Origin of the sequence: Vibrio neptunius (assembly GCF_000967495.1) — a bacterium.
In the GTDB taxonomy this organism is placed as follows: domain Bacteria; phylum Pseudomonadota; class Gammaproteobacteria; order Enterobacterales; family Vibrionaceae; genus Vibrio; species Vibrio neptunius.
The window spans coordinates 1-57,671 of the sequence record NZ_JXXU01000054.1 but is presented as its reverse complement, the minus strand read 5'-3'; the positions used below and the strand labels follow the sequence as shown (position 1 = coordinate 57,671).

General features: G+C 45.0%; 37 protein-coding genes (1 of these 37 running past the window's edge). 13 read left to right on the top strand and 24 right to left on the bottom strand.

The features are described 5' to 3' along the window. On the top strand, positions 1 to 440 hold the 3' portion of the coding sequence (locus TW84_RS19070) for an AraC family transcriptional regulator (protein WP_157634069.1). Its footprint begins 430 nt before the window's first position; 440 of the gene's 870 nt are visible here — the last part of the coding sequence; the start codon falls outside the window, past its left edge; its stop codon occupies positions 438 to 440. An 85-nt stretch (positions 441 to 525) separates the two neighbouring features. Further along, positions 526 to 1,326, top strand: coding sequence for an arylamine N-acetyltransferase family protein (locus TW84_RS19065; RefSeq protein ID WP_045977214.1), 801 nt, complete (start codon positions 526 to 528; stop codon positions 1,324 to 1,326). Between the two features lie 112 nt (positions 1,327 to 1,438). Here TW84_RS19065 and queF read toward each other — a convergent pair whose 3' ends face one another. The 3 genes from queF to TW84_RS19050 form a co-directional block, all read right to left on the bottom strand. Next, positions 1,439 to 2,257 carry an NADPH-dependent 7-cyano-7-deazaguanine reductase QueF gene (queF, locus tag TW84_RS19060; RefSeq protein WP_045977213.1) on the bottom strand — a complete coding sequence of 273 codons (819 nt, stop codon included), beginning with the start codon at positions 2,255 to 2,257 and terminating at the stop codon, positions 1,439 to 1,441. Positions 2,258 to 2,852: 595 nt separating this feature from the next. After that, positions 2,853 to 8,897, bottom strand: coding sequence for a pullulanase-type alpha-1,6-glucosidase (pulA, locus tag TW84_RS19055; protein ID WP_045977212.1), 6,045 nt, complete (start codon positions 8,895 to 8,897; stop codon positions 2,853 to 2,855). Positions 8,898 to 9,305: 408 nt separating this feature from the next. Further along, on the bottom strand, positions 9,306 to 9,785 hold the full coding sequence (locus TW84_RS19050) for a MarR family winged helix-turn-helix transcriptional regulator (protein ID WP_045977211.1): 480 nt from the start codon (positions 9,783 to 9,785) through the stop codon (positions 9,306 to 9,308). A gap of 132 nt (positions 9,786 to 9,917) precedes the next feature. Between TW84_RS19050 and TW84_RS19045 the strand changes: the two genes are divergently transcribed. Next, complete coding sequence (locus TW84_RS19045) at positions 9,918 to 10,832, top strand: EamA family transporter (RefSeq protein WP_045977210.1); 915 nt, start codon at positions 9,918 to 9,920, stop codon at positions 10,830 to 10,832. Then, the gene (locus TW84_RS19040) at positions 10,829 to 11,422 is read left to right on the top strand and encodes an NADPH-dependent FMN reductase (protein ID WP_045977209.1); all 594 of its coding nucleotides are present in this window, start codon (positions 10,829 to 10,831) and stop codon (positions 11,420 to 11,422) included. Before TW84_RS19045 ends, TW84_RS19040 begins: the two co-directional genes overlap by 4 nt. Before the next feature lie 57 nt (positions 11,423 to 11,479). Here the strand turns inward: TW84_RS19040 and TW84_RS19035 are convergent, their stop codons facing one another. The 3 genes from TW84_RS19035 to TW84_RS19025 all read right to left on the bottom strand — a co-directional run bounded on the left by TW84_RS19035 (position 11,480) and on the right by TW84_RS19025 (position 14,548). Beyond that, complete coding sequence (locus tag TW84_RS19035) at positions 11,480 to 12,046, bottom strand: hypothetical protein (protein ID WP_240478203.1); 567 nt, start codon at positions 12,044 to 12,046, stop codon at positions 11,480 to 11,482. A gap of 174 nt (positions 12,047 to 12,220) precedes the next feature. Further along, a complete protein-coding gene (locus TW84_RS19030; protein WP_045977208.1) occupies positions 12,221 to 12,910 on the bottom strand; it encodes a flavin reductase family protein in 690 nt (229 codons plus the stop codon). A 174-nt stretch (positions 12,911 to 13,084) separates the two neighbouring features. After that, on the bottom strand, positions 13,085 to 14,548 hold the full coding sequence (locus TW84_RS19025) for a cryptochrome/deoxyribodipyrimidine photo-lyase family protein (RefSeq protein WP_045977207.1): 1,464 nt from the start codon (positions 14,546 to 14,548) through the stop codon (positions 13,085 to 13,087). A 79-nt stretch (positions 14,549 to 14,627) separates the two neighbouring features. Between TW84_RS19025 and TW84_RS19020 the strand changes: the two genes are divergently transcribed. Both TW84_RS19020 and TW84_RS19015 read left to right on the top strand, forming a co-directional pair. Continuing rightward, positions 14,628 to 14,933, top strand: a complete 306-nt coding sequence (locus TW84_RS19020) for a DUF6482 family protein (protein ID WP_045977206.1) — start codon at positions 14,628 to 14,630, stop codon at positions 14,931 to 14,933. A gap of 358 nt (positions 14,934 to 15,291) precedes the next feature. Further along, on the top strand, positions 15,292 to 16,170 hold the full coding sequence (locus TW84_RS19015; protein WP_045977205.1) for an AEC family transporter: 879 nt from the start codon (positions 15,292 to 15,294) through the stop codon (positions 16,168 to 16,170). On the opposite strand, the gene soxR is transcribed toward TW84_RS19015, so the two are convergent. Then, on the bottom strand, positions 16,144 to 16,608 hold the full coding sequence (soxR, locus tag TW84_RS19010; RefSeq protein ID WP_045977204.1) for a redox-sensitive transcriptional activator SoxR: 465 nt from the start codon (positions 16,606 to 16,608) through the stop codon (positions 16,144 to 16,146). The two genes, TW84_RS19015 and soxR, sit on opposite strands and share 27 nt — an antisense overlap. 115 nt (positions 16,609 to 16,723) lie before the next feature. Here soxR and TW84_RS19005 point away from each other — a divergent pair, with 115 nt between their 5' ends. Together TW84_RS19005 and TW84_RS19000 are read left to right on the top strand one after the other, a co-directional pair. Then, positions 16,724 to 17,935, top strand: a complete 1,212-nt coding sequence (locus TW84_RS19005; protein WP_045977203.1) for an MFS transporter — start codon at positions 16,724 to 16,726, stop codon at positions 17,933 to 17,935. Between the two features lie 139 nt (positions 17,936 to 18,074). Then, a complete protein-coding gene (locus TW84_RS19000; protein ID WP_045977202.1) occupies positions 18,075 to 19,667 on the top strand; it encodes a bacteriohemerythrin in 1,593 nt (530 codons plus the stop codon). 186 nt (positions 19,668 to 19,853) lie between these two features. Here TW84_RS19000 and TW84_RS18995 read toward each other — a convergent pair whose 3' ends face one another. After that, positions 19,854 to 21,764, bottom strand: coding sequence for a methyl-accepting chemotaxis protein (locus TW84_RS18995; RefSeq protein ID WP_045977201.1), 1,911 nt, complete (start codon positions 21,762 to 21,764; stop codon positions 19,854 to 19,856). Positions 21,765 to 22,127: 363 nt separating this feature from the next. On the opposite strand from TW84_RS18995, the gene TW84_RS18985 reads away from it, so the two are divergent. Then, on the top strand, positions 22,128 to 23,747 hold the full coding sequence (locus TW84_RS18985) for a methyl-accepting chemotaxis protein (protein WP_045977199.1): 1,620 nt from the start codon (positions 22,128 to 22,130) through the stop codon (positions 23,745 to 23,747). Positions 23,748 to 23,811: 64 nt separating this feature from the next. On the opposite strand, the gene TW84_RS18980 is transcribed toward TW84_RS18985, so the two are convergent. Both TW84_RS18980 and lamB read right to left on the bottom strand, forming a co-directional pair. Further along, on the bottom strand, positions 23,812 to 24,651 hold the full coding sequence (locus tag TW84_RS18980) for a MalM family protein (protein WP_045977198.1): 840 nt from the start codon (positions 24,649 to 24,651) through the stop codon (positions 23,812 to 23,814). A 115-nt stretch (positions 24,652 to 24,766) separates the two neighbouring features. Beyond that, positions 24,767 to 26,002, bottom strand: coding sequence for a maltoporin LamB (gene lamB, locus TW84_RS18975; RefSeq protein WP_045977197.1), 1,236 nt, complete (start codon positions 26,000 to 26,002; stop codon positions 24,767 to 24,769). Positions 26,003 to 26,454: 452 nt separating this feature from the next. On the opposite strand from lamB, the gene glgX reads away from it, so the two are divergent. Together glgX and TW84_RS18965 are read left to right on the top strand one after the other, a co-directional pair. Then, the gene (gene glgX / locus TW84_RS18970; protein ID WP_045977196.1) at positions 26,455 to 28,404 is read left to right on the top strand and encodes a glycogen debranching protein GlgX; all 1,950 of its coding nucleotides are present in this window, start codon (positions 26,455 to 26,457) and stop codon (positions 28,402 to 28,404) included. Positions 28,405 to 28,513: 109 nt separating this feature from the next. Next, on the top strand, positions 28,514 to 29,380 hold the full coding sequence (locus TW84_RS18965; protein WP_045977195.1) for a hypothetical protein: 867 nt from the start codon (positions 28,514 to 28,516) through the stop codon (positions 29,378 to 29,380). Between the two features lie 40 nt (positions 29,381 to 29,420). Here the strand turns inward: TW84_RS18965 and TW84_RS18960 are convergent, their stop codons facing one another. Beyond that, positions 29,421 to 32,270 carry a beta-prism lectin domain-containing protein gene (locus tag TW84_RS18960; RefSeq protein WP_045977194.1) on the bottom strand — a complete coding sequence of 950 codons (2,850 nt, stop codon included), beginning with the start codon at positions 32,268 to 32,270 and terminating at the stop codon, positions 29,421 to 29,423. Between the two features lie 269 nt (positions 32,271 to 32,539). Between TW84_RS18960 and TW84_RS18955 the strand changes: the two genes are divergently transcribed. Further along, positions 32,540 to 33,754, top strand: a complete 1,215-nt coding sequence (locus TW84_RS18955; protein WP_045977193.1) for a right-handed parallel beta-helix repeat-containing protein — start codon at positions 32,540 to 32,542, stop codon at positions 33,752 to 33,754. A 32-nt stretch (positions 33,755 to 33,786) separates the two neighbouring features. On the opposite strand, the gene TW84_RS18950 is transcribed toward TW84_RS18955, so the two are convergent. The 12 genes from TW84_RS18950 to TW84_RS18895 all read right to left on the bottom strand — a co-directional run bounded on the left by TW84_RS18950 (position 33,787) and on the right by TW84_RS18895 (position 46,505). Continuing rightward, the gene (locus TW84_RS18950) at positions 33,787 to 34,602 is read right to left on the bottom strand and encodes an RbmA family biofilm matrix protein (protein WP_045977192.1); all 816 of its coding nucleotides are present in this window, start codon (positions 34,600 to 34,602) and stop codon (positions 33,787 to 33,789) included. Positions 34,603 to 34,787: 185 nt separating this feature from the next. Next, a complete protein-coding gene (locus TW84_RS18945; RefSeq protein ID WP_045977191.1) occupies positions 34,788 to 35,519 on the bottom strand; it encodes a WecB/TagA/CpsF family glycosyltransferase in 732 nt (243 codons plus the stop codon). Then, positions 35,516 to 36,682, bottom strand: a complete 1,167-nt coding sequence (locus tag TW84_RS18940; protein ID WP_045977190.1) for an aspartate-semialdehyde dehydrogenase — start codon at positions 36,680 to 36,682, stop codon at positions 35,516 to 35,518. The genes TW84_RS18945 and TW84_RS18940 overlap by 4 nt, the downstream gene beginning before the upstream one ends. After that, positions 36,679 to 37,767, bottom strand: a complete 1,089-nt coding sequence (locus TW84_RS18935; protein ID WP_045977189.1) for a glycosyltransferase family 4 protein — start codon at positions 37,765 to 37,767, stop codon at positions 36,679 to 36,681. The genes TW84_RS18940 and TW84_RS18935 overlap by 4 nt, the downstream gene beginning before the upstream one ends. After that, positions 37,764 to 39,092 (bottom strand): phenylacetate--CoA ligase family protein, encoded by a 1,329-nt coding sequence (locus TW84_RS18930; RefSeq protein WP_045977188.1) that lies wholly within the window; start codon positions 39,090 to 39,092, stop codon positions 37,764 to 37,766. Before TW84_RS18930 ends, TW84_RS18935 begins: the two co-directional genes overlap by 4 nt. Before the next feature lie 11 nt (positions 39,093 to 39,103). Continuing rightward, complete coding sequence (locus TW84_RS18925; protein WP_045977187.1) at positions 39,104 to 39,604, bottom strand: serine O-acetyltransferase; 501 nt, start codon at positions 39,602 to 39,604, stop codon at positions 39,104 to 39,106. Next, positions 39,597 to 40,841, bottom strand: a complete 1,245-nt coding sequence (locus TW84_RS18920; RefSeq protein ID WP_052707941.1) for a VpsF family polysaccharide biosynthesis protein — start codon at positions 40,839 to 40,841, stop codon at positions 39,597 to 39,599. The genes TW84_RS18925 and TW84_RS18920 overlap by 8 nt, the downstream gene beginning before the upstream one ends. Continuing rightward, positions 40,831 to 42,261 (bottom strand): oligosaccharide flippase family protein, encoded by a 1,431-nt coding sequence (locus TW84_RS18915; protein WP_045977186.1) that lies wholly within the window; start codon positions 42,259 to 42,261, stop codon positions 40,831 to 40,833. Before TW84_RS18915 ends, TW84_RS18920 begins: the two co-directional genes overlap by 11 nt. Then, positions 42,258 to 43,391 (bottom strand): VpsD family glycosyltransferase, encoded by a 1,134-nt coding sequence (locus TW84_RS18910; protein ID WP_045977185.1) that lies wholly within the window; start codon positions 43,389 to 43,391, stop codon positions 42,258 to 42,260. Before TW84_RS18910 ends, TW84_RS18915 begins: the two co-directional genes overlap by 4 nt. A gap of 65 nt (positions 43,392 to 43,456) precedes the next feature. Next, positions 43,457 to 44,698, bottom strand: a complete 1,242-nt coding sequence (gene vpsB, locus TW84_RS18905; RefSeq protein ID WP_045977184.1) for a UDP-N-acetyl-D-mannosamine dehydrogenase VpsB — start codon at positions 44,696 to 44,698, stop codon at positions 43,457 to 43,459. 17 nt (positions 44,699 to 44,715) lie between these two features. After that, positions 44,716 to 45,834: a non-hydrolyzing UDP-N-acetylglucosamine 2-epimerase gene (gene wecB / locus TW84_RS18900; RefSeq protein ID WP_084720266.1), complete on the bottom strand. Its 1,119-nt coding sequence runs from the start codon at positions 45,832 to 45,834 to the stop codon at positions 44,716 to 44,718. A 206-nt stretch (positions 45,835 to 46,040) separates the two neighbouring features. Then, complete coding sequence (locus TW84_RS18895; protein WP_084720268.1) at positions 46,041 to 46,505, bottom strand: low molecular weight protein-tyrosine-phosphatase; 465 nt, start codon at positions 46,503 to 46,505, stop codon at positions 46,041 to 46,043. 420 nt (positions 46,506 to 46,925) lie between these two features. Between TW84_RS18895 and TW84_RS18890 the strand changes: the two genes are divergently transcribed. Next, positions 46,926 to 48,254 (top strand): anaerobic C4-dicarboxylate transporter, encoded by a 1,329-nt coding sequence (locus TW84_RS18890; protein WP_045977182.1) that lies wholly within the window; start codon positions 46,926 to 46,928, stop codon positions 48,252 to 48,254. Positions 48,255 to 48,323: 69 nt separating this feature from the next. Here TW84_RS18890 and TW84_RS18885 read toward each other — a convergent pair whose 3' ends face one another. Further along, on the bottom strand, positions 48,324 to 57,602 hold the full coding sequence (locus TW84_RS18885) for a T1SS-143 repeat domain-containing protein (protein WP_275041682.1): 9,279 nt from the start codon (positions 57,600 to 57,602) through the stop codon (positions 48,324 to 48,326). Positions 57,603 to 57,671: the final 69 nt, after the last annotated feature.

The following is a 57,671-nucleotide window of genomic DNA, read 5'->3' as shown; positions in this document are numbered from 1 at the left end:
CCCCCGATCGTCTAGCCGCCTATATTCGCCATGTAGGTTATAGCCGAACGGTAAAAAATGCTTGGCGAGTCTTAACTTCGTGGGCAGGCAGCGAGGGGCGTGATACATCACGTCAATACGGTTTGCATCACTCAAACCCCGCGTTGGTTGAACTAGATAACTGTCGCTACGTAGCCTGTATCGAGATAGATACACAGATCAAGGTTCGCGGTATTGTTAATCAGTTAGTGATACCGGGGGGACTACATGCGGTATTTCGCCTCACAGGAGTTTATGGAGAGTTGCTTCCTCAAATCAGCAAGGTCCATGAACAATGGTTGCCTGAATCCGGCTTTAAGCTGGGACCAACGCCAGCCTATGTTCACTATCACAGGAATCACTTCCTGCATGAAGATGAACACTTTGAACTCGATTTTTACCTGCCTATCAGTTTTTATTAGGCAATCCTAATCATCAAGGCTTAGATTGAATTGTTTAAACCACTTCTGTTACCGTGTCATTCCTCATTAACAACGGAGCTGTTTAATGGACTCAAGCAGGCTAAACCAATATCTGGCTAAGATCGGGCTCTCATACATACCCCAAACCACCATCGAAGACCTTACTGTCCTCCACCGAGCGCAACATCGCAGAATTCCTTTTGAAAACTTTGATGTAGCGCTTCGTCGTACTATCAATTTGTCTGACGACGCTTTGTTCGAGAAATTGGTTCTACGTGAACGGGGTGGCTATTGTTTTGAAGTCAATGCCTTGCTACTAAGTGCTCTGAAAAGTTTAGGCTTTGACGCAACACCCTTGCTTGGTCGAGTCCACCTTGGACCAGAACCTTCAGGCCGAAGCCATCTGGTATCACTGGTCGTGCTTGACGGACAGGAGTGGATTGTGGACGTTGGATTTGGGTCGCATACTCCACGAACACCGATACCTGTTGTTTTTGATAGGGAAATCCCCACAGACTTACAAACCTTGCGCTTCGAACAACACTCCCTATACGGCGCTATGCTTCAGGCAAAAATAGACGATGAATGGATTGATCTTTATAGCCTTGATTTTACTCATGTCTGCGCTAGCGATATTGCTTATGGTAATTTCTATATGTCAACTTGCCCTGACTCAAGCTTTTTGCAGAAACGGCTAGCAACAATCACCACAGACGACGGCATTATCACGCTGCTTAATAGCACGCTAAAGATTAAGGCGAACGGACATATTGAGGAAAAAGAGATCGCTGAAGATGAGAGTTATCTTATGGTTTTAAAACAAATATTTGGCATTGAGCTGGACGCAAACTTTGACGATTTCATACCACTCAACAAGGATATGTAACAGAGTCGGCAGAGCAGATATAAACAAAGCATCTGCTCTGGACAGCGGACCTAAGAGTTAGGCTGAATTGGGCTACCCCCTTTGAGCCTAACTTGTTGTGTGACGTATTTGGTTACTGTCTCGGGTTTCGACCAGAGCAAATTTCATCTTCAAAGTCACTACGATAAGGGTTGATATCAAGGCCGCCACGTCGCGTATATCGAGCAAAAACTGTCAGCTTTTCAGGAGCACAGCATCGTTTAATATCAGAATAGATGCGTTCGACACATTGCTCATGAAACTCATTATGTTCGCGAAATGAGATGAGATACTTAAGAAGACTTTCGTGATTGATTTTGGCTCCAGTATAACGAATGTATACGCTTCCCCAGTCTGGCTGATTCGTCACCAAACAGTTCGATTTCAAGAGATGAGAACATAAAGATTCAGAGACATATTCATCCACTGTGCTTCCGCATAGCGCATCCGCATCATACTCAAACGAGTCTACGGTGATATCCAAACCATCAATACAATCAAATTGCTTATTTATAGACGTTTGTTGTGGTTCATCTACCTCCATAAACGATACAGTCACTTCAGCTCCGGCAGCATTAGTTAAGTCGGACTGCATTGTCTCAATAACTATATCTTGCGATTCAAAACAGGTTTGATTGAAGCTATTTAAATACAATTTGAATGACTTCGATTCAATCAAGTTGTTGGACGTATGAGGAATAATAAACTCTGCAATTGCGACAATGGGCTTTCCTTTGTTGTTTAACCATGACACTTCAAAGGCCGTCCATAAGTCAAACCCAGCATGAGTGGCAACCTTAAGATCTTTAATCTCATTTCTGCCTCTTTGTCTTGGGATAGGATCGAGTAATTCTGGTTGATACTGAGAGATATACTCGCTTTTTTTACCTAGGTTCTTATCATAAGTGGTCATTATTATTTAATTCCTTGACGTTGATGAAGCAGGAAAACAGTTTCCTTGCGAAATAAATGGGGCTGACACTACATATTGCCTAGCAGATCTTGAGACAGTCTAACTGAGAAAACAGCGGAAAGCCGATTACTTGGTGTTGTATAAAAGAATGCAACAATGGAACGCATCATACTGATTTTCCAACCTGATTTCGTCTTCTATCGGGAAAAACACTATGTTGCCTCTAAAGTGTGCCCAGTTACTCATTATTGCTCTTCACCTTTGTGCGGGCCATAAAACCAAACCAACACCAAAAATACAATGCCACCTGTAGAATATCAATGCACTCAAATATACACACGCACCCTATCTGATGCATCTGCTTTTATGTTTGAACTGTGATTATCAGTAACGAAGGCATCGCGTCTTGACTTCAAGAAACCACCTATTGGCAGCGGTTAGTTCACGCAGCGTGTTGCCAATGAAAAAGCGTTTAACTCGCTCATGACTCAAACACCAACTGGCAATATGCTTACCTGCAGTTGCAACACAAAAGCAAAAGGCTCTCAACATAGGAGAGCCTTTTTCGTTTCAGTCGACCTATTGTAACAAACGACTATTTGATTAAAAGAAGTCGCCCTGTCAGAGCTGGAACAGAAACGGCACCAGATGTTGCCTGAACATTAATCAGCTCACCACTCATCAAGTCTGCAAATTCGCCTGTCGATTTGACTCTTGCTAAGTCAACATTGAGTGTTTGTTCCGTTGTTGATGTGTTGAGTACGTAAATGATCTGCTCGTCGCCATTCACTTTCAGGTCAGCATACAAGTTGTCATCCAACCATAAGTTGCGTCGTTCACCCGCATAAAGTGCCGGATGTTCACTACGAACCTGCATAATTTGAGTCAGATAGTTTTTCACATCTTGTTGCTCAGCAGTCAGCGTCACCCCAGTCACGCCTTGCACTTTCGCGTTTGAGCGAGCGACATGATCATCACACAGCCCCTGAGAAGCACAATCTGATGTGACCTTGTCCGAGAAGTTAGCGACTTCGTCACCAATCTCTTCACCGTAGTAAAGTGTGATTGGTCCAGAGTAAGCCGCTAGAAAGCTAAACGCGGCTTTATGTCGCTTGACTGCTTCACCAAGATTGCCACGCTGAATCAGGTCACCGAAGCGCACCAAGTCATGGTTACCCAACATTAAGTTTGGCATCGCATGGTAAGGCGATTTGGCACGGCTGTTCCACTCTGCATCCAAAACACGGGCATTGTTGCTCGCCCCCGATTCTTCAACCGCCAGAGCTTGAACTAAACCGTAACGTAACGGGAAGTTGAACGCCGACGAAAGACCCGGTTGTGAGTCACTGCCATAGGTTGTTGCTGTAATCTCATCGGCACCTTTCCAGACTTCACCGACCATGTAGCCCAATGTTCCCCATTGCTTACCCGCATTCTTATTATGCAATGAGGCTTGCTCTACTGCAGCTCGAATGTTGCGCCATGCCTCAAGTGGAAGCTGATAAGATTGGTCGAGACGCCAGCCGTCAATACCAAACTCTTTCACCCAATAAGTTGCAACCTCTGTGAAGAAGGCTTCACTCGCTACATCTGGGTAATTCACATTCATACCCGGGTAACCCTCTTCCCCTCTCAGACTTGGTAGCTTACCCGTTGGGGAAGGTTTCACACCAGTAAGGTTAGTATGACCGAACACCCCATCTAAAAGCACGTATAGACCTTTAGCGTGAGCAGTATCAACCAGTTCTTTCAACTTTTCGTTGGTGCCAAATTTAGGATCGACATTGAAGTAGTCACAAGCAAAATAGCCGGTGGCGTCAAGGCGATCATCACCAGCCTGACCCGCGCAAGAATCAAACACAGGTGTGAGCCACAATGCGTTCACGTTTAAGCTCGCAATGTAGTCAAGACTGTCAATGACACCCTGAAGGTCTCCATTGTGATGCGAATTGCCGTAACCCACACCGTAGTTATGGTCTGAGTCTCCATCCACAAATGACTCCACCATCACCTGATAGATCCTCAGATCACAAGCTTTGCTGTCATCCTGATAGCAGGCATAGTCAAGCTTTGTATCAACGACAGATACTACCAACGCGGATTGGTCTGAAGCATCTAACGTAAATTTGTACACGCCTTGCTCGGTCACTGTCACCTTTATATTGCCATTACCTGCATTTTCAAGCGTGACAGAACCGTTGCCAGTTGAGAAGCCACCAAAACCAAGGTTGATCGTACTCCAGTTAGAAGAAGCCAGTTTGAACTCATACTCTCCCGGAGTCAGGTAGCCTTCAAAGGCGTACACACCGTCACCCTGATAGGCTATTTCATCACTGGTACTCCAGCCATTCATTGAGCCACGAACGTATAATTTGGTAGAACCGTAAGGCGCAACATCAACTGGCTTACTATCAATATTCAGCCCTTCTCCTTGCGCACCATTTTGTGTCTGGACAAAGACAGCCGCAGTGAGTGGTGGAATAGTGAAAGCGCCGTCTTGAAACTTCGCCTGCTTAACGACTGAATCAGACGAGGCTTTCAACACCGGATGCAACTCGAAGCTTTGTGCTCCAGCAATCTGAATGGTTTGTGCTGAAGTATTGGCATTAATCGCAACAACAATTGAGTCGAAATTGCTATCAAGGTCTGCGCCTGCACTCACCCCATCATTCACCGACATCACAATCATGCCCGGTAATGTCGACGGCCCAGTATTATGGAAACGTACGCGCTTCAAGACTTGCTCTTCACTCACTAAACGAAGCAAGGGTGTGCCGGAACGAATCTTCAGCAGTTCCTTGAAGACCTTGTCTGTCCAAGCAATATGCTCCGGAGTTGCCACGGTATTCGGGTTGCTAATGATTGATTGGATAGCACTCCAGTTAGCCTGATCTTTATCAGCACGTGGCAGACCAATGTTCCAGTTATTCGTCTGCTTACTGAAATCGACTTTGTTGTACCAATCACCACTGTCGTAGCTATCGCGTTCCATGGATTTAGAGCGTAGCAATTCAGACCCCATGTGCAAGAATGGTACACCTTGTCCGAGCATTACAGTTGATAGACCTACGATCTGCATACGAGCACGCTCTGCTGGCGTAGCGCTAGCATCGGCTTTGTACTGGTTGAAATCCCACAACGTTTGGTTGTCATGCTTTGAAACGTAGTTAATGGATTCTTGAGGATCGAGTGTATAGGCCGCACCCTGCCCTCCGTACTGGAAATCACGTCCGTACACAGTAGCGCCACTATACGTTTCCAACGGGTAGTTTTGCAGATTACCTGTCATACCGTAACGGATAAGATCCATCTTCGACTTCAGATCATCATTGAATCGACTGCCCGCATTAGCAAAACCCGGATTTTCAAGCAAGGCATCACCACTATCGAATGGACCACCACCGCGTACGCCATCACGTAGACGATCGTTGTAAGTCCCTATGCCTGTGCCCGCCATCGGCCATTGGGTTGCGTTTTCACCACGTTGACCATCAGCAACTTCACCAAAGTTCCAACCTTCACCATAGAACCAAGTATCTTCATCTACTAGCTTGGTTTTCTCATACACGTGCAGCATGCTCGACTTCATCAGGTGTCCCATCAAATCGAAGCGGAAGCCATCAATCTTATAGTCCTGAGCCCACATCACTACACTGTCCGCCACCAGTTTCTCAAACATGCGGTTCTCAGATGCAGTGTTATCACAACAGGTTGAGTTCTCGACAGCACCTGTGATCGGGTTCAGGCGATGGTAGTAGCCCGGTACTGCTTTATCGAGCACAGATTTGTCATACAAACCCGAGGAGTAGGTGTGGTTGTAGACAACATCCTGTACCACTCTGAAGCCCATATCATGAAGCTTCTGCACCATCTGACGGTACTCACGAATACGCGAAATGCCATCGGTTGAAACAGCGTAGCTGCCTTCTGGTGCGTTGTAGTGGAATGGGTCATAACCCCAGTTGAATCCATCCAGTGGACGAACATCTGCGAGCAATGCCTGCGCTTCGCCGCTGTTAGGGTCCGTTTTTTCTAGCAAAGACAGAATGGTTGCACCGCGTGAAGTACCATCGCTACACAACTTGGCATCAGGATTAATGCCGCAAAGTTTTTCTACGGTATCGGTCAGATTCACCGTCTTCGCTGGATCTTCAGGGATGGAAGCCAAATCGTAAGTCGGTAGAAGATGGATCGTTGTCAGGCCAGCTTCTTTTAACGATTTCAACTGCTTAACACTGTCGCGTTCATCTTCTAAGAAGGCCAGATACTTACCGTTGTTTGCTGGTGTACCCTGCGTATCGCTGACACTAAAGTCACGTACATGCAGCTCGTAAATGATGTGATCTTCTGGATTCTCCAGCTCTGGAATTGATTGACTGTCCCAACCTGCCGGTTTGGTTTCATCATCCGTGAGATCAACCAGTTGAGAGTGCAAACTGGACGTGCTCAGAGAGAGAGAATAAGGGTCAGTGGTCATCATCCATTCAACGTGGTCGGTTTTTGGATGGTAAGCTTTCACACGGTAACGATAGAACACATTCTTCAGTGAAGCATCGCCTTGGTAACGCCAGATGCCAGTCGCTGAGTCGAGAGTCAAACTGAATGGCGACTGTGCGATTAGTGCTTTATCCTGATCGTACAAATACAGTTCAACATCTTGAGCTGTTGGCGCCCAAAGTGCAAAGTTCGCACTATCGCCTTCAATCCAGCTACCCAATTTAGCTTCATCCGCATCATTTGGTCCTGCGGTGTAAAGCGTGTCGACAACGCCCGGAATCTGGACACGAGTTGCGACCAACGGTTTGCCTGCATCATCGAGTGCCACTGCAATTAGCTGTGTCTTCAACAGCGCTTTAGCCGTCTCAGTATCAACATCCCAATAGAAACCAACACGATCTTTCAGGTGTGGGAAGTCAGGATTATCAACGTTGCCAGCAAATGAAATGTCGTACTTGATAAACTGTTCTGGCTGATTGATATCACCGTTACCCGCAGCACGACTCCAGATTTGGTAACTGGCTGCTTCACCATGATCAAACCAAGCAATGGAATTAACATCGAGCCAGTGAGCCGCTGCACCATCAAGTTTCACCACAATTTGCTCATCTGGTGAGTATTTAACGACTGAGCTGCCGTGTGTCGTATAAAGTGTATTACCTTTAGCAAATTCAGCCTTCAGATCATCACCGCCCAGCGCTTTTGCGTCACCTTTGTGTACGATGAAGTTCATACATGCACCGTGATCGGATTTCAGTGGTACAACATACTTAGCACCATATTGCGGGTCGATTTCTCCCCAAGCGTATGGATTGCCCCAATCTAGGCCGTTTAAGGCGTCAGCCGACACTGCGTCACAAGATGCGTTATTCCACAGGTGAAGTCCCCAGTCCGCGTAATTACCATCATCTCGTTTGTAGTAAATGACCGATTCAGAATAAATCGGGGCAGGCTCAGATGAACTGTTATCTGGGCTGGTTGGGTTTGGATCGATGCTGTCTGGGATCCCATCTCCATCATCGTCGCTAGAGGCAAAGTCTCCTAGCCCGTCGCCATTGGTGTCTTTACTTTCAAATCTATCTTCAGGGAATGCGTCCACGCCATTATCGGCACCATCACCGTCGATATCACTGTCTTCGCTGTCAGTAATGCCATCACCGTCACGATCGGCAGGTTGACTGGATGCCGAGTAAGGGTCGGTTCCTAAACGAGTTTCTTCTTCATTACTCCAACCGTCACCGTCGATATCCGAATCATGCGCATCTGGAATTTTGTCGCCATCAAGATCGGCGGGGAAGCTCGCCGATGAGTAAGGATCGCTAGCGAGTTCTAACTCGACAACATCGCTGAAACCATCATTATCATCGTCCGTATCCGCATGATCGCCAATTCCGTCACTATCAGCATCTGCTGACTCTTTAATATCGGATGGGAAAAGATCAATCGCATCGGCTACGCCGTCACTATCACTATCTTGCGCGATGACTGGCAAACCTCGACCATCCAGCATTAACGTCTTATTAAGCAGTTGATTGCGACCACGTTTAAGCTCTTTTCCCAATGCTTTGCTGCCCAGCTCCAACGTATCCGCCAGCGCTTCCATATCTTGGTCTTCAATGGTTTCTGGCAGTAATTGCGTTAACGCCTTTGCGCTTCTTGCGACGACTACCTCTTGCTGAGCAATATAATCGCTTTCAATATCTAGGTGTGGCTGTTTGAGTTGTCGACGCAGTTTACGCAGTGCTTTGCGTTCGCTGACACCTTGCTGCATTTGCGCAGCAATGTAAGTCGAGAATGGCGTCACCAGAGTGTAATGACTCGGTGCCATCAAGGTATAGTCTCTTGTCACAGTGACACCCGGAATATCAGCGTCAATCGATACGCCTCGCTGGGTTTTAGCAACAAGATAAACGTCTTGGTCTTCGATATTCAGACCTTCAAGGTCAATGGCAGCATATCCGTCTCTATCAGTGACATCTGACGGCTCATAACGATCTTGTCGACCATTTCCGTTTACGTCCAGCCAGACAGATGCTTTTTCGATGTAGCCATCCATCACGTTGACTTCTAGCGGGTCATTACAACCTGCCAGCAGCCCAAGCGACGCCATAGCTAGGCTCAGTTTTGTTAGCTTGATGTTCATTTTTTTATCCATTTATATTCACGTTCCACGAGCGATAAACTTTTTGGTTTAATTACATCGCCTCAAGCTAACGTTATATTTTTAAAACAGTTAATTACCTCATCCTATAAAACTGATTGAGTAGGCGTAGATCGGGGGGAGGAGAAAAAATTTTAGAAGCAGGCTCACAATTACAGCCTTTAAAACGATCGAAAAATTACTCAGATGATATGCAATCAGTGAGAAATCTGACACTTTGTAGTAACGAATGAATCAACGGCTGTAGGATTACAACAAGCCGTTTCAATGTTAAGAAATTGGATCTTTGACTCAATCTGCTACCGCTTTACAAGAAGGTAGTTTTGATTGATACAAAAAACGAAAACTGGTGGCTAAGTAACGGCTAGCCTGCCACCACAGTCTTATCAATCATTGATTGGCGAGTAAGATTTTTCTCATCATATCTGCAAGTTGGGCTTTTTCTTGTTCATTAAATATGCTCAGCATTCCGTTCATATTTGATAAGTGTGATGCTAAAGCCTCATCGACTAATTGAGCACCCAACTGGGTAAGCGTTACTTTACAACTGCGTCTATCATCGCCACTTGCTAATCGCTTCACCAAGCCTCGTTGGACCAACTTTTCAATCCGAGTACTCATAGCGCCTGAGGAGATCATCAAGGTTTTGTACATTTCAGTCGGGGTCAGTGGTTGCTTATTTCGCATTAATGTCGCGAGAATATCAAACTCCAACATACTCAGTTGATGCTGCTTAAACACATGTTCCAATTGGCTGTGCCACAGTCCCTGAACACGCATCAGTCTACCGACAATTCCCATGTCAGAACAATCCAACCCAGGCTTCACATCGCCCCACTGCTTCAAGATTTGGTCGACAGGATCTTGCATATCTTATCCCTATACTAATTTATCTTTTTAAAAAGATACTTGATTAAAAGATAAATCACCATTACTTTATAAAAAGTATCTTTTTGGAAAGATACTTTTTATAAAGACAGGTTGTGACAAAAGGAGGTACCAATGACACGCACACAACGAATAGCGACATTAGCCATTACGGCATTAGCGCCAATGGTCTGGGGAAGTACTTACATCGTCACCACTGAACTTCTGCCTGCCAACAGTCCCTTATTAGCATCGATGCTGCGCGCTTTGCCTGCAGGGATAGTATTGGTGTTGTTTTCTCGCACGATCCCAAGTGGAAGTTGGTGGGCGAAACTGGCCGTACTTGGCCTACTCAACATCGGATTTTTTTTCTACTGCCTATTTTATGCTGCCACTTACTTACCCGGCGGTATGGCGGCTCTGATTATGTCCATTCAGCCCATTCTGATTATGGGGCTGAGCGTGGTTTTGTTGAGAAGCACATTAACGTTCACGCAAATAGCTGCTAGTGGTTTGGGAATAGGTGGAATCGCTATGCTTGTGGTCAATAACCCAGGTCAACTCAATACCTCGGGAGTTGTCATGGGGTTACTCGGTACCGTAAGCATGGCTCTAGGCGTAGTGTTAACAAAAAGGTGGGGACGACCTAAAAATATGTCCCTGTTGAGCTTCACTGGCTGGCAGTTGTTGTTTGGTGGGCTGATGCTAATCCCTATCGCCATCAGTGCAGAGGGGTTACCTCAACAAATCACGTTAAAGAATGTTGTCGGTTACAGCTATCTGGCAATTGTTGGCGCCATGCTCGCTTACTCACTTTGGTTCCGTGGAATAGAAAAGCTCAGCACGGTGTCGGTCTCATTCCTTGGCTTTCTTAGCAGTGTATCTGCTGTGCTTCTTGGTTACCTAATTCTTGGTCAGACTCTGACCTGGATTCAGCTTATCGGTGCTCTAAGCGTATTAATTTCAATTTTGCTGGCGGCATCAACCCCGACAGATTCAACAATTAAAACAAACACATCATCTATTAGTAGTAAAAAGGAACTCGCATGAAACTTACCATTATCTCAGGCAGCCAGCGTGCTGACTCCCAAAGCCTAAAAGCAGCTCATTATTTATCGACACTGGCAGAGGCTGATTTTACGGATATCGATATTCTCGATCTCCATCAGTTGAATTTACCACTATGGAATGAAGGCATGTGGTCGGGTAGTGATGAATGGACCCCTTGGCGAAAGATTGCTACTCAGCTACAAACCAGTGATGCATTTGTTTTCATCACCCCTGAGTGGCACGGTATGGCAACACCAGCTCTAAAAAATTTTTTAATGCTATCGACTTTGAAGGAAATGGCGCACAAACCTGCTTTAGCTGTCAGTGTTTCGGCAAGTGTTAATGGCGTTTACCCTATTAGTGAACTTCGTTTAACCGGCAGTAAGAATAACCACGTGTGCTTGATTCCGGATCACTTAATCTTCCGCAACGCGGAAACTCTGTTCAATTCAGACGGGAGCGTAAATGATGTGAACTTTCATCACCGTAGTGAGTACACGATGAAGCTGTTATCCGCTTATGCACATGCACTAAAACCCGTTCATCGGGATATGGTTGAGGCAGGAAAGCCATTTCAGTATGGGATGTAAAAAGAAATGAAACAGTCTTGAGCACATTCAACCGTGCTCAAGAACTTAAGCTATTGATCAGCCTTTAACATTCGGCTGATAATGATACCTTTCGATGTTTTCACCAGTAATTACCTGGATTTCAAAAGGTTCACTGGTATCTAAACCATTGGTCGCAAGTTTGGAATCGTTACGCCACAGGCGTGATGGGTAATCCATATTTGGAACATCCCCTACAGCATCAAATACGCCGCGCTGTACAACTTTTCCATCTTGCACTAATTCAACTTTGTACAAATCTCGGCTAACCGAGTTAATCGTTTCTCCGTACACTCGCACAATAAATGCACCATTCGAATAAAGAGAATCTAACAGCTGAGTTTGATACTTCACTTTCTCTTGCGACCACAGACCACTCATCGCCTTTTTAGCGTATATCCCTTTTGACTGTTCACGAGAAACATATTCAACAGACGTCACCATAGATTGAGACTGATCGAAGTCCACGTTGTACGTCGTATTATTAACATCGATCTCAAACTGCGTATTTAGGTTGTTCACATCTTTTTGTTCAGACGTGTTTGTGCTCTGACAACCCGTTAGTGCGACTAGTACCATCGCACTAACTATAGAGCTTCTAAACATTGTTACTCCAACAACTGACAATTTAGTTATAAAACGAGATGATTATACATATTAATAACTTACATAAAAGTCATTTATGGGAGCTGAGTTATAATTATTAATTAATTAGTTGACAAGGTGAATATAATTTAAACCCTATCTTGATAGAAGAATTAATAAGGCCCTAGCGTTCGTTCATTCTGTTTCCGATTTCAATGCTGCCCAAGAAGAGGGATCGCCTTCTAGCGTCAGCGGATGCAAAGTCATGTTAGGCTTTGCATAGCTCAACCGATACAACCTTTGGGTTACATGATAGCTATCCAGTCCTGAGATTGTCACCGCTTCCATGGATTCAATATCCACATATCCGTCAGGTTGGATAAATTGGTCTGATATCAAGATCTCTTCGACTTCTCCAATAACCAAACAGGTGTTGTTAGCAGTGATATCAATACATTCACGGAGCTTTAAGCCAATTTTTAAGTTACTTTCCAACACGTAAGGAGCAAAAAACTGCTCAGAAAAATAGGGGGTCAAGCCCGTCTCATCGAACTCTGACTGCACTCTCGAGTAGCGAGCAGATGTTTGATGTGCTGCTCTTGCGATGTCTGATTCGACGGAGTTGATAGAGAAAAAGCCAGTCTGTTTGACATTTTCAAGTGTGTGCCTGTCGACGCTATTGGGTCTACTTACGAAGCTCGACAGAGGGGGAGAGGAACCAATATGGACAACCGAGCTGACAATGGCGAGGTTGTTGTTACCAGTTCCGTCTTGCGTGCCAATCAAGTTGGCGCTTTTAAATCCCGACAAACTGTTTATTAACCTAGCTCTCTTGCGCTCGTCCATGGCCTCGAGTTGAGTTTTGGTAAAATTCTTATCTTTCATCGGACGTTATTCACACCATTTTTGGCATCAGTATTAACAGGCGCATAGTTAAGCCGCCAAGTAGGAGAAGAGTAAAAACAGCATTGCAGTTACTATTAAGGTTGGCCTGAACATGACGTGCTCCCCAAACTACACAAAATTAAAACTTTATTACGTCTTATCTATATTATTCGATCAATCGCTTCTCACATGGATGGAGAGTATTCTTTTGGCTTCCAAAGCCACTTCTTGTCTCTTTTTCCAGGACCAAAGCCTGTCTCTCGCTTCTCTACTAGCTGTATCGAGGTTAATAATGGGGTTTAAGTATATGCTGTCTGGTTCGATACTATACATCAGTGCTTCCATTGCGCTCATCTTCCAAGGTTCAAAAACCAATGGGGTCGGAACGCTGTTAAGTTCTGGTACCCATTTTTTAATGAAAAACCCGTAGTGGTCATGATCCATCGCTTGTTTGGTCGGGTTATAGATTCTTATTGTATTGATGCCTGTCACGCCTGCTTGCATTTGAAATTGTGCGTAATGAATACCTGGGTCGAAGTCCAAAAATAAACAGGCAAGATGAGCGACACCGTTTCGCCAATCTTGGGCCAAATGATGGGTTAAGAAACTGACTAGCATCGCTCTCATCCGAAAGTTTAGATAACCTGTATGTGCAAGACATCTCATGCAAGCATCGACAAGGGGGTAGCCCGTTTGCCCCTCTTTCCAAGCATGCAGATGAATGCTGTTTTGCTTTGATGAATGTCTAATCAGTGACTCATAACCACGATTGATACACCTGAATTCCATCTGATGCTCTGACTCGAATTTTTGGATAAAGTGGCAATGCCAATGCAGCCTAGAAGACAATGCAATTAAACTTCTTCTCATTCCTCTGTCGTTCCAGTGGGTCAGTAGACATTGGTATACCTCACGCAATGATAAATTGCCCCAAGCCAAATAAGGAGACAAACGTGAACAAGCCTCACGAGAAGCAGTGGGGCTAGAAATAGAACAGTAATAGTGCTTACCTCTCCGAGAAAAAAAGTCATCTAATGTTGCCCAGCCCACCTTTGCTCCCCCTGTCTGAATACCTGGCACCTTATTTAGCCATGCTCTGGGCGGTGTAAAAGAAATGCCAAAGTTTTCGTTGAGGTTGGGCACAAGAACGTCGGAAGTCAACACAACCGTTTGCAGCGGAGCTCGCATCACACTATGCCAATGCTTATCCCAATTTATTCTTTTTTTACAGCCTCTGATTACAGCACCACTGGCAAACTCATGCCAGCGAATTTGACGCTCTTTACACCACTGCATTACCCGTCTGTCACGTCGAAAGGTTACGTCTAGTCCAATTTCTTGATGCGAGTAGAGAGCGTTTATATGAAACTGCTCAGAAAGGGTGTCAAGAAAGCTTATTACATCACATTTTCCTACCAACACCTTGGCGTTGAAAGGCTCTAGGTGGGAGTCAAGATCCCCAAGTGACTGCCAAACAAAACGCCAGTGTCTTTCTGAATAATGGACATTGGCGAGTAAATCGGGTTCAAACACATAAAAAATAAGCGTCGGAGTGCCAGAGCAAAGCGCCGCATTAAGCGGTGCATGATCGGTAAGCCTAAGATCGCGTTTGAGCCAGACTAGGTTAATCTTTTTCATAGTATCCCTCGTATCATTCTTTGATACGAACAATCTGTAAAACAATATCAATGACATTTAGTAGTGACGGGTAAGTACTATGAAAATGAGTCTGAGTAAGCTAGAAAAATTCTTCTTTATCGATAGGTTGATTATTCAATCACTCGACCTATCACTTTACCAAGCATCTGTCGTGATAGAAGGCCAAGAGTTTCATGTGTTGGATGAGCAAGGGCAAATGCTAAGAGCCTTGTCAGTAGTTGAAATGCAGAAGAAATGTGCAAAGCTAAATGTCAAGCAACAATACTTGCGACACACCAGTGCCTATGACGAAATGGTGGGTTGCCCGACAAAAGAATCCAGTAATACTCTGGAAGTGCCATTAGTTGACAATCAATATTACTGATTAGGGTCGACAATTACTGGGGGCAACCATCCCGTGAGTTCGGTGTAACAATATCACTTCAGTGTTACCATCAACGCTGTTGTCGCGTATTTCTACCGCAGATCGAGCATACTTTCCATCATCAGCGACTTCATTCGCACGCAAGCAGCAAAACTTAATACCAAGCCTGAACATCGCAAACCACTCATCATGGGCTTTGTCGGTTTATCCATAAGGAACTCTATGGCTAAACCGACGATGAAAAAACCATTGATGAATCGTGGGCCCCCTTCCAACACATTTTTTTCACCTCATCGTATTAAATTGTCTGTTTATCCGGTACTTTGCTAAAAGTACTCAATCGGATTCAAGGACGAATATGTTGGAGCAGGTTATAGGGATTCTATTCCCGGTCTTCGCCTTGGTTTTAGTCGGTTTTTCTGTTGGACGCTGGCTCAAACCTGACTTTCGCCCAATCAATCGCATCAATATGGATGCGTTTACACCAGCATTAGTGTTTTCGTCATTAGTTTCAATGCCGTTGGACACCGCACAAGTCCCGCTGCTGAGCGCCTCATTGATCGCGGTACTCTTGCCGGGGGTTTTAATGATCCCCACCTGTAAACTTGCAGGCCTGCGTTATAAAGCATGGGCTCCCCCTCACATGTTTCGTAACAGTGGTAATCTGGCGATTCCACTATTTACTTATACCTTTGGTGATACAGCCTTGGCATCCGCAGTGCTATTGTTCGTTGTTTCAGCCTGTATCCACGTGAGTCTCGGACTCGCGCTGCTAAGTGAAGGAAACCCTTTTAAGCAAGTCATTCGTATGCCAGTCTTCCTCGCTGCATTTACCGCCATGGTGCTTAACCTAAGTGGGCTCGGTGTGTGGGAACCACTTTATGAAGCGACGGCGTTGCTCGGCCAAGCGGCAGTACCAGTAATGCTACTCTCACTGGGTGCACAGATGTGTAATATGCGATTGAGCGGGCTTAGAGTGGGGATTTTCTGCACTATTCAGTCTCTGGCAACGGGTGCGGCCGCTTTCTGGATAATTTATACCTTTATCCCTCTGCCACCCATGCAGTTACAAATGATGGTGCTGTTTACTATGCTCCCGCCCGCCGTCATGAATTATATGTTTGCAGAACGATTTAACATCGAGCCGAATCGTGTGGCATCCATGGTACTGTTTGGCAACTTCTTCAGTATTCTAACCTTACCACTACTATTAACTTTCGCTCTGTCCCTCAATTGACCATTCTTCGGGATTAGTGAGCATTGTTTTCCCTTTGAATGTTTCAGCACGAACGTCCTGTGGGTTGTAAATGGCACAAGATTCCATCGATAAACAGCCACAACCGATGCAGCCTCCGAGGTCATCCTGCAATGCTTTGAGCTGTTGAATTCGATGATCCAGCAAGTCATGCCACCCTGAGGCCATCCGCTCCCATTGTTGACGATTAGGTGCTTGATGTTTAGGTAAGTGAGACAGAGAGCGGGCAATCTCTTCCAATGTTAGTCCGACTTCCTGCGCGGCTTTGATTACAGCGATTCGGCGTAACACACTACGGTGATAGCGACGTTGATTGCCTTGATTTCGCCAACTGAAGATAAGCCCCTTGTTCTCGTAAAAGTGCAGCGCAGAGACTTTTACCCCAGCACGCTTTGCAACCTCCCCGACCGTCATTTCCATATACCTTTCCTTCCTCTCTGGCTATCTCAGTTAAATAAACACAAAAAAACGCTTTACCTTAAGTTAACTTGAGGTTTTAGATTAACACCAAGTTGGCTTGAAGTGGAAAATAACAATGCAATTAATGATGAAAAATAGAACTATGCCCTACTTGAGTGGCCGTTTCTTTGATGGAATTTCTTCCGGTTTATTTATGATGGCTTTACCTTGGGTCATGCTGGAAACGTCAGGTATAGGCCCTTTTGTGGCTATGGTTGCCTTAGCTTGTACAGCGATTTCCTTTTTTCTTACACCTTTGTTTTCCACTCTTATCGACAGGTATTCAAGAAAGTCGATTCTGGTAATAGTGCAAATATTGCAATCCTCTACAGCTGCTATCGTCATGTCGGCCTATGGCCTGGGATTGGACTCAAACTGGCTACTCGCTGCTGCGCAATTACTCTTCTGGGTTTCAAGCAACCTTGCTTGGACTGCAAACAACGCTTTTACGCAGGAAAACTATGATCCGCATGAGTACGCGGCAATTTCGGGCAAGCAGGAAATCATTCTACAGGGTACGACTTTGGGTGCTGGCGCGTTAGGTATTGTTTTACTGCAAATATGGGGAATGCTTGAATTTGCAGCGTTTGCTGCAGTCGCGTCTGGCTTGTCAACGTTAAGCTATCTAGTGACTCCATATCGTCACAAGTTACGTCAGAGCAAAACCACCTCCTTTATTGGCCAAATGAGAGAGAGCAAGGATATATTCGCCGCTCAGCCTCGCTTTTACGCATTCTTATTACTCTCAGCCTTGAGTTATCCCATCCTGACCTTCTTAAGCAAGCTGGTGCCGATCTGGTTTTCTGAAGTCGGGATCTCGGGAGACTGGTATGCAGGCTACAATATCGCCTTTGGCTTAGGGTCTTTAGTGACAGGTTTATTTGTCACCAAATTGCTCAATCTGGCATCTCACCAGTCCACCATGCTGTACTCAATGACCATAGCGTCCACAATGCTGATTGGCATGAGCTTCTCTACTCACCCAGCATACTTATTGATATTCACGCTGTTTTTCGGTTCATTTAACGCTCTCAATCGCATTGCTCGAACCAATTGGATGCACCTTACCATTAGGGTTGACCAGAGAGGTCGAGCTGATGGTGGATTGCAGATGTTTGCAACCATGGCGCAGAGCGTCAGCTATACAATAATCGCTTTATTGAGCCATTATGAGCTTACTCAATATGGCTTCATACTGGCGGCAGTCATTATGATAGGCGCAGCGTTAACGATGCATAAGCTCAACAAACACAATGATATTGAGCCAGAGGTCGTTATTCAGAACTAAAACACCATCATGTAGTTCGATAAATTAGGGCTGGATCGACAGAAAACCAGAAAATACGCACCGACTGGGTAGGGATATCTGAATCTTTGACCTAAATTTATTAGGTAGTACTTTAGATATTCCGCCAAGGAGTTGGGGTATGTTTGACACTCTTGCCGAAAAATTCAGTCAGTTCAATCCCATCCAGTGGATCGTCGTGTTATCCATTTTGGTTTTGCCAGCAACCCTCTATTTGATGCTCGCACAAGCGTGGTTCGGAATATTCGCTCTGGTACTGTACCATTGCCTAATGTTGGCTATGTTTTATGCCTTAAGTCAGACGCTAAACCAAGTACGAAAGGCGGCCAAACAGCTCTCAGAGGGGGATCTCACCGTTCGTATCCCGCTCCAAGATCCAGAAGCGCGATCATTGTCCCGTACAGTCAATCGCATCGGTGAAGATATCTCGCGCACCGTGCATACCCTTGGTAAGTCCACAGCAAGGCTACTGGACGTCGCAGATACCATGCAAAAAGATTCCGAAGTATCGCAAGCGGGTGCCATTGGCCAAAAACAAGATGTCGACAGCGCTAAGGCTATCATTAATCAGTTGTCAGATATCACTCAGCAAGTCTCTGAACATTGCGAATCCACCTCTAGATTAGCAAACGAAGCCAAACACAAAGCGGATCAGGGCTCGCGCGATATGGTAGCACTAGAAGAAGCTCTCAATAGTGCCAACCAACATATCGATAATTCCAATGAACATTTCCAATCTCTGATGGCAGAAACCTCTCAAATTAGCCAAGTAATGGAAACCATCAGCAGCATCGCCGACCAAACCAATTTGCTGGCACTGAATGCAGCCATTGAAAGTGCCCGTGCTGGTGAACAAGGGCGAGGCTTCGCGGTCGTTGCTGATGAAGTTCGCACTCTGGCAATGCGAACTCAGGAAGCGACGGAAGAGATCCGAGATAAGATCAACAACCTACAAACCAAAACCGATGACGTTTTGGAAACGATGAAAGAAAATAAAATCAGTATGGATAAATCTTTGGCCTTAGCGTCAACCGCTGAACAGTCATTTAAGGCACTAAATCTACAAATTGAAGAAGTCCGCTCTTATGGACAGCAGATCGCTCGTTCCTCAGAAGCGCAATTGAGTCAAACTCACGATCTTGACAATTGCTTACAGCAAATCACACAGGAATCTGACAACAACGTCCAGTCGACACGTGAAACACTACGCGCCAGTATCACAGTACGAAACTTGTCGGGAGAAATTGATTCGTTGCTTCACCGATTCGCAACCAACCCAACTCAGATTCAGCAGGAAGAGTCAAAGCGCGAAAAGCTGATGGAGTGGAATGAGCAGCTCGATATCGGGCTGGATGAAATTAACCGCCAACATCAGACCTTGCTGCATTTGATTAATGAGCTGTATTACTTACTCAAACACAACTATGGTCTTTCTTCAGTCAAACGCGTCGTACAAGGTTTGATCGATTACACGGCTAACCACTTTAAATATGAAGAAACTCTGTTTGCTCAGATTGGCTATGAGCAGACACAGGAACACATTGATAAACACGCTCAACTGGTCGATGAAGTGTTGGCGTTTCAAAAACGGGTTGAGCGCGGAGAAGACATAGGTGAAGAGCTAATGAGCTTCCTTAAAAACTGGTTAAGCCAGCATATTATGCGCGAAGATAAAGCTTACACAGACGCTTTCAAACAGAACGGTTTAAACTGAGTCGTTTTCGCCATCGCCAAGCGGGCCAGAGGCACATCTTCTTCCTCGATCTCAGCCAATAGAGGGACTTGCAGTCTCACGAGAAACAAACATATCGCCCCCAAATTGTCAGTGTCTCTGTTGGCTCTAGGGTAGATACAAAAAAAGCCTTGCTACAAGCAAGGCTCTTCATTGGATGCGCTCAAATCACGAAAGCTTGAATCGACTCACGATACTCGATAAATGGCCGTTAATGTCAGCAATACTGTGCGCGTCTTCGAGTGCCTGCTGGCCGTTACTGTCTAGTTCACCGACAATATCGTTAATCGCACTCATATTGCGACTTAACTCTTGGGTCACACTGCTCTGCTCTTCCGCAGCTGTAGCAATCTGCGTACTCAAGTCATTAATTTCAGTGACAAAATCCGTCATCACATCGAGACTTTGAGCCACTTCACCCGCTCCTTCTGCCGTTTGTCCACATTTGTCTTTAGTCGAGTCCATTGAATCTACCACTGACTGGCTGCCTCGCAGCAGACTCGCCAACGCCGACTCAATTTCTTCAGTACTGTCTTTGGTACGACTGGCCAGCTTACGAACCTCATCGGCAACCACGGCAAAACCACGACCCTGTTCGCCTGCGCGAGCTGCCTCAATAGCAGCGTTCAAAGCCAGTAAGTTGGTTTGCTCAGCAATATCACCGATAACACCCAAAATAGTGTTAATACCATCCGTCTCTGCAGCCATCTTGTTAACATTTTCAGAGGCCACACTCACATCATCCACTAAATCCTGAACATTACTTTGCGCCTGAGTTACCGTCACTTTCGAAGCAGAACCCGCTTCGTTGGCTTTGTGCGTCAGCTGCGCGGTATTGGCCGCATCGGTTGCCATCGCTTCAGCAGTAGAGTTCATTTCTTCTATCGCTGTCACCACCTGTTCCGTTTCCTGAACATGGCTCTGAAGAATAGACGAATTACGTTGACTCTGATCTCGCATACGATCAACGTTCCCGTTCAGCTGATTGGTGGCTTCACTGATCTCCAACATCATGGATTGTAAGCTGGCAATGAACTTATTCACACCCTCAGAAATCTGACCTAAATCATCGTTGGTGGTAACCGTAATGCGTTGCGTCAGATCTCCATTCCCTTCACTCAAACCTGCAATTGTCTCTTTGAGCACTAAGATTGGACGATACAGTACCTGCATCACAAACAAAGCAATAACAATACTGATGAGAGTCGCTATCACCGCGGTCAGGATGGCAGCTTGCTTAGCAGAAGCTAGGTCGGCAAATGCAATGTCTTTGTCCAGACCGACTACAAAATACCACTTTTTACCTGCGATATTGATTTCATGGGAAAAGAACAGTTTATCAATGTCGTCTTGGTGGCCATCATAAACCACATCCGTCTGACCAATAGCTTTGTTGGCTACCGTGTTGAGCCAAGGATATTTGTCGGTCTTGTTGCCTGCCTCAACATTATCCATTGAAGAAGCCAAAATTGTCGTATCGCTATTCAAAATAACAGCAACCGCTCCTGGGATACTATTGGCGCTCTTAGCAATCTCATTGAGAAAACCCAGCTGCATATCGACGGAAATCATACCACTCAGGGTCTTACGTACAATTGATACCCAGTACTCCCCGCCGCCGCTACCTTGATAAGGTTCAGTCATCGAAGCGGTCGAGCTCTGTCGACCTGCCTGATACCATCCTCGGGTGGTGACATCTCCTTCAAACTTGTGGTTGGGCCAAGTAGCGGCATCTTGGTTCCAATAGGCATCGCCATTAGTAAATGCAACCACGGAGCTATTTAGATTGGTTGCATTAGCGATGATATGAGTGAGCTCAATAAAATCATCAGGTGTGCCTGTGATTTCTTTATTTTCAAATTGCTTGCCCAATTTCTCTAAGCCACCCACTTTCTCTCCGAGCTGTTCAGCAATCTTTTGTGCTTGCCCCTTCACATAGCTCTGGTTAGAAGCAGTAATTAACTCGACCAGTGTCTCTTCCTGCTTCACATAAGCTACGTAACTAGAAACAGACACCGATAAGACCACCAGCGCAATAATGGACATGAGCAATAACTTTTTAAAACCCAGATTTCTCATCTCTTCTCGTCCCTATTTTCATTATCCATAAACTTTCCATACACCATTCCATCAGGACATATGCACGATCTAATAAATAAGTTTATTAATAGATTGTGGTAGGAATATGACCAAACACCAAATTTGACACCTAATTGAAACAGTTTGAAGGCATTCACGATAGCAATACATCCAAATATGTGAACCAGTCCATCAAACAAAACAAATATCAAGCCTCTCATTTTGAACCGGCGCACCCTATAAATATGTAACAATGTGAATACAAAATATTTATGACAGAAATCAATTTCCAACATCTAAACATTGAATAGCCTTTCTACTCACCTTCAAAATCAAAACACAAACTATAAGAATGGCTTAACGATGAAACTCAGCGATCTCAACGTCAAATATAAACTGGCGACCATAGTTACCTTGGCAATAATTTTTATTGCTATGGCCTGTATCTATAATTTGATCCAACAACGGAATAGCTCCATGAGTGAACGAGAGGACAAGCTCAGTGCACAAGTGGAAGCTACCGTGACTCTGGTCCGGCACTATTACGATCAGAGAAAGACTTTAGGGGAAGAAGTAGCGAAGCAACAAGCGTTAAGCGCCATCGAAGCGCTTCGCTATAACGAGGCTAATTATTTTTGGATTCTCAATCAGGAGATGCAGGTTGTCATGCATCCGGTTAAACCCGCGCTCAATGGAAAAAATGCCGAAAGCTTTCAAGATGGTGCGGGTAAATTTCACTGGCGCGAAATGGTCGCTATTTCTCAGACCAGCGCACAAAAAGGCTTCCTTGACTATCAGTGGAAGAGCCCACAAGGGGAACTGAAAGATAAGATTTCCTACGTTCAACTCTTCCCCGAATGGGGTTGGATTATTGGCTCCGGTCTTCTCGTCGCCGACATTCAAGAGGCATTTTATGCTCTTGCCTTGCAAGAGGCGTTTGTTGCTTCTATTCTGTCAGCCATCCTGCTCGCCATGGGTTACACAATTTCAAACAACATCCTCATACCATTGCACCGATTGATCGATAACACTCATAAGATTGCTGATGGGGATCTTAGAGTACGCATGAATATGTCGAGAAAAGATGAGTTAGGAGAAATGAGCCAACAGATCGACAAGATGCTGAGCAAACTTCAGAACACTCTGCGCACCGCGCATCAGTCTGCGGAACAATCCAGCGCAATGGCATGCAATATCGCCCAAGCCAGCGAAGAGGCCGCAACCAGCGTCAATTCGCAGCATACCCAATTAGAGCTTCTTTCTACCGCAATGACAGAAATGAGTGCCACCATCAATGATGTTGCAACTAACGCTGAAAATACTTCTGTGAGTACAAACAAAGTCGTCGATCATGCTCATCGCAATGATCAAACAATGAAAACGACGTCAAACACGATTGCAGAGGTTTCTCGTAATATTTCAACGGCTCACGATTTGGTAACGGAACTCCAAACTGGCGTAAATGACATCAGTAACGTGGTGAGCGTGATTCGAGATGTTTCTGAGCAAACCAATTTACTCGCCTTAAATGCAGCTATTGAAGCAGCCCGGGCGGGAGAACAAGGGCGCGGTTTTGCGGTGGTCGCCGATGAAGTACGAAATCTAGCAAGTCGCACACAGAACTCCACCAATGAAGTTCAGCTGACAATTGAAAAACTGATTGAACAAGCAGACAAAACCTTCTCTGCCATGCAAAGCAGCAATGAAAGAGTCGACGAAAGTGTCTCTGCATCTAAGAAAACCCGTGAGCAGTTGGATGCGATCGTCAATGAAATGCAAAACGCGAATGATATGGTCGCTCAAATCGCAGCCGCTTCAGAACAACAAAGTACAGTGGCAACAGAAATGAACGAAAATGTTTCAGGTATCCACATGGCAGCCAATGAGGTTTTGCAAGCATCCCAATCACTCGCTGAAGACAGCCAGTTGATGGCCAATACCGCCGAGCAATTAACGGGGCAACTCAGATATTTTAAGGTTTAACCCTATCAGCAAAAAAGCCGCTGCTAAATGAATGTGGCAGCGGCTTTTTATTGTTAGCTATTTCTTACTTTTTAGCGTTCACTGCTTTTACGAAGATTTCCTGTGCACCTTCAACATTCAGTGCCTTCGCTTCTTCCAATAGACTGATTGCCTTGTTTAAATCATTCGACTCAACTGCAGCGGAGATCGCCCGATGGTAGTATTTTTGAGTTTCAGGCTGTACAACTTCAACACTCTTGGCCATCACTGGTTTGGTGTTAGTTTCTGCTGAGCTTGAAGACCCCAATTGCTTGAAGAAACCTAATCGATCAATTGAGACTTCAACTTTGCCATACTCAGAATTTGGAATCGCAATGTCTTTAACTTCCGGTAGATAGTTGCCACGCCCCTCCGCATCTAATCTTGCAGGATGTGCAACCATGGTCGTTTTGCCCAAGTCACTTTTATCGGTGTAAACAATCAGATAAACAGACTCAGTATGAGTTGGGGGGAAGAAATCAACCTCTGCAACTAAACGGTTACCAAGATTTAAGCGCGGCTTGGTGTACTCAAATTTGTCGCTTCCATAACTCTCTAGCTCACGACCGTTCTTATCAACAATTATCGCTCTAGGCACAAATGCCGTGTCTTCAATCATACTGGTGATGGTAATTGAGTACTCACCACGATCTGCGGGTAGCTCAAACATAGCAACATGACTATTGATGTTCTGATATTTCAGCGCTTGAGACTGCGAGGTGATTTCAACAATAGTGCTACTAGGTAGCTTCATTGTCACGGCTTGCAACGCAGAGATAGACTCTACTTGCTCAGCTTGAGCCGTTTGCACTTGCTGGATGATTTCCGGGGATTGGCAGCCTGCTAGCGCAACGCAACCACTAAGAACGAGGGCACGAAAATACATAGGGTTTTCCTTATTTTATTTTTTTAAATACTTAGGGGAAAAGTGCTTAAAAAAATAGCCGACAATTGTCGGCTATCATAATCGGACTTAGACAATTAGGACAGTCATTTGTCTGTTACCACCAAGCTTCTACCTGAACACCAACAACGTATTCAGAGTCTTCGCCAGTACCAAATGCGTTATCGTTTTCAGTATCAGTGATGTAAGAACCGTATACACGCAGTTCTGGACGTGCCCAGAAGCTGTCACCCATCGCCCAGCCTTGAGCCACAGTCAGTTTAGTATTACCGAAATCTTCAGTCGCAGTGCCTACAGAGTTGATCTTCTCACCTGAGTTTACACCCGCCTCAAAGATAGTACGCATTGTGTCGTTCCACTTATACATAGGGCGAACAACTACCGAGTATTGGTCAATGTCAAACTTAGAAGAGTTGGTATCGTTACCGATGTCACTACCTGCTAAGTAAGCGAGCTGGTGGCCCATTTCCCAGTTTTCACCGAGGTTCATTACACCCCAGTTGATCAAACGGTAGCCAGATGCGTCATTCTGTGAATCATTACCACGATTGTAATATGCGCCAGAGCCAAAGTTAGCCACTTGGGTACCATAGCCATTAGTACCATATTGAAGTACTGTTTGGTTAAAGCCGTTAGACATACCTTGGTGAATAATCGCAGACGCTAGTAGACCGTCATCTGCCGCTTCAGTGCCGTCAGCTGTTTCTGTAGAAAAGTTGTAAGCCAGTGCTAGTTCAAGAGATGCCTCTTCCCAAAGGCCAATATTTGCAAGACGGGCATCTAGAATATAGCCTTCAGATTGTGCCACTGTTTTATTTCCAACTGTTGTTGTCGCTTCTCCATCTTGAAGAATCGCAACAGAAAGCTTTTGGTTACCTACTGAAAGGTTCTCAATACCGCCACCAGTACCAGACGTGTTTAGGAAGTAGAAGTCAGTGATGTGGATATCTTTACGTTGGTAATACGTTTTACCCGCCCACATGGTTGCTTCTTTATCTGATGCAATCAGTCCTTTTGCTTTCACTGCGAACTGGGCGACGTTTATATCTCCAGCTTCCCAGCCTGATATACCATCATCACCTTTCGCCAACATTGATTCAACGCGCCAAGTTTGTTCACCAGTTTTCAGCTCTTCTGCAAAACCAAACTCGTAGTAGTTGTCGTTTTCGTTACCGAGACGACCAATACCGTTTTTGCTTACAGAGACATCACCGCCCGTATTGTCACTGATGCCAGTACCAGCACGGAAATAACCATTGAAATCGACCGCAAAAGCAGAACCAGCTGCTAATGTTGTCGCCACTGCGGCAGCAATTAAACTTACTTTTTTCATTTTTAACTCCATTTAGGGATTATTATTCTTTTAACTCGCTCGTTGATTCGCTCTGAAAAGGCAGCAACAGAACCCATCAAAAAAGAGAGGTAAGATGGGCTAAGCTCGATTACCTAACCCTCTTTTGTTTCAACTGCTGACAAGATTACCGATAAGACTCAAGGATGACTTCCTCCGCCTAACACTTATTTTGGGGGGATGAGAAGGGAGTAGAAAAATAACCGAACAACGTACATTAGGCTTATGTCACAAATATAAGGGGGAGGAGGTATTAGATTCTTTTATCATCACCTCACAAAACACAACACAGTTCACCTTTTAAACAAAAAAACGCCACCGAACTGAAAAAAAATTACATTTTTAATTTATACATAAGGTTCTTGACGTCTCTGCAACAAAGCTATTTACTTACTTGTAGTTACTAAATTACAAACTAATATCAAATATTGACGATGCCTTGTTCTCGCCCCTATCCACTGGGTGCCACGTTGAATCACGAAGGCTGCAACTTCGCGATTCACGCGCCTAAGAATAAAACACTGTTACTTGCGCTTTTTGATGAAAGCAATAATTACCAAACCTATCCGTTAACACACGAATATGCGGGTATAAAACACACTTTTGTTTCTGGTATCAAAGCAGGTCAGAAATATGGATTTATTGTTGATGACAAAGAAAATCAACGATTGATTTCCGATCCATATGCCAAGTCGTTAGATAGGCCCCTTTTTTATTCTATTCCCTTTAATTCGGCAAAAAGTTTTGAGTTAGCTAAAAGCATCGTCACAGATGACAAGTTCGATTGGCAAGACGTGGCCAAACCACACCGCCCTCGCGAAGAGATGGTACTGTTTGAAACCCATGTCAAAGGTGTCACCAAGCTCAATCCAGACGTACATCCAGAGCATCAAGGGCGATACCTAGGGTTAGTCAGTGAAGCCATGCTCAAGTTCTATAAACAGCAGAACATCAATACTTTACAGTTGCTACCAATTGCAGCCTGTATGCATGAACCGCACCTCCTGGAGATGGATAAAGTAAACTATTGGGGTTACAACCCTTATGTTTTTATGGCTCCTGATCCTCGCTATGCAGACAAGGATGCGGTGTTCGAGTTAAAAACAGCAATTAGAGAACTACACCGTCACGGTATCGAAGTCATTCTTGATGTGGTTTACAACCATACGGCAGAAGGCGATGAAAGAGGCCCAGTGTTTAACTTAAAAGCCTTGGATGATCGTTACTACTTTAAGCACGGCGAACATTTTGCAAATTTTACGGGTTGCGGGAACACCCTTGACTTATCATACCAACCGACGCTCAATCTAGTAATGGATACTTTGAGGTATTGGGTCGAAGAATACCAGATTGATGGGTTCCGTTTTGATCTTGCTGCTACCTTGGGTCGTGAGGGTGAAAACTTCAATACAAACTCAGGGTTCTTCAAAGCGGTTGCACAAGATCCCGTTCTCAAAGAGGTCAAGCTTATTGCCGAACCATGGGATATAGGGCCCAACGGCTATCAGGTCGGTAACTTTCCTTTTGGTTGGAACGAGTGCAACGACAGATTAAGAGATATAACCCGCAGTTTCTGGCGCGGCGACCAAGGCTATCTAAAAGAGTTTGCTACCCGTCTGATGGGGTCTCGTGACTTATACAGTGCAGCTAACTGGCCTTATAAACTGACCGTTAACTACATTACCTATCATGATGGTTTCTCAATGCAGGATCTGGTCTCCTACCGTCAGAAACACAATGGAGCAAACGGCGAACAAAACCGAGATGGTCACGGGGACAATCGCTCCGATAACTATGGTGTGGAAGGTGATACTGAAAACCCAACCATCATAGACAAACGCGAAAAACAAAAGCGTAACTTTATGGCTAGCCTTCTATTCGCTTTTGGTATTCCGCATATACTGACCGCTGACGTGCTCTCTCATAGCCAAAAAGGCAACAACAATGCCTATTGTCAAGACAATGAGTTAAGTTGGCTAAATTGGCAGCCTTCTCTAAAAAAAGATGAGTTCAAATCTTGGTTGGCAAACATGGTTCTGGCACGACAAACCTACATGGCCCCTTTTATTCGGGCTTTCAGTGGTGAAAATAGAAACGACAATCGCATCCATTGGCGACGCATTGACGGTACCTTCATGGAACACGATGATTGGAATCAGCTTTGTTCAGTTGCCCTTCAGTTAGGTATTGGCCAAAAAGGGGATGAATTGTTCTATTGCATCAACCAAACCAATGCACCAGCGCGCTTCAGTTTACCGTATGAGAATGATCAGCAGTGGATCATGGTATGTAACACTGACAACCACAAGTTGCATCAAACTATTGATCAAAAGCAAGTCCTCATCGCACCATGTTCAATGGCTATCTTCCATTCGCGGGCCTAATCTTATGCTGTTGTGATAAGTCGCTATCATAACAGCAACTATCTGCTTGATTAGATAAGTTTTATCTCAAACAATATCTCTAAACTGGTGGCATTGCTAAAGAGGACATATGGCTGAAAAAATCTCCACGACTGCGATAGCAAAGTTACGTCAAACTGACGCTAGGCAGTTGTTTCAGGAGCTTAAGCTGGCAGGTTATATCAATCGTTCAGAGGATTCGTGGGTTTTAACTGAGCTCGGAGAAAAATTTGGCGGAGAGTATGTTCAGCATCAAAAGTTTGGCCAGTTTATCGTCTGGCCAGAAAACCTTCTGATAGACACTGCCGCAACAAGCGGTAAGCCTTTGAGTGCGACTCAAATCGGCGAGCGTTTCTTCCTCAATGCGAAAAAAATCAACCAACTCCTTCAGGAGCTGGGTTGGTTGCAAAAGATCGACGATGGTTGGGAAGTCACGCTCAATGGCCTCAAAGTCGGTGGCTATCAGCGACAAGATAAAGACACTGGCAATCATTTTGTTGTTTGGCATGACTCAATTGTGCGCAATAAGCGTCTTAAGCAATCGGTCATAGAATTTTCAGGTCAGGATGCCGAAGCGCACTCAACAGATAAATCGATATCTAGTTTCAGACAAAAGTTCGAAGCTAAACACCGAACTCTCGATGGACACTATGTACGCACCAAAGGCGAGTTAAAGATCGACAACTGGCTTTATATGAATGGTATTGTTCATGCTTATGACCGTCAGTTACCGATTGATGAAGATGTGCTGAGTGATTTTTACTTACCTACTGGCAAAGTCTATCTACAATTTTGGGGGCGCGATAATGGTGCTTTTCCAGAGAAAGAAAAAGCCAGCATCAAAAAAATATATGAAGACCACCAATTTGACTTAATTGAAGTAACATCTGAAGACATCGATAATCTTGATGATGTGCTACCAGTGAAACTAAGAGAGTTTGGTATTTCTGCCTATTAAAAAACGCCTCACAAATTAGTGAGGCGTTTTAATCAAGCTATCAGTTCAATTCGAACTGAATCGCGTCAACTAACCAACCCGCAGTCCAAGCATTGACCGCTTTGATTTGCTTACCCTTAGGGATATCGAAAGTTTCGACTTTTATTGGCGAAGCATAGCCTTTAGAGCCCATCATGACAGAGGAGCCATTCTTGAACTTAAATTTCAACGCTACGATATGGTTACCACCCCAATGGTAGTGACCCGAGCTAACTTCAATACTCTCTACTTGGCTCAAATCAACTGGGTTACGTAACGCGCCTCCGTTACCACCAATCAGTGCATTAAGATCTGTACCAACCGCATCAATTGCTAGACCAGAACGCACGTGCAGCACATTGCTCACTTTCACTTGCGCTTTTTGAACATCACCATTTGGGTAGCCAAAGATAGGAGAAAATTCCGTTTTTCCCGCGCGTAGCGTGCTCGATCGGTAAGTGTTGTGGCTTAGCCAGCTTGGCTGATACGTTTCTGGAATTTGTCCAGCCTGAGTAATATTCGTCAGGTTGAACGAGTGCTGGTTCCAGATACGCGTCGCGTTGGTCCATGGTTTGTCAGCCTGAGCAGACTGGTACACATACACGCCCTTGTTAATACTGTACTTGCTGTCGTAGTTGTTTGCGACCACAATCATTTCAGCATTGTTGTCGCCCTCGAGATCAACAACGATTGGGTACTCCCAAAGTGTTCCGGTCGAGTTTTCGATAACAGTTAGCTCTTTACCCGTCTGTCCATCAAGGATACGTACTTTGAAATGATCCTGTACAAGCACTTCGTCGATGCCATCAGCATCAAAGTCGTACGCAGAAACACCAATCTTGCCGCTGCCAATATCGTCGTTTTGAACCGACCAAACTAACTCACCTTTAGCATTGTACATGTCGACCGCTTTGTAACCTGCGTAAACAATACCGATGTTGTCGGTGCCTGCTGTCGTTGCCGTCTCAAACTGAACCCCTTCGACCAGCCAGCCTTGCGACCAAACGTTAACGCCAGTCACTTTCTCACCTTCAGGGAGAACAAAGCGCTTAGTTTGCATATGGTAGCCATAGTTTTTCGAGCCCACCATTACAGATGAACCATTCTTCAAAGAGAATTCCATTGCCAGGAGATGGCGGCCACCCCAGAAATACTTGCCGTATGTGACGTCAATTGCCGTAACATTTGAAAGATCGATAGGATCACGAAGTGCTCCGCCATTTCCACCAATCGTGTTATGGGCATCCGTACCAATCGCATCGATTGCAGCACCGGAGCGCACGTACAACAAATTGTCACCACCAACCTGCGCCGATTCTGCGTTGCCTTTTTCGTAACCAAACACTTCTGTCTGCTGGGAAACTGACTCACTGTAAGCGGCTAGGAAACTGGAAACAGCTTGAACTCCACCACCTGGGTTATTTTCGTTGGTGATTTCCCACTTAGTTGTTCCATCGTGCTCCAATACCGCCAGCGAACTGTTTTGTGCAGATGAGTAACTCGCAGGTACGGAAACAACCAACTCAGGGTTCTTATCTGAATCTAGGTTAACCAATGAAGAGAACCAGACTTTATCCGCTGCGCTGTACTGCCAATCAACAGCTCCAGAGCTTTGGAATAAAGTACCATCAGCAAAAACTTCCTGACGGTTGTCACCGTCAAAGTCACCACTGATTGATGCTGGAGACCAAGAATGACTGAACACAAGCTGCCCAGATTGATAATCGTAGACGCCATCCGCAGACAGAATTTCAATATCACCATCGCCATCCAAATCGGCCAAGGCAATGTCTCCTACCGTCCGCCATCCAGATTCAACTGTAGCGATCTGCTTTTTCACGTTACCGTTATTATCGAGTACTTTGATAAAATCGCTGCCTGTACTGGTGGTGACAATCTCAACAATACCGTCGTGGTCTAAATCAGCAACAGCTGGGCTGTAGCGAGCATCAGCAGTAACACCACCATTGCCATAACTCCATAGCTCTGAACCATCGACACCACTCAAAGCACGAACAAGACCACCGCTTGAATAATTGCTGCCTTCAAATGTTACAACAATGACATCTGCAACATCTAGGTTATCGATACGATGGTCACCGTTGTCGTCGTTAAGCTGAGCCGTAACTGGCGTGACCATCACCTGATCGGATCCAGGTTTAAAGCGACTACCTTGCCAAGACCATTTCAGCTCAGTTTCAATTTTTTTATCTGGCTCAGTGTAAGCAACCACACGCATAGAGCGAGGGTTCGAAAAATCGAGTGTCTCGCCGTTGTATGCCTTCACAGATTCAAGCTGACTATTAGTTTTATAACCTCCAAACACCGCTAAGCGGTTGTATGAAAGGTTATCCCAGTCACTGAGCATGACTCCGAGTCCTTGTGGAGCTCGTACTTCTACTTCATGACCTTTAATGTAGTCGGGTAACGAATAACCAGAACGTTGACCTTCCTTCAAACAGTATCGTTCGCCACTCTCCAAGCTAACGATACACGCTTCTGGGTATTGCTCTGACGCAAGCACACGCATAGAGCGAGGTTTAGAAAAGTCTAAGTAACGGCCGTTATATGCCTTGACGTTTTTAAGTTGTTCGTTTGACGTGTAAGAATCAAAAACGGCCAGTCTGTTGTATGACAGATTATCCCAGTCACTCAACATCACAGAAATACCACTCGGTGCGAGAACGTCGACCGGATGAGCATAGATCCAATTAGGAAGTGAGTAGCCTGAGCGTTCTCCCGCTTTAAGGCAATACTTTTCCCCTGACTGCTGACTGACAATACATCCCATAGGTTCGGATGCATGGGCAGGCAAGCTGATGTTGGCTAATGCAATAGAGCCAAATACCACTGCTAATAATTTACGTTCCATTAAGAACACCCTTCGCTGATTTGTTGCCAAATTAATGTATTGCTCAAGACTGGCGTAATTCTTCCGTTACGTTGTTAAATCCAGACATAAGCGGTTAGGATTGTTTCGCGCCGATTATCTGTATGGAATTTGTTCTGTTCAACAATTAGACGAGAATTTTCCGCCTCAATAATGAGACATCTTAGAAACGAGACATTTAAACTGGGATATTGCTTCATTTTACAGACAAAAGATAAAAACTTTTATCTCAATAGACGACGGCGTATAGAATGGAATCCATAATTCGACAACACGCACCGGTGCCCAAACTAGGTCAGTTTAATATGAAAATACTGTTGCTATTCACTCTTGCTCTATTCTCTTTACCCTCGTTGTCCCAGGACAGGGTGTTTCGTTTAGATCAATTTGGTGCCATCAGCAACGATTCTGAGGATGATAGCCAAGCGATTCAGACGGCGCTATCCTTTCTCAATCCAGGAGACATTCTGGTTTTCCCTGCAGGGGTATACGACGTATGTCAAACACTATACTTAACAAACGCCGAGCAAATTTCCTTAATTGGTAGTCAGGGTTCAGTATTACGTAAGTGCTCTGATTTCGTTGGCGAATATCTGCTTTACATCAAAGAAGCTCAAGGTATGTTCATTAGCGGTATTCATTTTCTCGGTCTCAATAATGGTGATGTGAATCAGGTCTGGGGAGAACAAGGAGTTTACCTTGCCAGTACATCTGAATCTCACTTATCGAATAATACCTTTGAGAACTTCGGCGATGCTGCCTTGCGAGTAACGACAGGACCCAATCCTACAGACTCGCCCTCACAAAATGCGATCTTATTCGCTAATACGTTTCGCAACTGTGGTCAGGTCACAACGACCCAAGCAACGCAAGGCTCCAATGTCCCCGGCACACAAAACATTGCGTTCGAATACAATCTATTTCAGGGATGTACTCTTAAATTATCGAGCCGAAAGCAAGTTGAAGACGCATTGGTTTTCCATAATACTTTCAGAAACATAAGCAGTACTGCATTAGAAATCAGCTATTACACTAATGTCACAGTGAAAGACAACAAATTCGACAATATCTCCGGCTTTATTATGAATGTCTTCCCAAACACACGAGCAGAACAACCTGTGGATTGGGGAAATATTGATTTCCAGCACAACGACATTTTTGATAGTACCATGGGCATCCGGTTACAAAGCTTTTCAGCTAATGAATCACCGACTAGATCCGTTGAGAATATTTCTATATCACACAATCGTTTTTCTAATATCACTTGCGAAGGAACTAGTGAAAAGAAATATAAAAAGATAATTCGAACTTATAGTCAGAATAGCGGCTATTCTTTTAAAAACATTAATATTATTGGTAACCAATATGATGAAAGTTCGGAGTGTGATTTTTTATCGATTGATACTGTATCTGGAAATATTAAAGTAGAAGAAAATAAAAAAACAATAAAAGTTGATGGAAATTAAAGCCCTGATAAATCAGGGCTTTAAATATATAGCTATTTTACAACAGCGTTACCTTTATATACTTTAAGAGCGCCTTCAACACGCTGACCGCTATCTACATCATACAGTTGCGGTACTATAGTGTACTCGCCGTCTGGATAACTCGCGTCTAAAGTAAATCCGCGAATAATACTGAGATCTTCCAAAGCGGGAACCGTTTCCAACACTCGAGCATGAACAGGAATCGCTAAACCATCAGGGCCAATTGCGGTAACCCAGAACTCAATGTTAGCCGCTTCCGTTCTGGTATTATGAGCTTGGAGATCGAGAATCAAATAGCCACCTTCACTTGGGTAAGTGGTATCGTTGACAACATAGGACTCAAGTATCAAGCCGTCGATTGTAGCTGGTTGATCAATACTCACACCTTTAGCAAAGCTCTCTGATTTTGAAAAAGTTTTGCCAGTCTTTACGTTGACGCCTTCTACTGCGACTTTATATAGGCCGTCATCCATATATTCACGCACCCAAATACCACGCTCAATATGCAACGCCGAACCTTCTTCAATATTTTCACTGTCAAATTCAGAACTATTAACGCCGACAACAGCTTTGGCAGGAAAAACTATACCTTTAGGCCCTGTGACAGATACCCAATACTTAAGATCAGCCTCTTCATCGCCAATATTTGTTAAGTTAATATTTGCAGATAAATAACCACCTTCTGTCGGTATCTCATTTTTTGAAAGCTGAATTTGTGCATCAAGGAGAAATTCTTCGTTCGCCACTTTACTCTCTACAGCTAAGACAGATAAAGGAGTGCTGAACGCTAAACTACCCGAAAGTAGAGCAATACATAGTTTTTTCATTTCCACACCAAATTGTTAATAAATAGAGTTGATTAATAGGGCAGAACGAAGAGTAACAACTGAATATTTTATATTCAAATAACACCTTGGGTAATAATTACAGTTATTAATCAAAGAAAATATTTTCAGTTGTTACATTTGTTTAGTGATAAAAATCACATTAAGGGATTTGTAGGCAGATTAGGTTATTTACCAAAACGCTCTTTCAGCAACAAAAAAGCAAACTTTGAATTTGTCACCAAATAACGCTTCCACATTCTTCTTGGCTCTTGAATCACTCGGTAAAACCACTCCAAACCAGCGTTTTGCATCCAGACTGGGGCTCGATTGACTTTGCCAGCAACCACATCAAATGTCCCACCTACGCCCATCACGAAGTCGACACCTAGTTCATCGCGCCATTTATTAATGAAGTTTTCTTTCTTTGGCGATGTGATGGCCACAAACAGCAATTTTGCCCCGGACTGTTTGATCTTTTTGACTAAGGCTTCTTCGTTATCCCAAAAATAGCCGTGGTGGTATCCCGCGATATTAAGCTCTGGGTGCTTGGCCTGCATAACTTGAGCCGTCTTCTCTACCACGTCTTGTTTTGCTCCCAGGAAAAACACAGGGAACGCTTCCGTTTCCGCCATGGCATTGAGGTTATGAAACAGATCCACACCCGCAACGCGCTCAGGAATCTTATGACCAATAAATCGTGCACCCCATACAACACCCATACCATCAATATTGATGATGTCACACTCGGTCACAGATTGTGCCAGCTCCTGATCTTTTTTCATGTTTACTAACTTGGCAACATTGACAACCACATGTTGAGTAAACGTTCCGGTTTCAATACGATGTTTAATCGATTCAACGGTTTGTGCCATGGTCATTGTGTCCATTGGACTGCCCAAGAATGTCACTCGACTCATGACTTTTCTCCTTTGTGGTTCTTTAAATAAATACTCATCGACAAGTACATCCAAGCTTGAGTCCACCGTACATAGTTAATCGTGTTGGTTGTACGCGCGGTCTTTTGATAAACAAATTGTTTTTTGTCTGAGAGGTAAAGCTCTTGGACAGACCAGTTGAGTACTTGACCTGCCATGTCCAAATCTTTTTGCGTTCCCCCTACCTTAATCAAGGTGATCGCGGCTTGAGCGACTGAGTGGGGGTCAAGTGGATACCGGTTATTATGGTAGTATTTTGCAGTCCCATCTGCTTCAAAAAGGTGCGCTTTGTAATAAGCCAGTCCATGGTCAATCGACTCGTCAAACTCGTCGGTTTGCAGTGAATGTTTTAGTTCGTACAACGCTTCGAGGTTATAACCAGTATGAAAACCATCAATAAACTGATGGTGACTGCGAGCACCGTACACCCAACTACCATCAGCAGACTGCTCGTTAACACTTTGCCAAGCAACCGTCCGCGCAAGCTCTTGATATTTAGCATTGGCGGTTTCAGAACCAACAAACCCAACCCATGCAGCGGCCCACAGACTCGCGTTATGAACAAACGCTTTTTCTCCCGGAATATAGGCAAAAAATTGGCGTTGCTGATCTTCTGTGTATAAATGCTCAACAATGAAATCAGCACTAGAACATGCTGCATCAACATAGCGTTGGTTGTTGATCAGTTTTCCAAGGTCGAACAACGCTCTGCTTACGTAAATGGTTGATATGACGTTGGGTTTACCCTTGGGTACAAAAAAGGCCCGTGCTTTCCAGTCAAAGTGGTATCCCCAGCAGGAAGCACCCCATGTTTCTGCACTGCACTGATTCTCCATCAACCAGTCGGCCAGTTTCTGAGCTTCTTCAAGTAAGAGAGTCTCCTGATTAGCCTGATATTGCTCTAGCATCCCTGAGATAAATAAAGCAACCCCTTTCGGATTGCGCTTTTTCGGAACTCCCAGAAAATGGCGCATATTAACATTCGAGCGTTTGAACATCTGAATCCATGCAAGGCCGAATAGTGAATTGCGTAAACACGGGAAAGTATCGAAAAGACGAGCATTTAATCCGTCAAATGGATCAAAACCTGCAAAGTCATTGTTAATCGCATCGTCTAAAAGTGAACAACGAATGTCATTAATCATGCGCGGCTCCTTTGGCGAAGCACTGCATCATAAATACGCTGCACCTGAGGAATGATTGCTTGTACAGAAAAGTGCTGATCGAATTTCTGTTTCGCATTTTGGGTATAATGTTGATTCATTTCTTGATTAGTCAGTAGTTCAATAAGCGCATCAGCCAAGGCCTCTGAGTCCCCAGCTTCTACGAGAGTGCCCTCCTTGCCATGAGATATCGCATCAGGAATACCACCAGCGTAAGTGGACACTACGGCAATACCAGCCGACATCGCCTCCAATACGCCCATTGGAAATCCTTCGTTGTAGCTAGGCAGGCAATAAATTTGAGTCTGTCTCAGTAAGTCGAGCTTGTGGTGACCAGAAACCCATCCCAAAAACTCTACATGGGATTCAAGCCCTAAATCCCGTGCCATCGCACGGTACTTTTCAACTTCGCCATCTCCTCCGATCACAAGCTTAGCGTCAGGGCATTGCTGTTTGACTCTAACCATGGCTGTGAGCAGGTCATGAACGCCCTTGCGCTCGCCCACTCTTCCTAGAAAGCTGATGGTTGATGAAGAATTAACGGAAGCATTAAGCTCAAGTGATGGCACGGCGTTATACACTAACTGGAAATGCTCCGAACGACGAAAAGTCTCTCTCGCCCAGTCAATCCACTGAGAAGATAGAACAATCACCACATCCGACATTTCAAAAGTATCACGAATGTGTTTCTTTCTATTTTCATCGCACTCATTCGCATAGAAATCACGAAACTCAGCGCCGTGTAAGTGCAAGATCACTTTGCCACCAAGTACTTTAATCAATCGCACAAGTACTGATTTACGTAAGTAGCTTCCTCTTGAGGCAACATGAATGTGGGCTAAACCAACGCGATAAAACACAAAGTAGAACAAAACTTTAAGCAATGCGCTGATATAAAGCAGCAAAGCTCCAACACCACCCAGTCGATTGTTGGTAGAATGAGTAGCGATCAGTCTTACCGCATTGTCAGCAAAAAAACCGGATTGATGATAAACACTCAAGACCGTTGCAATTCCACCCTGGCCTTTAATGTCAGTCGCAATGGTCAGATTGATGTTTTTTTTCAAAATTTATTCTCCACACTGCATACTGCCTGACGTACTTTGCCATTTTTCGTTCTCGGTAATGCATCCACTCGTATGACATCAACTTGCATGCTCTGTCCAACGCGCTCATTAGTGTTGGTGATGAGTTGCTGTTCCTGCTGCGTCGTAAACTTGGCTTCATCAACGACAGCTAATACTTTGATTGATTCTGCTTTTTCTTGCACAAACTGACAGCTTATTAGCCCCTCTATACCTTTTGGTATATGGTTGAGGATGTGGATTTTCTGCCCATCTTCACCCAACAGGAAGTCGCCCACACGCCCTTCGATTTTCTCGATCACAGGATAAGTTCGTCCACATGGACAACATTGCTCTGATGAAAGCACAACGTGATCCCCAGTGCGATAGCGGATTAGCGGATAAAGTGCATTGTTGTAGTTCGAACCAACAATCTCATGTTTACCATCACCACAGTCCAGAAATTCAACATGCGAATAATCGGAAATCAGGTGATAATTGCCATGCTCACAACTACCTATTGCCGCGACACGCTCAAACAACCCATACCAATCAAACACCTTGCACTGAAAACGTTTCTCAATTATTTCCCTATCTTCTTGTGAGAGGGATTCCGAAGAGGTCACGATAGATTTTAATTTGCCTCGGTAATACCAGTCCTTACTTTCTAGGAACTTGGCGAGCGTAGCGATTGAAGATGGATACGCTTGGATAATATCAACGCCATACTCTTCCATTGCTGTCAGATAATCTGGAATCGCATCCGCTGTCAGATGAAACGACGACATTAGAATCATGTTTTCAAAGATAGAATAGCGCCAATAAGGGCCAACTTTCTGAGATAGTGGCACGACTACATCACCACGAATCCACGCTCGCTTGTCGCCTTTTTGGTAGCCCGCCCACTCTAAATGACGAGAGACAAACGCCTGCTCCCTAAGCACCGAATTGAGATCTTGTGGGATCGATAGGGGCGTACCTGTTGTGCCACTGGTACTGCCCTTCACTGTCACTTTAGGTTTGATCTGCGTGTTGAGAAAAGCATCCGGCGAGGCTTTGACATCTTGTTTATCAATAAACGCAAACTGCTCTAGCTGTTGATGTGCTCCATAAGCAGCAGTACCTTTCGCGCGTAGCAATGTCGCTTCAAGTTGCTTATCACAAAAGGCCTTGAGTGCATCATGAGAGTATTCATTTTCTCTAAGCTGACTCTTCAAACCTGCGACACGTTTTTCACTACGAATGGCCGCACGCACTAGGTCTCTTAAAGACACCATTACGTTCTGAATAAATATTGGCGATTTCTTATATATCGACGAGGTATACACGTTACTATCCCCTAGCCACGGAGGTCCTGAAGGAATGGTGCTGTTCCTTCAACGTCAGAACGATTGTCATGAATGTCATAATCGTTGTCTTTTACCCAGCCAATAATTTTGGCTGGAACCCCACCAACAATGGCACCTTCTGGGACGCTTTTTGTCACCACACTGTTTGCGCCGATGATCGCATTGTCACCAACAATAATTGGGCCAATGAGTATGCTATTGGGGCCAAGATAAACACGATGACCTATCCGAGGTACTTCTCGATAAGGGCCTTTACCCGCTGTTTTGCAACCGACACCTATGTTACACATTTCTCCAATCACCGTTCGGTCATGAAGTAATACGCCCATCCCTTTGTAAGCAAACATGCTCCCTTTACCAATCTGACACTTGGCAGAGACTCGACTTCCATATATAACGAATATAAATAGCTGAAATATTTCGGGAATTATCGGTACTTTTTTTAGATAGAACCAACGTGCGATACGATATAGAACGATAGCATTAGGCATGTGAACAACCTGAGTTTAAATTAGAATTCTGAGGAGCTAGCAACCTTTCCCTAAGTGACTTGGCTAAGTACAGACAAGTGAAAAGTAGAAGCAATGCTGGGGTTTTTGTTGTAAGAGAGTTATTCGTAATACTGACCAGAGCAAAAGACAAGATAGTTACGCGTTCAATGTAGTTGCCTGTTACAGCAAAGTAGCCCAAAGGCATAAAAACCGTCACAAACAGAGGCACAGCGCCTACAAGCCCAAAAGTGAAAACCCAACCGACCAAATAGTTTTCTATGACATCAATGTCTAAGTAAAGCTCAATCGACTCAAGGAGACGATGGCTAGCACCAAATATCCACTCTCGAGCACTTAATTGATCGATTAAGTAGAATACGTCTAATCTAGCCGACGCACTGCCATCAATATAGAGCTTTGATGCAATTCGTTCCGTAATACCAGACTCAACCAGCAGGTACGCACCAACCCAGAATGCGACATATCCGATCAGCATAAAAAGAGCGAATTTTTGCTTATTGTCAGGAATGCCCTGAGTGATGGCTTTCCACAGCATGGGAGCAAAGGACACCGATACCGCACAAATAAAGATCGCTAACGCGGCTCTACCGCCGAATGCGAACAACGCAAGCGCAACAATCAATACATACACAAAGCTGGGTAGCTTGGTTTTGTTGGCAACGAGCAGCGCAATGCTGACCGTTATCAGTGCGTTGTTAAGCGGGTGAGTCAGAAATGCCGTTGAACGAAAGAAAGAAAATTCCTGGAACTCAACATTGACCAGACGAAAATGGAGCATATATTCCATCACCGCCACAAGCGAGTTAAGCAATATTAGGTAAGCAATCAGATTGAGTAGAAAAGACTTTTGATTGTCTTTAAGGTAAGCCAGTAACGGCACGATCAATACTGGCGCTAAAAACGTATTGACTAAATAGGCCATCCCTGAAGAACCATGAATAGCAAAGCCATATAGGATCACGAACACGTTACATGCCAACGCAATCAGCCAAAAACGGTAATAGCTGCCTAAACGGTGAGAGATTCCTTTCATCCCATCACACAGAAAAACCAATCCAAACCCCAGCAAAACCAGATAAGAATACAAATGGATTTTAAATAGTGGTGATCCTCCTTGAGATACGTACGGTACCCCAAGGTCTTCTAACATGTAACCGCCAAGGAGAATCGATGATGTAATAGCGACAAAAGGTAGCAGATAGATCTTAGACAACACGTCGTCTATCCCTCAGCTTGAGTAGAGATGAACGAATCTCAAAACTGTTCAACAGAAAATGCACCAGAACATAAGTGGCCAAAGCTATACCAATCGAAATAATGAGAACCAAGACATCGTTGATATAACCAAGGAATGGCTGGACAACAAGAATCGCTAGCGCCATCACACCTGATGCAATAACTGTTTTTAGCGCTGATTCGGGAACAGGGTATCGAAATCCAGCCTTCCAACCAACAAAGGCGGTTATCAGCAGACCAACAAACATGGCCAATACAATGCCGATTGCTGCTCCCAGCGCACCCAGTTGAGGAATAAGAGCAAAAGCTGCCAACACTTGTACAAGTAATACAACCGCCATAATCAAAGGTACGTACTTGGTTTGTAGTGTGAACTGCAAACCATGATCAAAGAAATGCGCACGTAAATTAAACAGTAAAGCGGCAGCGGCGACCAAGTAAAACGTAGTTATGTCGATATCTGCGTACGCGTCACCAAGGAAAATACCCACTAGTGCGGGAGCGAGTAAACACAGGCCTATAGTCGCGGGCAAGCTGAGTGCAAACAGCAAGCCGCTATACATCTTATGTTTGGCGATTAGGCGAGTCCTGTCTTCGGTAAGCTTGGTGAGTTCTGGGTAAAGCGGTAGAGCAATGGCCATAAAAACCAATGCCATAATGCCGAATAAAAGATTCGCAATCGCGGCATACTGCCCTGCTTGTTCAAGCCCAGTGAGATTAGCAATAAATAGACGGTCGCTCCTTGCTGCCAGTATGCCCAGTAGGCCAGACAACATAAGCGGTGCGCCGTAAGAAAACAGCTCTTTTTTAAGCGCAGTTTCAGGAATCACTTTTCGATGCCATGCTCCAGCACCAACACATATCGCCGCTCCTACCGAATAGCTAACGACTAAAGACAGCAACGCCACTTCAAGGCTAGGCAATAGTGATAGGAATAACACGGTTGTGAGTATCGACATGACCGCTTGAGTCATTACAGACCAGCGATAGTGGCCGGACTTTTGGTTCACACGCGCATACTCAATCGAAAACAAATAAAGTGCTTTAGTGACAAAAAAGGCGTAAACCACGAAAAAGACGCGCCATTCGAACTCTGTCAAAAGCGCAACCAAAACACCAATAACAAAGAAAGAGAAGAGAAGATTGCCAATCAACCAACGAACAACTGTCGCACTGATCTGCTTCTGCCTATCCCGTTCCGCACTCGGATAGAAACGAATAAGGCAATTGTTGATCCACTGAATTAGCACTGAACGTGACGCTTCAACAATCACCATCAATACAGCGAGAAAGCCGTACTCTTGCGGCAAAAGAAAGCGAGTCTGTACTGCAATAAGTGCAAACAGACTTAAAGCAGAAAAGATCTGAACAGGAGCATAGGTGAACAACTTTTTGATCACAACAACTCTCCGTAGAGCTTTTGATACTCATCGACCACAGCACGTGGTGAAAACTTCGCTTTCAAAGATTCAGTATCCACCACAGGTAGATCGCGCAAAAACTGCAAAACGTTTTCAGTTTCCTTGTCAGAGCCATCGGCCAATGTGTAGTGAACACCAGCAGTGCGAAAATAGGTTTGTTCTTCCTGCAAGATACCCACTTTAGTCGCGATAACAGGTAGACCTGAGGCAAGCTTTTCTAATGGTGCAAGGCCAAATGTTTCCTCTCGGGAAAGAAATACTCCGACATCAGAGTCTGCATAAACCTGCTTAATCTGTTCAACATTCATCGGGCCAAGCCAAGCCACTTTTTCCGAAGCACCTAATTCTTCTGCCAGCATGTTAAGCTCTCTGGCATAATTCTCGTCGACAGGACCAATAATCTTTAGCTCAACATCAACTGTATTCGCTAACTGAGCCAACAACCTGATAATCCGGTCAACTTGCTTGCGTGGTGAGATTAAAGAGCAAGTCACCAAACGTAATGTCTCTGACGTTGATCTTTTTGTTTGCTTAAAGTAAACATCATTCACCGGATTACCCACCTTGTGCGCTTTTGCGCGCAAAGCGTTTGGTAAAGAATCAAACAAGATATCACCAACATAAGTTAACCGATCCGCAGATCGTAAACTGAATGCTGGAAGCACGGTTTCAAAAATTAAGTTGTTGAGCCAACTACGACGTTTTCTAGCGACTTTGCCCAATGAGTGCAAGGTAATCACAGAGTGAGCATTACCAGTTGGTAACAAAGGTAGACTCGGCAGGTGGCTGTGGATCACGTCAGGCTGAAAGCGACGAGCTAGCTCACTTAGCTTAACGTTCTGAAAAACAAAGCCTGGTACAGGTACCCCTAGAATTTTCCCTTTGCTAGCAATGAAAGTGATATGAGTTCGCTCATTGAGCTGAATCCTTTGGTTCAACTCTTGTTGAGAAGAACCTACCTTAATTGCCAGAATTTCATACTCAAAACCCTTAGGCGCGCTGAACTCAAGTGACTGAACTATTTGCTGGCAGACGGAGTCAACGCCTCCGGCATTATCACTTCCCCATTTAAGGGTACTCAATGGCATCACTAGGAGGACTTTTTTCATCATCGAACCTTTAGCGAGAAGGCTCAGAGAGTGAATGACTGAGCCACTTCACTCTCTGACTCATATCACGCCAGAACACCTCTTGTATCAATGACCACTTTCTTGCTGAAAGCGAGTTTGTCTGCGGCTTTGAACTGCTTATGATCGACAAGGACCACAACCACATTCGCTACTTCAAGAGCACGCTCCAGATCCATAAATTCAACTCCCGCTTTAACGAGGTTTTCCGGCAGCGAAGAAATGTTAGGCTCGACAGCGATCACCTGACCAACATTTTCATTGGCAAGCTGAGTGGTAATGTCCAGCGCAGGGCTCTCACGCAAGTCATCAATGTCCGCTTTAAACGCTAAGCCTAAACAAGCGATCACTGGCTTTTTAAATTCATCCGCGGCTTGTTTAACCTGATCAATCACCCAAAGAGGCTTGCCATCATTAACTTCACGAGCCATTGCAATCACTTTTGCTTCATCTGGGCAGCTGTTGACGATGAACCATGGGTCAACAGCGATACAATGTCCACCGACACCAGGGCCTGGGTTAAGAATATTCACACGTGGGTGGCGATTAGAAAGCTTGATCAGTTCCCAAACATTGATCTTCAATTTTTCACAAATAAGGGACAGTTCATTGGCGAAAGCAATATTCACATCACGGAATGAGTTTTCAGTCAGCTTAGCCATTTCGGCCGTACGAGAATTCGTGAGAATACATTCTCCGCGCACAAAGGTTTGATAAAGTTCAACAGCACGCTTATTACAGGCATCGCTCATGCCGCCAATCACGCGATCGTTGCTCACCAGCTCCTGTAGAACGTAGCCTGGTAAAACACGCTCAGGGCAATGGGCAATTTTAATATCAGCAGCATCTCCACTTTGCTGTGGGAACGTCAGGTCAGGGCGAGCTTCTGCTAACCAGCCTGCCATTTTTTCGGTAGCACCCACTGGTGAGGTACTTTCCAGTACCACTAAATTACCTTTTTCAAGTACTGGTGCAATTGCCTTTGCGGCACTTTCAATGTAGCTCAGATCAGGCTCGTGGTTATCGCCTTTAAATGGTGTTGGAACCGCAACCATAAACGCATCGGCGGCTTCAGGAACAGTTGTCGCTTTTAGCTTACCTGTCATAACAGCGCTTTGTACAACAATATCCAAATCCGGCTCTACAATGTGAATTTTGCCCTGATTAATGGTATCCACTGCATGCTGGTTGACATCAATACCGATAACTTCAATTCCTCGAGAAGCGATCACCGCAGCGGTTGGCAAGCCGATGTAACCCAAGCCGACAACTGAAACCTTGTTAAACATTATGTGTTCCTTAATCTTTAAAGCGCTAAAATATCTGCAATTCTTTGGCAAGCCTGCCCATCACCATACGGGTTGTGGGCCTGACTCATGGATTCATAAGCTGCTTGATCAGTCAAAAGCTGAGTTAGCTCGCGACAAATCAAATCGCTGTCCGTACCTACCAGTTTGACCGTTCCGGCTTCCACAGCTTCAGGTCTTTCAGTGGTATCTCGCATAACCAAAACGGGTTTACCGAGAGATGGAGCCTCTTCCTGTATACCGCCAGAGTCCGTCAATATGATGTGAGCCTTATTCATTAGATAAACAAATGGCAGATACTGTTGAGGCTCCACTAAATGAATGTTTGGAATATTTTTGAGCAAGCGATTGACTGGTTCTTGTACGTTCGGGTTTAGATGAACCGGATACAAAATCTGGCAATCTGGATGACGCAATGCGGTATCAGACAGTGCCTGACAGATGCGTTCAAAACCACCACCAAAACTTTCTCTTCTATGGCCAGTCACCAAAATCAGTTTCTTGTCGGACTCAAGCATTGGGAACACATTATCCAGTGTCGCTCTAAGATCTGAATCGTTTTCAATCTTGTCGCGGATCATAAATAGCGCATCGATAACCGTATTACCCGTCACATAAACATCCGTGGCAGATACATTTTCATCAACCAGATTCTGTAGAGAGTTTTTTGTTGGCGCGAAGTGAAATTTCGTTAGGCAACCTGTGAGTTTCCGATTCCCTTCCTCAGGCCATGGAGAGTAGATGTTTCCAGTTCGAAGACCAGCCTCAACATGGCCAACCTGAATTTGCTGGTAATATGAGGCGAGCGTTGCGCCCAAAGTTGTTGCTGTGTCCCCGTGAACCAAAACAACATCAGGTTTAAACTCGCTAAGAATCTCTTCCATCCCCGTTAAAATCTTGGTCGTTACCGTTGTCAGTGTTTGACCCGGTTCCATGATATCCAGGTCATAGTCCGGCTCTACTTGGAAGAGCTCTAATACTTGATGCAGCATCTCTCTGTGCTGTCCAGTGACACATACTTTGGTTTCAAATCGAACATCACTTTTCATTTGGTGAACCAAAGGCGCCATTTTTATTGCTTCTGGTCGCGTCCCAAACGTAATCAAAACCTTTTTCACAACACTTGTTCCCTGAATTTAGCCAAGAATCATTTATCGCTGCCGATAAAACTTAAAATAAAATTTGCCCAACTAAACCTGCGCTCAGCCAGACAAAAAGAAAAATACGAGAAATAAAAATGAGCCTTATAACTATGAAAAACAGGATATCAATGAATAAACCATCGTTCTGGCGCGTCTCATTTTTAATAACTGGGCAACTAATTTTATGCCGCTGTTGACGTTATATAATTGAGTACGTCGTCGCTGCCTTGTTCAATCAGTTCAAACACTTTCTGGTGACGAATTCGACTCCCCTTGTAAGGATCAGGGATTTCATTTTCATCAATATCTGAATACGAAAGGAACAGAGCAAGCTTGTTTCTGTACTCCCTAGGACAGAGGTCATGCAATACGGCAAGATTGGCTCTATCTGCTGCTAACACCATGTCATAGTGAGAAAAATCTTCTTTCGTTACCTGAGTAGCCGTCAAGCCATTTAGGTTGTAGCCATACTTATCCGCCAAAGCTTGCACTTGTTTGTCTGGTGAGTTACCAACCTGATCACGAATTGTTCCTGCACTGGCAATATTAACAACGATGCCACGCTGCTGTGCTTTTGTTTTCAGAACAACTTCAGCGAGTGGTGAACGGCATATATTACCCATACAGACAACAAGGATAGAAGGCAAACTTCCCATAATGACTAACCAATTTTATATATTATTGTTGCAAACTATAAATCGGCTATAGGTTATCTTATCGTTGTTATCGAAGTTGTCTCAATTTTGAGTATGCAAAGCATTTAGCAAAGATAAATTTGGGTATTAACTCTAATCATACTCCGTTGTAATTTGATCCTAATCCCTTGCGCCAAAGAGACGCTCAATCTTCCAACAACTTATTGTTATTTAGCCATGGGCTATCTATATCGTTTTATTTATGTGATAAAAATGTTGAAAAACAGTAATTTAAATTGATATCTCTGTGATCAACATCTTAGAACGTCCTTTCCATTCTAGCTGATCCATATTGTGTGACAGTTAACTAAGAAATTTATCCTTTAGCTTCTGACAATAACCTTATCCATAATAGTTCTAAGGAAATACTCTATGTTGTATGTTGAGTTTCTCTTCCTGTTGTTGATGCTCTATATCGGTTCACGCTACGGGGGAATTGGTTTAGGCGTTGTGTCAGGAATTGGGTTGGTAATTGAAGTCTTCATCTTTAAGATGCCCCCCACATCCCCACCGGTGACGGTCATGTTGATCATTCTTGCAGTCGTGACTTGTGCATCTATCTTAGAAGCTGCTGGGGGTCTGAAGTATATGCTGCAAGTGGCAGAAAGGCTCCTGCGCAAAAATCCTAAACGCGTCACACTCATCGCCCCTTTTGTCACTTACTCAATGACTTTTCTCTTGGGTACTGGCCATGCTGTCTACTCCATCATGCCTATCATTGGCGATGTGGCCCTAAAGAATGGCATTCGTCCTGAGCGACCAATGGCTGCTTCTTCGGTGGCTTCTCAGATAGCGATTACCGCATCACCTATATCTGCAGCTGTGGTCTACTACCTCGCTCAGCTTGCCGATATTCAGCATGACATCACTTTGCTATCCATCCTGATGGTGACAGTTCCTGCAACACTGTTTGGTACTCTGCTGATGTCTCTCTACAGCCTGAAGCGAGGAAAAGAGCTGAACGATGACCCAGAGTATCAAGCGAGACTCAAAGATCCCGAATGGCGCAAGCGCATCGACAGCACAACCGCTACATCTCTCGACGAAGTACTGCCAACTTCATCACGTAACGCAGTCCTCATTTTTCTCGCCTCGATCGTCACCATTGTCATTATTGCGATGGTGCCGGAAATTCGTACTATCGTTGAAGGCGATAAGCCAATAAAAATGTCTGTCATCATCCAGATGATGATGCTGTGTTTTGGTGGTGTAATCTTGCTGGCAACCAAAACCGACCCCCGAGATGTCCCCAACGGCGTAGTTTTTAAGTCTGGTATGGTCGCCGCTATTGCCATCTTTGGTATTGCATGGATGTCCGACACTTACTTTAAATATGCCATGCCTCAATTTCGATCAGGTATCGTTGAAATGGTAACCAGCTACCCTTGGACATTCGCTCTGGCATTGTTCATCGTTTCTGTTGTGGTCAACTCACAAGCAGCGACTGCTCGTATGATGCTCCCTGTCGGTCTCGGGCTCGGCCTAGATCCTGCCCTATTGATTGGTTTGATGCCTGCCGTTTATGGCTATTTTTTCATTCCGAATTACCCTTCGGATATCGCCACGGTGAACTTTGATACTTCCGGTACAACCAAAATCGGTAAGTGGTATTTCAACCATTCATTTATGTCTGTCGGCTTGATAGGTGTGGTTGGGGCATGCTGCCTGGGTTATGTGCTAGGTCAGGTTGTTATTGGTTAAAAGCGTGAGATAAAACAAAGCGCCCTCAACCTAGCCTGAACAAGGTTGAGGGCGCTTTTCTATCCAGAATTACTGATCGTGAACGATAATATGCTGATCAAGTAGGGTCGATATAATTTGCGAGGAATCCATACTGTTGAAGTCAATTTGTTGACCCAAATCCTCCACCAGAATGGTTTGCTCACCATTTCCATTGCCATCTGGGTGCACGTTAAGTTCAATATCATCTCCATCAACTAACTTGGCATCCAAATGGGACAGTAAAGTATCCATATCCACATTCGCTTGCTTCAGTTCAGGTAACACTTCACGCAGGTCAATCTGATCTCCTTCAGCAATACTGAAATCAGTAATAGTGTCCGTCGCACCATCATCAATTTCATACCAAATAAAGGTATCTTCACCAGTACCACCTGTCAGAATGTCTGAACCTAAACCACCATCAAGAATATCGTCACCAGCGCCGCCCAGTAAGGTGTCATCGCCAGCACCACCGATGAGAGTATCATTGCCAGTTCCTCCTTCGATTCGATCGTCACCAGAACCCGACTGCAACTCGATACCTACGTCACTTCCCAATAGCTGGTTATCTTGGTTAGAGGAAGAAACATCAATATCGGAGATATCACTGGTCACGTTAAGGTTGATATCAATAGGTGCTGATTCAGCCGTAGAGCTATCTGTTTCAGTAGACACCGCGGTCAATTGAATGGTGTGCGAACCTTCCTGAGCACCAACGATAGAGACGCTATCAATATCGTCTGCTGGCACCACAACTTTGCCACCTACTGGAACAATTGTTCCTGACGATGTTTCCACCGTTGCTCCAGCAGGAAGTCCCGACAACTCCAGAGATAGAGCTTCATGGACATCCGTGAGTGCCGCAACGATCCCCAGTAGAGCGATACCATTATTGCTTGCTGTTAGGCTGGCATTAATGTTCTTGACATAATTATTATCCGCCGCAATCGATAGGGTTGGCGCGTTGGCAACAGGCGTAATCGTGATCGGTTTTTGCGTTGTCTCAGACATCACCATACCTGAAGGGTTACCTGAATCCGTCGCAGTTATGGTAAGCATCACATTGTCAGATGGCGCGTGCGTCGCATCAAAGATTACGCCAGAGCCTGCAGATGGAGAGTCCAACAGTGCATTCAGTTCTCCAATGGAGCCCGTCAATGTAATTGAACTGCCTGACGACGGGGTTGCTGTGATTGATGAGCCCGCAGGTAGGGTAACATTCAGCTGTCCAAAATCGACACTGAGCGTGACTGTCATGGTATCGTTAGCAAATGCGTCGACATAGTCTGCATCGCTAACGGAGATTCCACTGATCAACTGGCCCGAAGACTCATTGATGATAGTTGTAATGTCATCCACATCAATCTCAGGCTTATCATTTACTCCAATCACAGACAATGAAACCGTACCTGTATCTTGAAGAAAGTCATTGGCCCCGTTCGTTGCACCATTATCCTCAATGGTATAGCTGATGGACACATCACCATTAAACTCATCTGCTGCCGTAAACGTCCAAGAAACACCATCAGGGTTAAGAGTCAGCGTGCCTTGCTCTGCGGGGACCGAGATGGACTTCACTACCAAATCATCACCATCAATGTCATTGCTGGCGGCAATCAGTTGCGCAGCGGTGATCTGAATACTGCCTTCTTCAAGAATATCCCCTAGAGCAAGATCACCAGCTTGAGGCTCGTCATTGATTTCAGAGACATGAATAACGAATGACGTTTCGTTGGTGTTTGAGGTATTTGGGTTTGCAGCATCCACCGAACCCACATTGCCTAGATCGTCGATGTGGGCCGTCACTTTAACGCCATCAGTGTCGATCAAATCATTGCTGTTTTCATCCGGCTTGAACGTGACAAGATCTTGAGTAAGAGCCGTATTGATGTCAGCGACTTTACCCGTAATTGTCACAGCCTGACCGGATACATCCACCGAGACAGTGAGTCCATTGTTCGAAGCTATCGTAGTATTTTGGAATAACTCACCGCTGTCTACATTTAAAGTCAACTTGTATTCTGCATCGGGATCATCAAGGCTAGAGTCAACATCGGACACAGTGAAGCCTTTAATCGCCACCACAGTATCTTCTGCGGCCTGGATATCAGAAATATTGTTGAACTCTGGGCGGTCATTCACCGCTTCAACATCAACGTCGACATCAAAGACCTGATTCGTTGTCGGGCCGAGATATTCATTGCCATCTGCGTCTTTATCCACTGACTGGACGGTAATTTTCAGGCTGTCTTCATTCCAAGTTCCTTTGTTGTGCTCCCCAGAATTAAACACAATCTTATCGACTTCCTGAGCATCGACACGTAGCTCCCATTTACCATTGCCTAGATTGGTTGCAGGTGTCACACCATCTGGATAGTAAATCGTCGCACCGTCCGGTACTTGCTCAACAGTGATCAACAATGTTTCGGGCTGATCCTGAGCAGAATCACTCAGTAATAGATCGGTTTTATCAACGATACTCGCGTTGATAGCGATGTCGATGTTCTCACCTTCAATACCAGTCACGCTGATTGTTGGGTCAACGTCTACCACATCGCCAACAGGGATAACATCAATCGTGAATTGCCCTTGATGTGCAGTCGGCTCTTGTAACAGCTGCTCTTGAGTGAACACGGTAATGCCAATATCGGCAGTGCCACTGAAATGCTCTGCTGGGCGAATCGAAATCGCTGACAGATCGATTTCTGTAGCGCTCGGGTCTGTCAATTGAATGACCCATTCACCACCACCACTGTTCTTAACTACAAAGTCAGATGAAGTACTGGTTACCGTAAAGTCATCAGGCACACCCGTTAGTTTAGCTGAAAGGAATTGCTCTGAGCCATCCGTGTCATTCAATGCGATCGACAGTCCAGAGCCACCTGAAGTGAGAGAAATGTCGGTATCTTCATCACCAACCACAACGATATTGTCCGCTTCGGTTGGCATAGTGACAGGGTCTAGGACTGGCGTGATATCAATATCGACGCTTTGCGTGAAGGTGCGCTCACTACCCGTATTGGAAACTTGCGTCGTACCTGTAGTGTCGAAAGTGGTTTGGTCGACCACAGTGCCTTTCACAGTAAAGGAGATTGAATTACCACTGCTATCCGTCGGATAGTTTTCTTTAGGAACAAAATACAAGCCATCCAATGCCGCCTGAATGACAACAGGATCGTTAGAATCAACGACAAACACACTGCTGTTTGGCTGAATCGGGTCACCATTCACATCAGCGAAATAACCCAAGCTAGAATCAGGTAACGTGATTTCAACTCTCGTCAGTGTTTCTTGGCCTTGGTGACTATCGTTGCGAACATCTGCCAAATCAATATCAAGATCTAACTTAATAAGATTATCTTCCAGTGCATTGGCGTCCAGCTGAGTACCCGTGCCTTTTTCAACTGAAGTCGCACTCAGGCTTATTTCAGGAGTGACATCGCTGTCGAGAGGCTGAGCCTGCTCGCCCGCTCCCGGCGCGATATCAACGACCGGTGTCACAGCGACAGGGATATTAAACTCGACACGATTCTCATCACCTGATGCTTTATCCGTGGTGACAAAGGTAATCGGCAAGTTGAAGTCACCTGCATAATCTTCAGGCAGTTCTAGTTTGAGGCCATCAGGAATAGAAATACTCCCATCAGGGTTGATGGTTGCCTCAAACAGATGAAGATTATTGGCAAAATCGTACTCAGCCCCAATGACCTTCAGACCACTTACTTCTGCCGGAATATCGTTCGGGTCGATCACAATGGTGAGCTGGTCCGCGACATTATCCGCAGTACTCACATTGCTACCATCGACACCAATTTGGACAACATTGCCTATTTGACTACTAAGGTCAACGTAGTTGTCTTCAACTCCCGTGATAATGGCGTCTGGAGTAGTCACTTGCTCAATCACTGCTGCTTCGCTGTTTTGGCCAGCGACACTGCTAGGGAATGTCAGATCTATCGTGGTAGATTTTTCACTGACAGGTCCATTTTCGTTTTCATCCCCCTTGTCGTAGACTTCAGCGACAAATTCAACCTTCAAGGTGCTGCTTGGTAGACCGTTGCTATCGGTATAATTTAAACCGTTGGGTGCAACGATACTGAAGTTTTCTTCGTTGGTCACTGTCCAAGAACCATCACCATTGTTGACAGCACCTGTGACAAACAGCTGATCTAAGTCATCACCAGAAATCCCAACAAAACGAACCACCACTGCTTCCACTACTTCATCAGAGCTTGGGTCAAGATCTTCAAAGGAAATAACGTTCGCATCACCATTTTGATCGTTGATAGTGAAGTCTATACGACCATCATCATCTGCATCGTCAATCGTGGTGACCACAGCATTATTAGATTTGACTTGAAGATCACCATCACTCTCGATAATTGGCCTAACCACAACCGTTAATGATCCCGTGATTTGTTTAGGAGCAACACTATCACCATTGTTATCAGCGTCATGTTCTTCAATGGTTAGTGTGGTCTGTAAGTTGATGTCGACGCTAGAATCTTCTGGCGGTTTAACACGCACCACAGGTTGGTTGGCGTTTTCATCCAAACCAGTGATGGTTAAAGTATTGGTAACATCATCATAAATCGCAGTGCCGCCTGTGTAGTTAGCCACTGGAACGCCATCAATCGTAATCTCAACATCTTCTGGAAAACCAGAAATAGTAATGGATGAGACGAACTCATAATCACGGTCATTGGTATCTGGTGCTCTGTCAAGGTTCTCTGCATTTGGCAGATTCCAAGGGACGACAATAAAGCTGTCTTCGTTACCTGTTGAAGTCCTGGTGTAAGCGTCATCACTACCGCCAGCATCAATAACAGGAACAACTTTTACCAAAATGCTGCCATCAACTTCTCTGATATGCCCGTCATTCTCCGTAACGATAACTTTGGTCGTTATATTGATGTCTTCCGTCGAATGTTTTGGCGGTTCAACCGTAATACCTGAACTGTATTGTTCTTGCGTAATATTTGCCTGATAAATAGGGCCATTAGCATTACTACCTACATATACCAAGTCAATTGCACCACCATTACTATCGTACAATTGAACACCATCAGGAATATCTGAGAGAAGCACCGTTATCGATTCAGAGCTATCACTGACACCATCTTTTTCTTCGCCGGATAAGACAGCAAAACTCAACTCAATGCTGGAGTTTTCATTGATGGCAACCTGTGCACCTGCATTACCATTACCGTCGGTGTAGCTGTACCAAGTATCAAGCACAGCACCAGTATCAGGCAAATCAGGTATATCTGGGATGTAAGGGATATCAGCAACACCTTTTACGGACACGTGAACGGTTTTACCTGCCCCCATTTCGGTCACATCAGTAACTTGGGACCCGTCGCCAAGCGATGCAGTATCTTTCACCACACCTGTCGCCTCAAAGGTAAAATTCTCGTTGGAATGCAGAGGTGGCTGAATCTCGACCTTATCTAAGTCAGATTGTGCAATCTCATAGTAGCTACCGTTTCCATCAGTAATCAGTGGTAGCGGATCACCTGAGCTCACCCAACGGACTTCAAAACCAACTAACGATTGGCCATTTTCATCAGTGAAATCGGATAAACGGATATAGAGAACTTCAGAAGTATCTCCCGGAGTATTGATGTCAGCCGTTGAGTTGAGCGTGATGACTTTGTCGAGTGTAAACGGTTCATGATCTGCGTCTGGATCGATTGTATTCTGACTCGCTGCATTATCCTCAAAAATGGCTATCCGATTGACGGAGAAACTGCTGTCATCTGCTACTGGCGTAACATTAAACACCAGCTCCTGCACCACGGATTCTGCTGAGTCTTTACCTGAAACTGCATTGGGGTCTTCTTCAGTCAACGCTTTCGCGTCAAACTTAATCGCTCCAGAAAAGTTATCCCTCGGATTTAGCTGAACATTGTTGATGTCGTCAGAGCTGATTAAATAAACACCCGGCGATGATTCTGCAATAACGTTTCCTGATGCATCCAGTAACTCAAACTCACCTTGACCTTGAGTCACTTCAAGACGGTAAGTAATCGTCTCTGGATTACTGGTATCCTGTGTCACCGCACTCAAGTTGAGCGTCTGATGAGCACCATCCTCTGTTAGCGTGTATTCGTAGGTGCTATTGGCATCATCCCAGGTGGCAATATCCGCAACACTTTCTACTTCAATTCTGAAGCTCGAATTCAGCTTATGATCCAACGCACCATCGTTGTCAATTTCAAGCTGGTACTTGATCTGGATACCTGATTCATCGGTCGAGTAGTTTCTGTCCGGTACAAAATACAGGTTGGTGATCGTGGTGATTTGATCGCCATCACCATTCACACTCGATGTCTGATCAATCAAAGAGCCATCAATGTAGATTTTGCCTCTGTTGTTTGGTTCAAGTTCGACGTATTGGCTACCGTCGAAGTAGTAGAAGGTACCGTGGTGATCTCCCGCCTTGATCGTCATGCCACCAATAGATTCGTTGTTATCTGCATCATACAAATTCGCTTGAAGCAAAATCTGTGTTGGGGAATCAAGACCCGTAATACCGCTCTGGTTATCCTGAACGTTAGCGGTATCAACGGTATTCGGATTATTTGGATCGTAGTCAATCGACGGATCACGACCAGATTCTTCGAAAGTCGTAACTTTGAGAGCGATTGCTGCCGCTTTCCTATCGACGATGGTCAGATCTAATTGCGCCGTTGAGGTATCTTTGTCTCCATCCGTCGCAGTCACATCAATACTAAAATCAAACGTATCACCATCATGTTCTAAGTTATCGTAGGCTTTAAAACGGATGTTACCATTAGAATTGACTCTCAACTCACCCAGTTCGCGGATATCTCTTGTTCCGTTACCAGTATCGTATTCTTCGTAAACTTTGATCGTTTGATTGCCAGACTGAATATCGACACTATCGACATAAGTACCATTTTCACCGCCAAATTTAATCACCGAAGTACCATCTGTAGTCCCTTCAATCATTGTAATAGCAGCGTCATCAGCCCCTTTATCAGTGGAGGCTTCAAACATATTCACTCTCTTGAAACCACTGCCTTCAACTCTAGAAATCGAGTGGTCAGTCAACAATGGAACATCATCGACGACGGTAATAGGTAGAGTAATCTCAGCGGACTCATCTCCATCAAAATCTGTCGCTTTGATTGTAAAGTCGATTTGGACGCTGTTTTCACCCGCACCGTCTGCATGATCAAGAGGTTTAAGTAATTCAAATTGATAGCTGTTGTCTGATGTATCAAAAACAATTCTAAATACTGGTTCATGACCATTTTCAGTCATTGCTGTATAAGTGAACGTCGTGCCACTGCTTTGGACAGCAGCCCACTCAAGCGCTTCGCCGTCAGCAGATAAGCCATCTAACGTATCATTTGCATTCGTTAACTCATATTCCACAACGCTGTCAGCGCCTTCAGCGACAACGAAGTTACCGTTGATAGTGGTGTCTTCAGAGCGATCCGAACCGATACCCACTAGGTCATCTTCGTCGACAGATGTTTCCCCTGTCGTCCCCGTTAGTACAGGTTGATCATCAATGACTTCAATTGGCAGGCGGACAGCAGGTGAGGAGTCGTTGTCTTTATCGATCGCAACCACATCAAACGGAATGGTCAACGTATCGCTGTTTTGTGCATGGTCCAAAGCTTTAAATTGGGTGTAAGTGTAATCACCGTTGTCAGACAGCGCTAAAGTGAAGATCACTTGACCGCCAGCCACACCTTGATAAGTGGTCGCGCCAGCAACGCCGTTCACCTCAGAAATCGTCACCGCTTGACCGTTAGACGTTAGACCATTTTGTGTATCAGTTATATTCATCAACTCATAGGCAACAACACCATCAGCCCCTTGTGATGTGACAAAACTGCCTGTTGCAACAGCGACTGCACCTGACGAATCAGAACCTGCTGCCGTGTCATCTTCGTCAACGACAAACGTGCTTGATGGGTCAATAGATCGAATAGTCGGACTATCATCGCCAATCGTCACAGGTAAGGTAATGCGGTCGGTGTCGCCATCGGTGTCGGTCGCCACTACAGTGAAATCAAAGCGTTCACTGTCGCTGTTGGCGTCATGGTCAATCGGACCTTTCAACTCAAAGGTGTAGCTGCCATCAGGACGTAACGTCAGCACAAACACGTCGCCATCCACGCTGGAAGCGGTGTACGTCGCCACACCATTGGCATCAATGGATTCAGAGAGCGTGACCGCTTCGCCCTGAGAAGTCAGACCATCAATCGGGTTGGTGGTCAGGTCAAGCTGGTAGCTTACGACCTTATCCGCACCTTCAAGCGTAGTGAAGTCTCCGTCTTGGCTCACTCCCGTCGCGTCTGGGCTAGTGCCGCTGGCTAAGTCATTCTCATTGAGGGTTAACGCCTCCGCCGAGGCGATGTTCGGACTATCATCACCAATCGTCACTGGCAGCGTGATACTGTCGGTGTCACCATCGGTATCCGTCGCCACCACGTTGAAGTTAATCAGTTCGCTGTCGCTATTAGCGTCATGGTCAATCGGCGCTTTGAGTTCAAAGGTGTAGCTGCCGTCTGGGCGTAGCGTCAGGACAAACACCTCACCATCGGCGCTGGAAGCGGTATAGGTTGCTACGCCATTGGCATCGACAGATTCAGACAGCGTCACCGCTTTGCCTTGCGAGGTCATGCCGTCAATTGGATTGGTCGAGAGGTCAAGCTGGTAGCTCACGACCTTATCGGCACCTTGAATAGTGGTGAAGTCGCCGTCTTTGCTCAGCAAGGTACCGTCTGGGCTAGAGCCACCTGATAGGTCATTCTCTTGCAGAGTAAGCGCTTCTGCTGAAGCGATATTCGGGCTGTCATCGCCAATCGTCACAGGCAAGGTAATGCGGTCAGTGTCGCCATCGGTGTCGGTCGCCACCACAGTAAAGTTAATCAGCTCACTGTCGCTATTCGCGTCATGGTCAATCGGACCTTTCAGCTCAAAGGTATAGCTGCCATCAGGGCGTAACGTTAGCACAAACACGTCGCCATCAGTGCTTGAAGCCGTGTACGTCGCCACACCATTGGCACCGATGGATTCAGAGAGCGTGACCGCTTTGCCCTGAGAAGTCAGGCCATCAATCGGGTTGGTGGTCAGGTCAAGCTGGTAGCTCACGACTTTATCCGCACCTTCAAGCGTGGTGAAGTCCCCGTCTTGGCTCACTCCCGTCGCGTCTGGGCTAGTACCGCTGGCTAAGTCATTCTCATTGAGGATTAACGCCTCCGCCGAGGCGATGTTCGGGCTATCGTCGCCAATCGTCACAGGCAAGGTAATGCGGTCGGTGTCGCCATCGGTGTCCGTTGCCACCACCGTAAAGTTAATCAGTTCGCTATCGCTGTTCGCGTCATGGTCGATTGGCGCTTTCAGCTCAAAGGT

Bases quoted from the DNA above. Each gene is read 5' to 3' on its own strand.
- TW84_RS19065 (WP_045977214.1), top strand. From the start codon at position 526: ATGGACTCAAGCAGGCTAAACCAATATCTGGCTAAGATCGGGCTCTCA.
- queF (WP_045977213.1), bottom strand. From the start codon at position 2,257: ATGACCACTTATGATAAGAACCTAGGTAAAAAAAGCGAGTATATCTCT.
- pulA (WP_045977212.1), bottom strand. From the start codon at position 8,897: ATGAACATCAAGCTAACAAAACTGAGCCTAGCTATGGCGTCGCTTGGG.
- TW84_RS19050 (WP_045977211.1), bottom strand. From the start codon at position 9,785: ATGCAAGATCCTGTCGACCAAATCTTGAAGCAGTGGGGCGATGTGAAG.
- TW84_RS19045 (WP_045977210.1), top strand. From the start codon at position 9,918: ATGACACGCACACAACGAATAGCGACATTAGCCATTACGGCATTAGCG.
- TW84_RS19040 (WP_045977209.1), top strand. From the start codon at position 10,829: ATGAAACTTACCATTATCTCAGGCAGCCAGCGTGCTGACTCCCAAAGC.
- TW84_RS19035 (WP_240478203.1), bottom strand. From the start codon at position 12,046: ATGTTTAGAAGCTCTATAGTTAGTGCGATGGTACTAGTCGCACTAACG.
- TW84_RS19030 (WP_045977208.1), bottom strand. From the start codon at position 12,910: ATGAAAGATAAGAATTTTACCAAAACTCAACTCGAGGCCATGGACGAG.
- TW84_RS19025 (WP_045977207.1), bottom strand. From the start codon at position 14,548: ATGAAAAAGATTAACCTAGTCTGGCTCAAACGCGATCTTAGGCTTACC.
- TW84_RS19020 (WP_045977206.1), top strand. From the start codon at position 14,628: ATGAAAATGAGTCTGAGTAAGCTAGAAAAATTCTTCTTTATCGATAGG.
- TW84_RS19015 (WP_045977205.1), top strand. From the start codon at position 15,292: ATGTTGGAGCAGGTTATAGGGATTCTATTCCCGGTCTTCGCCTTGGTT.
- soxR (WP_045977204.1), bottom strand. From the start codon at position 16,608: ATGGAAATGACGGTCGGGGAGGTTGCAAAGCGTGCTGGGGTAAAAGTC.
- TW84_RS19005 (WP_045977203.1), top strand. From the start codon at position 16,724: ATGCAATTAATGATGAAAAATAGAACTATGCCCTACTTGAGTGGCCGT.
- TW84_RS19000 (WP_045977202.1), top strand. From the start codon at position 18,075: ATGTTTGACACTCTTGCCGAAAAATTCAGTCAGTTCAATCCCATCCAG.
- TW84_RS18995 (WP_045977201.1), bottom strand. From the start codon at position 21,764: ATGAGAAATCTGGGTTTTAAAAAGTTATTGCTCATGTCCATTATTGCG.
- TW84_RS18985 (WP_045977199.1), top strand. From the start codon at position 22,128: ATGAAACTCAGCGATCTCAACGTCAAATATAAACTGGCGACCATAGTT.
- TW84_RS18980 (WP_045977198.1), bottom strand. From the start codon at position 24,651: ATGTATTTTCGTGCCCTCGTTCTTAGTGGTTGCGTTGCGCTAGCAGGC.
- lamB (WP_045977197.1), bottom strand. From the start codon at position 26,002: ATGAAAAAAGTAAGTTTAATTGCTGCCGCAGTGGCGACAACATTAGCA.
- glgX (WP_045977196.1), top strand. From the start codon at position 26,455: ATGCCTTGTTCTCGCCCCTATCCACTGGGTGCCACGTTGAATCACGAA.
- TW84_RS18965 (WP_045977195.1), top strand. From the start codon at position 28,514: ATGGCTGAAAAAATCTCCACGACTGCGATAGCAAAGTTACGTCAAACT.
- TW84_RS18960 (WP_045977194.1), bottom strand. From the start codon at position 32,270: ATGGAACGTAAATTATTAGCAGTGGTATTTGGCTCTATTGCATTAGCC.
- TW84_RS18955 (WP_045977193.1), top strand. From the start codon at position 32,540: ATGGAATCCATAATTCGACAACACGCACCGGTGCCCAAACTAGGTCAG.
- TW84_RS18950 (WP_045977192.1), bottom strand. From the start codon at position 34,602: ATGAAAAAACTATGTATTGCTCTACTTTCGGGTAGTTTAGCGTTCAGC.
- TW84_RS18945 (WP_045977191.1), bottom strand. From the start codon at position 35,519: ATGAGTCGAGTGACATTCTTGGGCAGTCCAATGGACACAATGACCATG.
- TW84_RS18940 (WP_045977190.1), bottom strand. From the start codon at position 36,682: ATGATTAATGACATTCGTTGTTCACTTTTAGACGATGCGATTAACAAT.
- TW84_RS18925 (WP_045977187.1), bottom strand. From the start codon at position 39,604: ATGCCTAATGCTATCGTTCTATATCGTATCGCACGTTGGTTCTATCTA.
- TW84_RS18910 (WP_045977185.1), bottom strand. From the start codon at position 43,391: ATGAAAAAAGTCCTCCTAGTGATGCCATTGAGTACCCTTAAATGGGGA.
- vpsB (WP_045977184.1), bottom strand. From the start codon at position 44,698: ATGTTTAACAAGGTTTCAGTTGTCGGCTTGGGTTACATCGGCTTGCCA.
- TW84_RS18890 (WP_045977182.1), top strand. From the start codon at position 46,926: ATGTTGTATGTTGAGTTTCTCTTCCTGTTGTTGATGCTCTATATCGGT.